The following is a 57,671-nucleotide window of genomic DNA, read 5'->3' as shown; positions in this document are numbered from 1 at the left end:
CCCGCTGCTGTCGCGATTGTCACTGGATAGTCTGGGTGGTATTTTTCTAATAGTGTGAGTTTCACTTCAGAAGCACTAAATTGATCATATACTTGTGCGATTAATAGATGTTTATACATATTCACTTCATGGATCGAGAACGTGGTACCATTGACCAGTTCAAAACCATCGATTGGGTCAATTCGAAGAGCGCCAAAAATAGCATCTAAGAAACTTTGACCACCTTCAATTTTGAGCTGAACCTTCCCTTCCTTTTCTGCTTGAATAAGCAGTTGAACTGTCATTTCAGCCATTAAAGGATGCCCTGGAACAGCATATATTATCTCTTCTGTTTCTATATAATTTAGTAATGTTGTGACGATTTCTTCGTAAACAGGGAGAAAATCATCATGTTTTTCATAGATTGCATCAAAGCTTTCGAATTCAATGCCCTCTTTTACCAATTCATCTAATACTGCATGTTCTTTTGTACGAACACATATCTTCTTTGCTTGCTTTAATTTTCGATAGACGCCTATCGGAAGTTGTTCAAAATCTCCTGCGCCCAATCCAATAACTGTAAGTTGATGCATATTCTTCTCCTATTTTTGTTTATTTTTTTCGATTGATCCAAAGCTGATAACTAGCCATACGACGCCCTAAAGGAAGTAAATACCAATCTCTAGCAGACAACACATTTAACTTTGCGAGCATTGTCAAAAATACAAAAGCACCAATTCCCGCTTTCAAAGCGCAAAGAATCAACGCTCGCACGCGCCCCGATAAGGAAGGGAAAAACATTGGTTCCACGAACATCGTAAATAGTACAACAAATAATACCATCGCGAGCGTAGCGAGCGCCGCGCCACTATAAAAACGGGGTGTTGATAGATGGCTATTTTTAACTCTTTTAAAGTACCTTATAAGTCCCATCGTCGTTATAAAAAGTCCTAAATTCCCAGCCCATGCGGCTCCGACAATACCAAATTTTAAAATAAATAACTTATTACAAAGCATTTTGGCAATGATCCCTACTACTATTAGTAATGCCGGTATTTTTAATCGATCTAACCCTTGTAACATTGCCGTTAATGTCATAATTAATGATAGCCAAACAATTTGAATTACAAATACAGATAATACATTTGATAAATCTGCATTCTCAAAAAGGGCTGTATTTATATTTGGCATAACCAGTATTAATCCTACTGTAGCAGCTATTCCAAATAATAGAGATGTACGATATGTGAGCTGGATAAATCGATCGGCATTTTTGCCATCATCTCGTTTTGATGCATGTGCTATAAGGGGGACAATTGCAAGAGAAAGGGAAGAGGCAACAACAAGTCCAACCTGTACTAATGGCTGTCCCCGATCATATATTCCTTTCGTTTCCATTGCCTTTAATGATGATAACCCTAACTCCTGCAATGCACTATAGATAGTAAATGAATCGACTAATTGAAATACAAGCAATACTAAACTACTCATACTTACACTGATACTTAATACCATTAACTTCTTAATTATTGGCCATTTTGCTAGATTTATTTTTACTTCTCGGTTATATTTTGACCCAAAAGATGAATGCCCTTTCATATACCAGGCTAATAAAAGAATGCCAGCAATCTCTCCTACAACCGTTCCTGAAACTGCTATTTTCCCTGCATCATATAAGGATTCTGTTGTTGACATGATGACCCATGTACCACCTAAAATAACAGCTACTCTAACAGTTTGTTCAACTACTTGTGCATAAGCAACCGGTTGCATAATGCCTGTAGATTGAAATAGCCCTTTATAAACAGCTAATAATGGCATACAAAATACAACAAATGCACCGATTTTAAGAAGCCCTGTGAGTTTGAGGTCACCCATCAAATGTGCAAAAAGCGGTGCTCCAAAATACAAGATCACAAAGCATACCATTGATAGCAAAGTTAGAAAGTGAAATATAATGCGTAACATAGCACTTCGCTCGACACGCTTATTACTTTCGTCTAAATCAGCGAGCATTTTGGAGATGGCTACAGCTATACCACTAGATGTCCACGTAACAAATAAAGCTACAAAGGGATATACTTGCTGGTAAATATAAAAGCCATGGTCTCCAACTAGATTTTGAAATGGCACACGGTAAACCATGCTCAATACCTTCACAAAAAGAGATGCTACTGTGAGCAATGCAACTCCCTTTAAATAAACTTTCATCCCCCATTTTTCGGACATGATAATCCTCTTTCCTATAAAATTCATCAATTACAACACGAATAATTGACAACAGTATAGCATATTACTCCTATCGTTCGAAACGTCTCCTATCTTTTAGGTCAGCAAATCGACCGTAGAATTAAAAAGTACCCTATTAATAATTTATCGCAAGTATATGTTTCCTTTAATTCATTTTTATGGAATGTTGACGATAATTATTATAACAAATAGGTCAAAGGAGGGTTTTCATGAAGGTTTCCGTCTCAAAAATAAATACATTTCAAAATACAGCACAGTTTAAACAATCTTCTTTAACTCAAGAGAGTTATTTACAAATAGAAAAAAGGTTAAAAAACAAATCACCACGTATTATTACGGAAAGAAAAAATGGCTATGTTCGTAAATATCTTTTAAAAGCGGATGGCACAAAGGTCTTAATCTTTGAAACGCGGATCAATGAACAACCCTTACTTCCTGATTCTGAAAAGCCATCACAAATTCCTACTACTTCTACAAACACTACACAGGAGATGTTAGATTTTCTCAATGTTTCTTCTCAATTCAGATCAATTCATCTTAAAAAATATAAATTATAAAGCAAAAAGGCCATTCACTATTGATCATATCAACAGTCGAATGGTCTTTTGTCATTAATCTTCCATTTGCTTTGCCAAAAAATGCGCTGCTGTCTCCGCTACTTTTTGCTCTGTATCACCAATAAAATGCATCTTAGATAAGATGTAAACAGCTCCTATTGCATCCCCCGCAACAACAATCGGTGCAATACAATAGGATTTGATTTGTTCAATTTGTCCAGGTACGATTTCTATGGAGTTTTCATGTTTTTCAACGATAATCGTACGCTGTAAAATACAATCTTCAGCAAAGGAAGATATCTGGCGGTGCATATACTCCTTTTTCGATACACCTGCTACAGCAATAATTTCATCTCGATCACTAATAAGTGCACTTGTACCTAATGTTTCAAATAATGTGTCTACATACGAAAGGGCAAAATCACTTAATTCATTAATAGGAGAGTATTTCTTTAATATAATTTCGCCTTCGCGATCAGTAAATATTTCTAATGGATCACCTTCACGAATGCGTAAAGTTCTTCGGATCTCTTTCGGGATTACTACACGTCCTAAATCATCGATTCGACGTACAATGCCTGTCGCTTTCATTCGTGTTGCCTCACTTTCGACAAATTTTCAAAATAGTACTTGTCGCTAGTATGGTGCATCCAAATATAATTTATACATGACAAATATTAGTCTTTTATCTCTACTTTTTCCCGTATTGCATTAGGTAGCAATTTCATCAATGACTCTAAAATATCAAATGGCAATTGCTTATCTGCCTTTTTCTCATCAATTGTTAAAATAAGTCTCTGTCCTTCTAATTGGAATCCCACTGCACGGCCAAATTGCATCGATTCTGAAACAATTTTCCCGCCATCGAGGTTCGCAGTCCCATCTTCTGAAATATCAATCGTAATGATTTTATTTTTGGTTTTAATCGACTCAACTCCAACTTTTTTAGCCCAGACTTTAATACGTGCTATACGTAATAGACGTTCTGTTTCAATTGGTAAATCTCCAAAACGATCATGTAATTCGTCGATAATTTCAGCGTAATCTTCCTCTTCATCCATTCCCTTAATGCGCTTATACATTTGAATTTTTTGATAGCCATCTGTTATATAAACATCTGGGATATAGGCATCATACGGAAGTAAAATTTCGATATCTTTTTCCTCTTCTTTTTTCACACCTGTTTGGCGTTCAGCAATGGCATCTTCTAGCATTTGAGAATATAAATCGAAACCTACAGAATCAATAAATCCATGTTGTTGAGAGCCTAGTAAGTTTCCTGCTCCACGAATAGATAAATCCCGCATCGCAATTTTAAAACCAGATCCAAGCTCTGTGAATTCTTTTACGGCTTGTAATCTTTGTTCTGCAACCTCAGTTAGCACTTTATCTCGTTGGTACATGAAATAAGCGTATGCAACACGATTTGACCGCCCAACACGTCCACGCAATTGATATAGTTGTGATAGTCCCATACGATCTGCATTATTCACAATCAACGTATTCACATTTGGAATATCAATACCTGTTTCAATAATAGTAGTCGTGACTAGAACGTCATACTCTCCGTCCAAAAATCGTAGAATAACAGATTCTAATTCAGATTCTGACATTCGGCCGTGGGCAAAACCAATTCGTGCATCCGGCACAAGCATTTGAATCTCATCAACTTTACGAGCCATATCCTCAACACGATTGTGTAAATAGAAGCTTTGCCCACCTCGTGACATTTCGCGTTCAATCGCTTCACGTACTAATGCTCCATTATGTTCCATGACATACGTTTGCACCGGGAAACGGTCTGCAGGTGGTGTCTCAATTACAGATAAGTCTCGCACGCCGACCATCGACATATGCAATGTACGTGGAATAGGTGTGGCCGTTAATGTTAATACATCGACATTCGTCTTTAACTGTTTAATCTTTTCCTTATGTGTTACACCGAAACGTTGTTCTTCATCGACCACGAGTAGTCCAAGATTTTTATATATAACGTCTTTTGATAATAGGCGATGTGTACCGACAACAATATCGACTGTGCCATCCTTTAGCCCCTTCAGTGTCTCATTTTGTTGTTTACGAGTGCGGAAACGGCTTAATAAGCCAATTGTAACCGCTTGATCTTGAAATCTCTCTTGGAGTGTTTCGAAATGTTGCTGAGCCAAGATGGTTGTTGGTACTAAAAAAGCTACTTGTTTACCATCCATAATTGCTTTAAATGCTCCTCGAATGGCTACTTCTGTTTTCCCATAACCTACATCACCACAAACAAGGCGATCCATTGGGCGCTCTTTTTCCATATCAATCTTTACTTCTTGAATTGTACGTAATTGATCTTCTGTTTCTTCATAGGCGAAGGCTTCCTCAAAAGCACGTTGCTCATCCCCATCAGGAGAAAAGGCAAATCCTTTTTCTGCTTCACGCTTTGCATATAATTTTATAAGATCATCTGCAATATCTTGAACTGCTGATGATACCTTACTTTTGGCTTTTTTCCACTCTGTTCCACCAAGTTTATGAAGCTTTGGTTCTTTATCTTCTGAGCCGACATACTTTTGGATTAAATCAATTTGGTCAACAGGAACATATAGTTTATCATCTGCACGATACCGGATGTGCAAATAATCTTTATGTTTACCATTAACGTCAAGTGTTTCAATACCTATATACTTCCCTATACCATGGTGAACATGCACAACATAATCGCCAGGTTTTATTTCTGTGTAACTTTTAATCCGTTCAGCATTAGTCATTTTTTGAGGGCGGCTTTTTTTCTTTGGCTTTTGCTTGAAAAGTTCTTCCTCAGTAACAATCGCTAAACGTTGTAAAGGTAACTCAAAACCTGCAGTTAATTTACCAGTAATCGCGAAAATACCTTCTGCCTTTGGTTCGCCAATTTGTATATGAATATCGTAATCTTCTAAAGTAGTTTGAATCGTTGTTAGTCGCTCTTCATCTTCTGTTACAAAAAGAACGGTGAATTTCCCTAATTGCCAACGTTCTACTTCATTTTTGAGTAATGGCATTTGTCCATGGAAATGTTGCATAGGTTTACAAGAAAAACTTGTCGTCTTCTTAAAACGAATACCTGCAAATGCTCTTGCAAATAACGCAAAATAGATAGATGGAAGATGAATCATCGCTATAATCTCTTTTAATGAAAAAGAAGGATTTGCTGCATGTACCATTTTCCCTTCTTCAAGTAAAGATAAAAACCATTCTTTTTCTTCCTTTTCCCAAGCTTCCATGACTTCTTGAATTCGCCCAAGCTCGTCATAAACAACAAGTCCATCATGAGCAAAGTAATCTCCCAAGAATGCTGGACGATCATATAGTAATGAACCGTAGCGATTCGTAAACTCTGGTAACTCACCTTGTTTTAGTAACTCTATATCGGCTTGAACATGTTGATATAGTTGTTCCTGAACTTCCTTCTTTTTCACCTTTTTTAAACTATCAGCTAAAGCGTCTTCTAGTTTTTGCGCTAACTTTAGGCGTTGATCTTTTGTTAACACAAATTCAGATGCCGGTAAAATATTAAGCTTATCTAATTTCCCAATCGAGCGCTGATCATCAGCTGAAAATGTACGAATAGAATCTACTTCTGTATCAAATAATTCAATACGTATAGGATTCTCAACATACGGGGGATAAATATCTAAAATACCGCCACGTAAAGCAAACTCACCAGGTGTTGTGACCATTTGACTTCTGGTATAACCCATTATCACCAATTTTTGAAGCCATTCTTCTACATTGATTTCTTCACCGATAGCAACATTGAGATGTAATGTTAGCCATTCCTCTTTTGGTGCCATCATTTTGCGCATACCAGCAATAGGGATAATGTATATCCCTTTTTGTTGGTGTAACATATGGTCTAATGTCTCAATACGTTGCGCCCTTAGCTCTGGACTTGCAATTGACATATCCGCAGCGATGAACTCATCTGCTGGATAATAGTGAACATAATCTTCACCAACAAGTTTCACTAAATCATCAAACATCTTCTGTGCTTGCAATAAATTGGGTGAAATTATGTAAATAGGTTTATTTATATAAGCATAAACAGCATCTAAAAAGGCTGGTCTAGCACTACCAGAAAGACCAGTAATTAATTGTTCTTCTTGACCACTTTTTATATCATCTAACAATCTTTTTACATGTGTATCTTGAGATAATAATTGACGTAATATTTCCATAATGGCCTCCCTTCGTTAGCAAATAAATGCTATAGATCATTCAATGTACAGAAAAAGGCCTTGGACGCATAATGCGCCAAAGCGTTTTACTGTAACCAATTTTTTAACGCATAATAATTTGGGAATTTCTTCAGCGAGTCTTCGCAATGTTCGCAAATACTATCTACCGTTGTATCACCATTTTGCTCATGACGGATAAATTCTTTAGCATCTTGTTCATTTAGTTGATGAAGTTTACGAATACTATCTTCAGAATCAAATGGCAATACGCCTATTTCCGTGTTGCAATGACGACATCTGTAACGAATAGCCATAAGCATGCCTCCCTTTATAAAAAGTATAGACAGCTTTGACCTCTTTTATGCTTCAGAAATTAGTTGAAACGATTCATTACTTCTGCAAATGGTTTCTCTAACCAATATTCACAAGCATCTGAAGCACGAGCAAATGATTCTTGCATTAAAGGCTGTTCTTCTTTTGAAAATCTAGAAAGTACATAATCGGGTACTTTCATACCCGCTGGCGGACGACTAATACCGACACGAATACGGTTAAAGTTTTGTGTCCCAATATGTTGAATCAATGACTTAATGCCATTATGACCACCTGCACTACCTTTTTGGCGAAGACGTAATTTACCTTTTTCTAAATCCAAATCATCATAAATAACAACAATATCCTCTACACCGATATCATAGTAATCCATCATCGGGCGAACTGATTCACCGGATAGATTCATATATGTAAGAGGTTTCATCAACATTACTTTACCTTCTGGGCTGTGAGTCATTCCATACATGGCATTAAATTTTTGTTGATTTAATGTAATGCCCCATTTTTCAGCTAAGCAATCAATTGTATCAAATCCCACATTGTGGTGTGTATGTTCATATTCTCTTCCTGGGTTTCCTAGACCAATAATTAGTTTCATATTTGGCATCTTCCTTTTCTAACTAATCCCTGTTATTTTAACATATGCTTTGAAAATTAGAAAAAATAGCGCCCCTAGCTAGAAAGAATAAAAAAACTTACGTCTCAATAAAGAAACGTAAGATACTTTACGATTTTTCAAATTTCGTTTGTAGGATAACATCAATTGATTATACTGCTTTATCTGCATCTGTTACGCTTGACGATTCTAGCTCTATTTCTATCACTGGAACAGAAATTGTCACTAATGTAATACTATCACTTGATGCAATTTTATAATTAACCTGATCTCGGATATCACCAATTGTTAATGTGTCACCAATTGCTAAATTAGAAACATCTACTTCAATGTTTTCTGGAATATCAGAAGGTTTTGTACTTAACTTTAGCATGCGATTTGGCTGTTGTAAAATACCTCCAGCTATTACACCTATGGCTTGCCCCTTTACAATGACAGGAACTTTAACAGTAATTAACGCTGACATGTTAACCTCAAAAAAGTCTAAATGGACAAGCTTGTCTTTTAAAGAGTCTCTTTGTATATCTTTTATCACTGCTTTGATTTCCTTACCTTCAATATCTAGAGTAACAATAGCGTTTTTTCCATCCTTACGTAACATCTTTTCAAACTCTCTAGCATTAATTGCGATTGGTGTTGACTCAGTCTGATAGCCGTATACTACGGCCGGTACAAAACCATTCTTTCTTATGGCTGACATTACAGACCGTTTTCCGACCTCACGTTTTTTTGCATGAACTACAGTAATCATAAATTTTATGTCTCCTTCCAAAAATAAAATAACCACATTACACAATGTGTCCATTTATCTTAAGAATGAAACATTTTAATAACTTTAGATTTATCTAATTACAAGAGTCACTTCTACTTTTATATAAAAAGCTCCACATCTTAAATAGATGTGGAGCTAAACTATTATTAAAAATTAATCAAATAATTTACTTACAGATTTGTTTTCGTAAATACGAACGATTGCATCAGCAAGTAATGTAGCAACTGATAATTCTTTTATTTTTGGTGATTTCTTTTCTTCCGGTAATTGAATTGAGTTTGTAACAACTAATTCTTTTATTACAGAGTTTTCAATACGTTCAATTGCTGGGCCTGATAATACAGGATGTGTGCAGCAAGCGTAGACTTCTTTTGCTCCGCTTTTTACAAGAGCTTCAGCACCAATTGTGATTGTACCTGCTGTATCAATGATATCATCGATTAAGATACAAACTTTCCCATCAACATTACCTACGATATTCATAACTTCTGCCACGTTTGGTTTTGGACGACGTTTATCGATAATAGCGATTGGTGTTTTTAAACGTTCAGCCATTTTACGAGCACGTGTTACGCCACCATGGTCAGGAGATACAACTACAACATCTTCTGGATTGAAGCCTTTTTGTTTGAAGTAATCAGATAACAATGGCACACCCATTAGGTGATCAATTAGAATATCGAAGAAACCTTGGATTTGTGGTGCATGTAAGTCAAGAACAACTACGCGAGTTGCACCAGCAGTTTCTAATAGGTTTGCCACTAATTTTGCCGTAATTGGTTCACGTGAGCGTGCTTTACGGTCTTGACGTGCATAGCCATAATAAGGCATTACTACGTTTACTGTACGTGCAGAGGCACGTTTTACAGCATCAACCATAATAAGTAGTTCCATTAAATTTTCATTTACTGGAGCTGATGTTGACTGAACGATAAATACGTCACAACCACGAATACTTTCCTCAATACTGATTTGAATTTCTCCATCACTGAAGTGTTTTACAGAACTTTTCCCTAATTCTACACCTACTTCTTTAGCGATTGCTGCTGCAAGTGGTTCGTTTGAATTTAGTGAAAAGATTTTTAAATTTGAGTTAGCATATTGATACGGCATGATGGCCTCCTGTTAATTTTTAATTATTTTAAATTTAATTTGTTAACATAGTTTTCTTTGTTTTCTTGTCGAGAACGTCCGATAGCGAGTGCATTGTCTGGAACATCTTCTGTAACAGTTGAGCCAGCAGCGACAAATGATTTTTTGCCTACTGTGACAGGAGCTATTAAATTAGCGTTACATCCAACAAAAGCATGATCTTTAATTACTGTTTGGTATTTATTTTTACCATCATAGTTTACAGTAATTGTGCCACAACCAATATTGACGTCAGTACCTACTGTCGCATCTCCTAAATAAGTTAGGTGTGAGGCTTTACTACCTTCGCCAAGTGTCGTTTTTTTCAATTCTACAAAATTACCAACTTTCGCACGATTGCCCACATTAGATGCTGGACGTATATGCGCAAATGGGCCAATAGCAACGTCATCTCCAATTTGGCTATCTTCGACTACAGAGGAATGCACTGAAGTACGATTACCAATTTGGCTATTCTGAATATGACTATTAGGTCCTATTAAACAATCTTCACCGATGACAGAAGCGCCTTCAATCATCACACCTGGTTGAATAACTGTATCACGACCAATCTTTGTTTCAACGCTAATATATGTGTTTTCAGGGTTAATAATTGTAACCCCATTACGCATATGATTTTCGTTAATACGGTTACGCATGATGTTTTCTGCTTGAGATAAAGCAATTCGATCGTTTACACCAAGTGTTTCGGAAAAGTTTTCTGTAACATATGCTGCTACAACTTCACCTTGTTTTTGCAAAATTTCAATCACATCTGGTAAATAATATTCACCTTGTGCATTATCATTGTTGACTAGTTTCAACGCAGCAAATAATGCCTTGTTATTAAAGCAGTATGTGCCTGTGTTGATTTCGGTTACTTTTTGTTGTTCAGGTGTTGCGTCTTTTTGTTCGACGATTTGAGCTACCTGACCATCATCCCCACGTAAAATACGACCGTAACCTTTAGGGTCTTCGGCTATTGCCGTTAAAATCGTTGCTTTTGCCTGATTTGCCTCGTGATATTCGTATAGCGCTTTCATTGTTTCGGGACGAATCAATGGTGTGTCGCCACAAATCACAATTGTAGTGCCCTCTAAATCACCAAGAAGTGGCTCTGCTTGCTGAACTGCATGAGCTGTCCCTAATTGTTCAGCTTGCAACACATATTCACTTTTATCATTCAATTGCTCTTGAACCCTTTCAGCACCGTGACCAACAACAGTCACAATACGTTCTGTATTCAATTCTTGAATATGGTCTACTACATGTTCAACCATTGGCTTGCCACAAACCGGATGAAGAACTTTATATAATTTGGACTTCATACGCGTGCCTTGGCCGGCAGCCAAAATTACGGCATAAATATTCGTCATTTCGCAAGTCCTCCATTTAAGCAGATTTTCTCTTTAGACTATAAAGCAAATTTAATTAATTTTCAAGAGTTTGTAGCTTGACAAAACAATCACAAAACATTTATTATATAATTTCTTTTCTTTTTTACTAATAAAATTGAAATTTTCCCCTTTTAAGTAATAATAAACAATATCATTTCACTTTTTTATTTTCTCCATTAACTCTATTTTTCTATACATTCCATTTTTTAAATTTATGCTATGAATTTTTTAAAAAATCCCCTGGCAAAGGAGTTCACTCTATCTTCCTTATTGAAATTTAATATAAATTGATTGCTTTCTATATGATTTATAATTTTTAGACATAGAAAAAAGAGCCTGCTTCAACTATTGAATGGCTCCTGTTTCAAGTCTTATTATGCTTTTTCCTCAAGTACTTGCGTTTCTTCCTCACTAGAATCAGCATATGCTGCTAATACAGATTCTTGAATCTTTGATCGTGTGCCCGAATTTATTGGGTGTGCAATATCACGGAACTCACCATCTGGCGTTCTTTTACTTGGCATTGCTACAAACAAGCCAGTATTTCCATCAATGACACGGATATCGTGCACGACGAATTCGTTGTCCAGTGTGATGGAAGCAATGGCACGCATACGGCCATCAGTCTCTACACGGCGAAGTCTCACATCTGTTACTTCCATTTTTTCACCACCTCTCATCTCGATGCTTAATTAGAATCTATTTACATATATTCAAGAAAAGTATAACTATTTCCTTCTTAATTTTAAACAATTTTTTCAAAATTTAAAAAATAATTTTCATTTTTATAGAGAAAATTTTACAAAACAGACACTTTGGACGAGCAGTCTCTACTTTATTTCTATCTAGCAGCTCGATATAAGTCACTTTATCTTCTTGTTCATCAATTAGATAGACACTTTCGATTCGTGCCTCAAAGTAGTGATGATGGCTTAAAAAGCGCATTCTAATTTAAAACTAAACTTTATTAATAGCTACTGTTCACTTTTTATCCAAAGTGCATGCACAATAACTATCAACATTTATATTTACCAGCGCATAAATAAAAAACAAGCCACTTATAGTGACTTGCCTTTTTGTTTATAGATTTCTACTCAAATAGATTTTCAAGAGATCTAACAAAAGAATTAAATTAGTGCAATTACTTCAATTTCTACTTTTGCGTCTTTTGGTAATCTAGCAACTTCTACTGTTGTGCGCGCTGGTTTATGCGTACCAAAGTGTTTAGCATATTCATCGTTCATTGCTGCGAAATCTTCCATATCTGCAATAAAAACAGTTGTTTTTACAACTTTATCTAAAGAAGAGCCTGCTTCTGCTAGAACAGCTTTAAGATTTTCAAAAACTTGGTTTGTTTGTTCTGTGATATCTCCATCTACAAACTCACCTGATGGTGTTAAAGGGATTTGTCCTGAACTATAAAAAAGATTGTTAACAATCATGCCTTGAACGTATGGTCCAATTGCTGCTGGTGCATTTTTTGTTGCTACTTCATTCATTACTTATTTCCACCCTTCTCAAAATAGTTTCCTTCACATAAAGCAATAGTACGATCTTTTTCATTTACTTCTTTTAATTTAATTAATGAATAATAATTATCCACTAAACGCTCATCGGGATGTTCAGCCTCTACTAACACAGCAACACCTGCTAAAGTACAGTCGAACTCTTCCAATAAATTTTTCATTCCATTCATTGTACCCCCGACCTTCATAAAGTCATCGGTGATCAGTACACGTTGGCCACTTTTCATACTACGCTTTGATAAAACCATCGTTTGTATACGGCGTGATGAGCCAGATACATAATTAATACTCACTGTAGAACCTTCTGTTACTTTGTTGTCACGACGCACAACAACAACTGGTACATTTAAGTGTCTAGCAATCGCATGAGCAATTGAAATCCCTTTTGTTGCTACTGTCATAATGACATCTATTTCTTGATTGCAAAAAGCAGAGGCAAATACTTTACCTACACGATTTATCAGTTCTGGATTCCCCAATAAATCAGTCATAAATAAATATCCACCTGGTAATAAACGATCGGAATGACTTAATTCTTTTATCAACTCTTGTATTACGTCTTTTACCGCTGCATCAGGTACTTTGGGAATATATTTAACACCCCCTGCAGCTCCTGGGACCGTCATTAGAAGGCCAATCCCTCTTTCCTCAAATGTATCTTTAACAATCGACAAATCTTCACTAATTGAAGATTTTGCAGATTGATACAATTCTGCGAAAAATGTAAGGGGGATTAACTGCTGTGGATGCTCCATTAAATAATGCGTCATATCAACGAGACGCTCACTACGCTTCCATTTCATAAAATCCTCTCCTGAACACGAATGTTTTATACAAAAAATACCACAATTATACGCATTTAAGCAAGAATATCTCTTTCGCCTAGCATACGTACTGCATATACTTCATCACAAAAGCCTCTAAGACCATTTACAATACGACTAACACGTGCTTTGTTTTGCACAAGTCCAAAAACCGTCGGTCCACTACCGCTCATCAATACAGCATCCGCCCCAAATCGGCTCATTTGTTCTTTAATTACTGCTACTTCTGGATGTAGCTTTAGTGTAACACTCTCTAATACGTTACTAACCGTATCACATACGAGCTCATAATCTTTGCTTTCAATAGCTTGTCTCATTTGCATTGTATTTGGATGTTCAACTCCATCAATATTCAAGCCGCCATAAACCGCGGCTGTTGAGACACCAATTGTTGGCTTTGCTAGAACTACCCAACAGCTAGGCGGAGTGGCAATATGTTCGATTTTTTCACCGCGTCCTCTAGCAATTGCTGTTCCTCCATAGACACAAAAAGAAACATCTGAACCTATTTTAGCGCCTAGCTCTGCTAATTCATCGATTGATAGATTAAGATTCCACAATATATTAAGACCTTTTAATGTTGCTGCTGCGTCGCTACTACCACCAGCTAAACCAGCCGCTACAGGAATTTGCTTATCAATAGTAATAGATACACCATCTTTAATGTTATATGTATCTTGCAGTAACTTTGCTGCTTGATATGCTAGATTTCGTTGATCATCAGGAACAAAATTACTGCTGGAATGAATTAGTATTTGTCCATTATTAAGATTTTTCAAACCCACACGATCGGCTAAATCAACCGTCGTCATGACCATTTCAACTTCATGAAAACCATCTGGACGTTTATATAGTACATCAAGAGTTAAATTAATTTTGGCAGGTGCTTTTACATAAAGCATACCTCCGCCTCCTCCCTAAAAATATAAAAAAGAAGATGTCTATCTCCGTTCTTTATTCACTGAGTTCTATTCTACCACAGGAAAAGAAAGTTGAAACATTTCGTACGCTATCTATAAAAGCTTTCCCATCTATTATTATTCATAAACAAAAAACAGCTCTCCCCTATAAGTTTAGGGGGAGCTACTTTTTGTCAGTACGCTTTTTGTTATTTACTTGGTTTAGATTACTCTATTTTTGGCCTTCTTCCATCGCTTGTTGGCGTTCTGCCATTTCAATTGCTTTCTTCACCATGTTCCCGGCATCTCGTGATTTGATTCCGCCCCAGCCCTCACGTTCTACAGTATCGTAAAAGCCTAATTCTTTTGCGATTTCAACTTTCAAACGATCAGACATAATTGACTTTCTCGCCAAACGAAATTCCTCCTTTAACGACTGACTATGATAGTATGTCCTCGAAAATAAAAAACACTCATAAAGCATTCTTTTAAAAGATAAAGAATGCTCTACAAGTGTCCGAACAAAATATTCGATTATAATAACACTTACTTATTTGGCTGCAGCAACTTTAGTTGCCTCGTCATCAAACGTAATCTCTACTGCTTCTGTTAAAATATCTGTGTAGCTGTAAGACACACGCTCAAAAGCGTTTTCGTCTTGATCAAGATCAACTACAAATACTGCGCGATATGTTTCACGTAATATTCCAGCGCGCTCAATCGTTTTCTTGCGACCACCGTTTGCTTTCAATTGCAAACGTCTACCCAAATGACAATCTAACGACTTTTTAATGTCGGCTAAAGTTTTTGGCATTTTCGCTTACACCTCACTATAAACCAGTATACATAATTAAGCCATTTTTGTCAACACAAAAATTATATTTTAACAATCCAAGAAAGCGATGTCAATCACTTTTTTATATAAAACCTATATTTTTCAATTATTATACTAATATATGGATTATCTCTTGAAATATGGATGTAGGGCATCTGCCAATTGTCCAAACTCTAAAATGGATAAAGTTTCGCCTCTTCTTGTTGGGTCAATACCTACTTCTTCTAAAGCTGATAGTATTTGTTCTTTCTTTTCTTTACCATTTGGCAATTGTGATTGTAAATTATTTAATATTGTTTTACGTCGTTGTGCAAATGAACTACGAGTAACTTCAAATAAAAATGATTCGTCTATTACTTTCACAGGTGGCTCTGCATGACGTGTTAAGCGCAATACAGCCGAGTCAACATTTGGCTGCGGCATAAATACTGTTTTTGGTACAGTCATAACTACTTCTGCCTTCATATAATACTGCACTGCGATGGACAAGGAACCATATGCCTTTGTGCTAGGTACTGCTGAAATACGATCTGCTACTTCTTTTTGCATCATGACAACCATTCCACGAATCGGCAAGTTTTCCATTAATAGCTTTAAAAGGATTGGTGTTGTCACATAATAGGGTAGGTTTGCTACGACCATTATATCTTTATAATCAGCCAATTCCTCTTTAATAATATTCACTACATCTGCCTTTAGAACATCTGAATGTACAATTTTCACGTTGTCATATGGACTTAGTGTATCTTCTAATACTGGCAATAATCGTTGATCAATTTCAAATGACACGACTTTTCCAGCTTCACGTGCTAAATGTTCCGTCAATGCGCCAATGCCAGGACCAACTTCGATAGCAGCGCTTTCTTTTGTTAAGTCTGCATAACTTACGATGTTACGTAAAATGTTAGGATCAATTAAAAAATTTTGTCCTAGACTTTTTTTAAATGAAAAACCATATTTTTTTAAAATTTCTTGCGTGCGTAAAGGTGTTGCAATATCTTTATGCATGTTGTTCCTCCTGATTCATTTGTGCAATTGCTTTTCCAAATTGCTCTTCTGTAATTTGAAACATCTTTAATCTTTTTACGAGTTGTTTACCATTTGTAGAACCAATATTCAAAAGCTCACCTAATCGTTCACGACGTCTTTTTGCATCAGGATGAGATAATAATTTTGCTGCAATTAAATCATCTAAAGTAATTGTACATGTTATTTCTTGTCCTGCTTCTTGTGGAGTATAAACTTTTGATAATGCATAACGAATATCTTCATCCTTAGCATGTTCGATTCCTAAGCCCTTACCATTTTTGGCAATTGTTTTTTTCTTTGGTAAAAATGCATGCTTCACTCCTGCTATACGCGCTTCGATAATAGCTCGAATACGGCGACCTGGATAATCAGGATCTGTAAATACAATAACACCTCTTACATCTTGAGCATGTTGAATGTTACGTAATGTTTCTTCTGAGATCGCTGAACCATTCGTCTCAATCGTATCTGCATTTACAGCGCGCTTAATCGCTGTCGTATCATCTTTTCCTTCAACGACAATAATTTCTTTTATATCCACGGATATCAAATCCTCTTTTCTAAAAAGTTCCTTTGAACATTTTACTTCGATTCTACACTTATTGTACAGTAACGGAGAGAAAATTAGACATTGTAATGTCTTTCGAATCTGAATGAGTATCTTCAGCACTTGTAGGCGCTAAACAGGTCGTCTCCGCTTTTATTCTTATCTAGCTACAGCGCTAGCCTTTCGAGTCAAATAACCTCCCGCTGTCAGGCATAAAGCTCCTTTTCTAGTGAAGAACATTTGAACAACAAAGCTGGTCTAGCAACCTTCGCTTTTAAAATTAGGACTTGTTTAACAATACTGTTAATATTCCATCAGTATCGCTACAAGCTTACGATTTCCTCGGGCAAACCTACACGCCTCTTCATCGCCTAAGCTTGAGGCCAATGAAAAAGTGTAGTAACACAAATACTTATAATATATATCTGCTATTGAATGAAGTGAAATAACTCTGCTTTCCGTGGGCGAACCGACAAGCATCATCGCTTCGCACGTAGGCTCATCTAGCTCGTTTCCTCATCCGTTAATCCCACTTCAACGAAGATAGATATATCAATTTTCTATTATAAATTTACATATATTTTTACTTTTTCAGTGCCCTTCCTACGCTCACTTGCAAGGTCTCGTCTGGCTTGCTTTCCTGCAGGAATTTGAAAAATGAACCCTACTGAATAGCATCACACGAAAGAAATACGAATGCATTTTCAAGGAATCGCCGCCTCCTTTCGCCCAAGTAGATTCGTTAAAAAACAATATCACACAACAGAGCATAAAATTAAAAAGCTTTCCTCTCCGGCATGGAAAAGAAAGCTTTCGTTTTTTATTTTTGAATTGTAACTTTTACTGTACGTCTTCCCCAATTATAGGCTTGTTTTTTTGATGGCATAAAGACATCAATTTTATGACCTTTAATTGCACCGCCAGTATCACCTGCAATAGCTAGTCCATAACCATTTACATAAACCATTTTTCGTAATGGTATTACTTTTGGATCTACTGCAATTACTTTTTTATATGGATTCTTGCGTAGATTGATACCTGTTGTTGTCTTACCTGAGCAGCCATTACAATATGCCGTATACGCAGTAGATGTTACATACATAGACTTACCATCAAGAGAATTTGATACCTTTTTAATACCTGATCTCAAATAAACTTTTGACACATAGCCTGTTTTGCCACCATACGATACTTTGTACCATGAACCTTTACGTCCTTTATACGTAACATTCTTGCCCTTTGGTATTACTTTAATAACTTTATACTTTGTTCCAGGACCTTTACGCATATTTAAGGTACCTGTTGTATGATACTTTTTAGGGTTACTTACTAGTGTAATCTCTTTGTTAGAATTTTCATTTGCAGAATCATGAGAGTCTTCCACTACATCGATGGCTTTTTCTACTCGAACGTCAGATGCGGTAGTGTCATTTGCATTTTGCGTATTCTCAGTGTCTAGAAGTTCGCTATTTTCTCCTGACTCAACTGCGGGTTGCTTTAAAAAGTCAGCGACCGTAGTCGAAGTTGCTCTTGCTAGTTCCTTGTATGTCTTATTTCCCTGTTCCTGTTCATACGAATTATTCGTATTCAATGAGGTTGGTATTGCAAAATTGTTAGTATGTAATTTACTAACTGTATTTTTTGTTAATAGTTTTTCTTGTTGTGTACCGTTTGCCTCAGCATTGACGGTTTTAAAAGTAGCACCAAATAAAGTAGCTACTACAACAGCAAATGTTAGCATGAATGCTCCGATATTCCATACTCTTTGCTGATTCCTCAATGACTTTAAGAACAGTTTTTTCATGGAATTATTTGGCATGAAAAACGCCTCCTTATCACTCGTTGGATTATATAGACTCTTTTTTTGACTGTCAACAGATAAGTTTTTTACAAATATTTTACAAAAGAGTTAGGGATCCTGCTTTGAATGTGGGAGACGTTTGTTTATTTCGCTCTTTTTTTAAGCTTGAATTTTGAAAAAGTTATGCGCATTTTCAGTTGTTTTTTGAGCTACTTCTTCAACAGGTAAACCTTTTAATCGCGCGATTTCCTCAGCGACTAATGGAACTAATGAAGGCTCGTTTCTCTTACCGCGATATGGATGCGGTGCAAGGTACGGAGCATCTGTTTCAATCATCAAATATTGTAAAGGAATTGCCGTTGCTACTTCTTTTGGTTTTTTTGCATTTTTGAATGTAACAGGGCCACCTAAACTAATCATAAAATTCATCTTGATACATACTTCGGCGGTTTCAACACTCCCGCTAAAACAATGCATCACACCGCCAACTTCTTCAGCGTGTTCTTCTTGTAAAATCCGAACACAATCTTCAGTTGCTTCACGATTATGGATCACAATTGGTAAATTTACTCGTTTTGCTAGATGAATTTGTTTACGCAATAATTCTTGTTGAACATCTTTTGGTGATTTATCCCAGTAATAATCGAGCCCAGTTTCACCAATCGCAACAACTTTTGGATGTGCTGCTAACTTTTCAATCCATAGCAAATCTTCTTCTGTACAATCAATGGCATCGACTGGGTGCCAACCAATTGCTGCATATAGAAATTCGTATTTATCGATTAACTCCATAGCGCGAATAATAGTTGGTTGATCAAATCCAACAACGACCATTTCTTTTACATCCGCAGCTAATGCGCGATTGATCACTTCTTGTAAATCATCTTCATATTGTTCAGCATTCAAATGTACATGCGTATCTATAAACATATTCATTCTCCTCACATGATTTTCATTTTAGCTAAATAAACCATTTCACAGTTCACAGCTAAGTTACATTTTAATTACAAATATTTCATTTTGAATTATACTTAATACCTAAGAACTAGTCGTTCGTTATGGCGAAGTGATTCATTCTACTCATTTATGAAGGTCGAATATATTAATTACCTATCAAAAAATGTCATATTATTGAATCGATAGATACAAAAACCTGCTGTTTATCACCAGCAGGTTTTTGTAATGGATAGATTGGATAAATTATTTAACTTTGGCACCATTCTCTAATTTTTCATCAACCGTTGCTAAAGTTAAAATATTATTTTTACTACCAGCTAATATCATTCCTTGAGATAGTTCACCACGAAGCTTTACAGGCTTTAAGTTTGCAATAACAATTACTTTACGTCCTACTAATTCTTCTGGTTTATAATGTTCGGCAATACCTGACACAACTTGACGTTGTTCATATCCCAAATCTAATTGTAGTTTTAATAATTTATCAGCTTTTGGCATTTTGTCACAAGCTGTAACTGTTGCCACTCGTAAATCAACTTTCATGAAATCATCTATAGTAATTTCAGGAACTTCGTCTTGAGAAGCTTCTTTCTTCTCTTCTTTTTTTGGTTCTTCGACAGTTTTTACTGATCCTCGCATTTGATCTCGAATATAAGTTACTTCTTCCTCAGTGTCTAAACGAGGGAAAATAGGAACACCTTTGTCGATTACCTTTGTACCTGCAGGTATAACATTTTCTTCATTTAGGGAATCCCATATAAGTATATCTTTTGATAACCCAAGTTGACGCACAATTTCCTTTGGTGCATTTGTCATAAATGGTTGCAACATGACTGCTACACGACGTAGGTTTTCAGCTAAGTTATACATAACAGTTGCAAGTTGACTAGTGAGTGCTTCATCTTTTGCAAGTACCCATGGTTGTGTTTCATCTATATATTTATTTGTACGAGAAACTAATGCCCATACGTCTGCTAATACAACACTAAATTGCATTTTCTCCATATCTGCTTCGTATTTAGCTTGCGTTTCTTTTGCTTGTGCACTAAGAGCATTATCAAATTCTGTAGGTTCTAATCCTTCAGTTGGAATTATCCCATCAAAATATTTATTCATCATCGATACAGTACGATTTAACAAATTACCAAGGTCATTAGCAAGGTCGAAATTAGTACGTTCGACAAATGATTCTGGTGAGAATACACCATCTTGACCAAATGGTAATTCACGTAATAAGAAGTATCGTGTTGCATCTAAGCCATAGCGTTCAATTAGCATTTCAGGATATACAACATTTCCTTTTGATTTTGACATTTTGCCATCTTTCATCATAATGAAGCCATGAGCGAATACTTTTTTAGGAAGTGGTAAATCTAAAGCCATCAAGAAAATTGGCCAATAGATTGTATGGAATCTCACAATGTCCTTACCGACTACATGAACATCTGCTGGCCAGTATTTTTTGTAGTCTTCGTCATGATCTGTGTCATAACCTAATGTTGTTAGATAGTTCGTTAAAGCATCAACCCAAACATAAATAACATGCTTTGGATCTCCAGGAACACGAATACCCCAGTCAAAAGAAGTACGAGATACAGAAAGATCTTCTAATCCTGGTTTAATGAAATTGTTTATCATTTCATTTTTGCGAGATTCCGGTTCAATGAATCCAGGATTTTCTTCATAATATTTTAAAAGACGATCTGCGTATTTCTTCATATTAAAGAAGTAAGATTCTTCTTTTACACGATGAACAGGACGGCCACAATCAGGACAATTACCATTGTCTAGTTGTGTATCAGTAAAGAAAGATTCACACGGTGTACAATACCAACCTTCATATTCACCCTTGTAAATGTCGCCGTTATCTAAGAATCTTTTGAAAATTTTCTCTACAGCTTTAGTATGGCGCTCTTCTGTTGTTTGGATGAAGTCATCATAAGAGATGTCCATTAGCTTCCAAAGTTTTTTCGCAGCAGCTGCAATTTCATCAACATATTCTTTCGGATTTTTATTTGCTTCCTCGGCTTTTTCTTGAATCTTTTGGCCATGTTCATCCATACCTGTTTGGAATCGAACATCAAAACCTCGTAATCGTTTGTAACGCGCCATTGTGTCTGCAGCTACAGTTGTGTACGCGGTACCAATATGAAATTTACCACTTGGGTAGTAAATTGGTGTTGTAATATAGAATGTTTTCTTTTCATTCGTCACGAAAACTTCCTCCAGTGCTATACAGTATACTTCCTATTCTATCGGAGTACGAAAAACCTTTCAATTAAAGTTTACTCAACTCAATTTTGTCTAATTTTGTCGAATAATATTTACAGACAAATCTATCCTAATTTTTAAGCAAAATAACGTATAAAAGTACAATAATTGTTTAAAATAAAATAAACTAATATGATTAATCTCCTTAAAGAACGGAAATATTTTGAAAAAGTGTTTAAAATACAGTCAAAAATAATTGACGTATATGTCATTAGTTGGTATGATATAGGACAGACACAGAGTTTATGTCGAATTTTGACGAAAAATAATATTAAGAAAATATAGGAGGAACTCTCGTTATGAAATCTACTGGTATTGTACGTAAAGTTGATGAACTTGGTCGCGTGGTAATTCCAATTGAACTCCGCCGTACTTTAGGTATCGCAGAAAAAGATGCTTTAGAAATTTATGTGGATGATGATAAAATCATCTTAAAAAAATATATGCCTAATATGACTTGTGCTGTAACTGGTGAAGTATCTGATGATAACTTCCGTTTAGCTGGCGGTAACTTAATCCTTAGCCCAGAAGGTGCACAAATCCTTATTAAAGAAATCCAAGGTAAATTAAACAAATAATTTCTTGGACAAATCAATTCGATCAACAAGATATACAAAAGTGAAATAATTTACTTAATTACCTTACCTTGTTTTCAAATGTGATTTTTATATATCAAAAAACCCATCCGAAATATTCGCCATTTCGGATGGGCTTTTTATTTATCTGATTACAACTTATAGAAACTTAACAGGCGACTTCCAATTCGAAATCTTTTACAAATTGAATCTGAATGAGCCGTCTACCTTTAGCTTTCAATATGATATTGTTGGTAAACATCTCTCTTTGCCAAATTACGAACTTTAGCTACTTCTTTAATCGCTTCTTTTGAAGATATCTTTTGATGCTCAATGAGCTGATCGACATGTTCTACAATAGATAGTTGATCCCACCAATTTTCTTCATCGTCATCTTCTTCGTTTAGATTACCTTCAACAACTATACAAAATTCCCCTCGTATTTCATTGCTATTCGCCCATTCAATTGCCTCGTCTAAAGTTCCACGCAAAAATTCTTCAAATTTCTTTGTTAATTCACGAGCCATAACGATCCGACGATTACCAAATATCGCTTGCATATCCTTCAGTGTATCCTTTAAGCGATGGGGTGCTTCGTAAAATAAAATGGTTTCGTGACGCTTTTTCAATAACTCCAACGAATCTCTACGGTCTTTTTTATAACGACTCAAAAATCCATAAAAAAAGAATGGTTGAGGTACAAGACCAGAAGCGATTAAAGCTGTAATAGCCGCATTTGCACCTGGTACAGGAACAACTGCAAAGTCTTCTTCAATAGCTTTAGCCGCAATATCTGCCCCAGGGTCTGAAATACAAGGCAATCCAGCATCACTGACAAGCGCTACTGTTTTCCCCTCACGCAAAAATTGAAGTAACTTTTCACCACCTTGTTCTTGGTTATGATCATGATAACTTATCAATGGCGTCTCTATTTCGAAGTAATTACAGAGTTTTTTCGTATTTCGTGTATCCTCTGCTGCAATAATATCTGCTTCTTTTAATATACGGATTGCACGCATTGTCATATCTTCCAAATTACCAATTGGCGTTGCTACTAAATATAAGCAACCCCTATCCTCATGCATTGAGCTTTTTTGTGATTTCACTTTCCCTCACTCCTTGTTGCAATATAGTTCATCTTTTGTTGTCTTGTTAGTTGTTTAAAATGATATTCAGCACTCATAGCATCATGCTTTGTTTCAAATGTTTCAAAATAAATGCATCGTACGGGTCTACGTGCTCTTGTATATTTTGCACCCTTACCAGAATTGTGTACAGCAACACGTCTCTCCAAATCATTTGTATATCCTGTATAGTACGTACCATCTAAACATTCTAAAACATACATGATATGATTATTGACTGTCGCCATATAGCATTTCTCTCACTTCAGCAGTATATTCATCATCTGCTCCGTATACATATAATGGAGGCAAAATTTTCAAATCAGGTTTTCCATCTTTAATTCCTTCTATTAATAATGTATTTGCTTCTTTGCCTTCCTTAGGATAGACAAAGCGGATTCGTTTTGGTTCTAAACGATGTGCACGCATTGCCGTAACGATATCGAGTAATCTCCCTGGTCTATGGACAAAGGCTGCTTTGCCACCTTGCTTCAAAAGCTTACTAGCTGAATATATCATTTCATCTAATTTTAAATAAATCTCATGTCTAGCAATAGCCACATGTTCTTTTAAGTTCTTTTCACTTGCTTCATTCGCTGGAAAGTATGGAGGATTACATGTTACCACATCATATTTTTCAATTCCTAACACTGGAGCAATTTTGCGAACATCACCTTGCATAATCGTAATTTGCTCTTGTAATTTGTTATATCGCACACTTCTCTCTGCCATATCAACGAGTCGGCTTTGTAACTCGACGGCTGTAATCTGCCCTTTCGTACGTGCACTCAAAAATAACGGAATTGCTCCATTTCCTGCACATAAATCAACGAGATTTCCCTTTTGATACGGGACACTCACAAACTTAGACAATAAAACGGCATCCAATGAAAATGAAAAAACAGATGGACTTTGAATAATACGTAAATTCTCTGCTAATAAATAATCCATTCTTTCATCTTCCTTCAACCATTGTTCCATTTTTTTCCCTCCAACATAACAAAAGACTGACAACCACTACATGAAGCGGGATCAGTCTTCTTTATCAATTATTGTTTATTTAAAAATGATAGGCAGAATAAACAATCCTCGCCTTTTCTTGAACTACCAAAATGGACATGACAAACATGATATCCTTCGTGATATAGTCGGGCTAAATTATCATAGCCTTCGCCTACATCAATTATTTCTTGTTTCTCTTCCTCGGCATTCGGCTCAACATGTCCCTCTGGTTTTACAGAAAGAACTTCTTCTAAACGTGTTCGAAGATGATGATTTTCCATTTGTAATGTTTGATGCTCTTCCATCATGAGTGCAACAAATTTCTTCAATGCCTCAAATTGTTTTTGCATCGATTCAAGCTGTTGTTCGAACTCCATAACAGTGTCTAAGAAATTACGGTCCTTCACTCAAGCCACCTCATTATTCCCTCTATTGGACTGAACTATTTTCATACTGTAATATTTCATCCAATGTATATTCTAAGATTCGTTGTTCCTCAAATAATTCAACTTGAAGCACTCGTTCTAATATATTCAATCCAATTACCTTGCCTCTACCATCTGGTGTTGTAATTGTTTCACCCATATCAGGCATTTGTTCACGAGCCTCTTCATATTCATCATTTTCATATTTTAGACAGCACATTAGACGTCCACACAATCCTGATATTTTCGAAGGATTAAGCGATAAGTTCTGATCTTTTGCCATTTTAATGGATACTGGCTCAAAATCCCCTAAAAATGTTGAACAACATAGCATTCTTCCGCAAGGGCCAATACCACCTAACATTTTCGCTTCATCACGTACTCCAATTTGTCTTAATTCAATACGTGTGCGGAAAATAGCTGCAAGGTCTTTTACTAATTCGCGGAAATCAACTCTACCTTCTGCTGTGAAATAGAAGATAATTTTATTGCGATCAAATGTATATTCAACATCAACTAGTTTCATCTCTAATTCATGTTCTATTATTTTCTCTGTTGCTAAATCAAAGGCTCGTTTAGATTCAAGAGCGTTTTCATCTACTTGTATACGATCACGTTCATTTGCTGGTCGCACCACTTGTTTTAGTGGCAAAACTACATCATTTTCTCCAACTTGTTTCATAGAGACAACGATTCTTCCATATTCAATACCCCTGGCAGTCTCTACAATAACATACTGCCCTTTTTCTAGAGAATAATCTCCAGGGTCAAAATAATATATTTTACCCGCTTTTTTAAAGCGGACACCTACTACTTTATACAAAGGATCTTCCCTCCTGCAGATTCAGCATCAGCTGCTCCATCATCAACGTCTTGTTCATATTACTTTGCAATTGTTTACGAGCATTTAAAATGGCTTGCAATTGCGATGATAGCTTATCGAAGGTTGTGTGAAGTGCTGCCTCTTTCCATGTTGAAAGTAAATCAGGATACGTACACATCGCCTCTGGATTTGCTTTAATTGCTACTATATCTCGGAAAGCAAATAACATTAAGTCTAATGCTAATTCTATTTGCTCTTTTTCTTTAAATAATGGTAACCAATCTTCATGTACAACTAACATTGCTTCATGTACATTTTTAAAGGTTGCTTCTACCAATTTTAACACTGTTTTTCTAGCCTGTGCAAACGCATCATCTTTTACAATTGAAAAAGCATCTTCTAAATCACTTGTCACCATACTTACTGTAGCTGCCATAGACTGCGTAATCCCCTCAGCAACCAACTCTTTCATCATGGAATTCCGAGGAATTTCTTGAAATTTAATATGCTGACAGCGCGAGCGAATGGTCGGTATGATTGCATTAATATTTTGCGTTATAAATATAGCTGTTACAACACCCTCAGGTTCCTCTAAAAACTTCAACAATTTATTAGCAGACTTTACATTTAATCTTTCAGCACTATGGATTACATATACTTTGCGCCCTGCTTCTAATCCTGTCTTACTCATCTCGTTTAGCAATTTTTCAATTGCATCTACCTTTATAAATTGTCCTTCAGGATATACTTGGTGAAAATTAGGGTGATTTCCTGATTTTATACGCTGGCAGCTTCGACATGTTTCACATGGAACATCATTTTGTGGATTTTCGCATAATAGCAGCCGAACAAAGTAAAGCATCACTTCTTCAGTGCCTGTACCTTTACCACCTTCTAATATATACGCATGTCCCACTCTGTTTTTTTCAAAAATTATTTGGAGCTGCTTCATCACTACTGGTTGTAATTTAAGTAGTTCTTCAGCTGTATGCATCATCATTCAACACCTTTTCATTGTTTGAAAAAATCCCGTGCTCCGAAATACCAAGAGACACGGGGTTTTACGTATAAAGATTGATTAACAATCCTTTAATCTCACCTATTTTAGCTAATAAGTCGACAGAATCCTTCTCTTCATTTAGAACGTCTTCTGTTAACTCAATAAGTTTTTCATCAATTGTATCTACTATTTTTAAGCGGCGGCCTTCACCAAATCGATTCCATGTATGAGATTGCTTCAACTCCATACCATAGGAAACTGCTTCCTTTAAAAAGCGTTTAACTAGCATCTTAAACTTTGCTAAATCACGTAAATTTTTAGATTTTGCAATACGATCGCCAGCTGTTGAAATATCACCTAATAATCTTGTTATTTGTTCGGTCTGCATACGTTGTCCAGACTTTACAACAAAATCCCCAAATCGCGTTGTTGGTTGGTGATTCGGCAGTTTTTGTCTAGTTGTATCCAATCCAATTCGCAGATCTTGGTTGATCTTCACTTAATTGTCTCCTCCGTCTCCTAGAAATGATGAAACTGTTCGATTGGTAACACGAAAACGGTTGCTCCCCCTACTTCAACTTCTACTGGGTAAGGGATATATGCATCTGCATTTCCACCCATTGGTGAAATAGGTGCCACCATTTGTTCCCGAGAACGACAATTATCGCGTATAACATCTAATACCTTATGAACTAGTGAATCCTCAGTACCAATCAAGAACGTTGTATTTCCTGAACGAAGAAATCCTCCTGTACTGGCCAATTTTGTTGCGCGAAAATCATTTTTCGTTAAAGCGTTTGAAAGACGGTTACTATCCTGATCTTGTACAACTGCCACAACTAATTTCATCGGCATTCACTCCTCTAATGTTATATAGGTTCTTCTATAAGTATAACATAGTTCACATTATCTCTTCATTTACTTTACAATGCATTTCTCAAAACTTTCCAGACATTTTGGAAAACTTCTTCTAATGATTTGCTTGCATCAATTACATGGATTCTTTCGGGGAATTTCTCAGCTAACATCAAATACGCTTCTCTTACTTTTTGGTGAAATGCTAGACTTTCTATATCTAAGCGATTTACTTCGCGTTCTTTATGCGCATTAATACGCGATAATCCTATTTCAGGATTTAAGTCAAAGAGAATAGTCATATCTGGCATATAATCACCAATGGCAAATTCATTGATAGATTTCACCCCTGTAATGCCTAACCCACGCCCAATACCTTGATATGCTAAAGATGAATCTATAAAGCGATCACATAGAACCACTTTTCCCTGTTTTAGAGCAGGCTCTATTTTTTCTACAAAGTGCTGACTTCTTGCTGCAGCATATAATAGTGCTTCAGTTTTTGCATCCATCTCTGTATGTGCTGGGTTTAAAATGACTTGTCGAATCTCTTCCGCAATCACGCTGCCACCTGGTTCACGTGTTGCTACTACTTCTCGTCCCTCTTCTTGCAATTTACTAACAACCATTTTGAGTACAGTAGTCTTACCTGCTCCCTCTGGCCCTTCAAATGTAAAAAATAATTTATTTGTCATAACTAAACCCTCTCATATATACTATTACATACCATTATACATGATTGGTTCTAATTAATAATACTATTGCGTGTGCTAAAATATGTTAAAAAATCTAACCATGCGCTTATATTAATGAAAATCATCTAAAATAGTTACATCTTACCGCTGCTGTTTTTATATGAGTAAACACAAGGAAAATTACTATTCGGTTAACCTCATTGAAATCACTACAAATCCTTGCCTCTTTTATATCTTCTTTCCCTAAACCATTAGGCTATCTCATCTCGATAAGTTACATAGGGGTTGGATAAAAGGTTAAAGCGGAGATGTTCGTTTAATTTTGTGAAAATAGAGTTTCCTTTCATAATGAAGTGAAGACGTTCTTTATTTTACCTTTTTGTTTTTGAAAAAGAATGTTGCAATAACTGTCGCAATAACTACTGTTACCTTTAAGATTGATACGTTTCTAGACATATTTACTCCTTTCATATCAAATTACTTTCTTTTTCATAGAGCATCATAAGTTTATTAATCATGCAAAATTATAGATAATCAGTTTATCAGTTGCTTTTATAACTTGTCTTCTTTCTTTTGTACCGCATTATTAATTTGGACCTCATAAATCATTATTCATATATAACCACTATTTGAAGTGTTAATTTCAAGAGTCTTGATAAACTATTTCCTGGTAAATATTTTTAATATACTTTAATTATGAACCACCATAATTAAAGTATATATCATAAATAAAACGAATGATGAGTATTTGCAAAAGATAAAAAAATAATCACATAGAGAAAAAGCACAACTGAATAATCAGTTGTGCTTTAAGTGTGCCTAGCAACGTCCTACTCTCGCAGGGGGACAGCCCCCAACTACCATTGGCGCTAAAGAGCTTAACTTCTGTGTTCGGCATGGGAACAGGTGTGACCTCTTTGCCATCATTACTAGACTATTGAGATTGTTCTCTCAAAACTGGATAAACATTCATTGAAGTTCTTAAATCAACTTTTGGTTAAGTCCTCGATCTATTAGTATTCGTCAGCTCCATGTGTCACCACACTTCCACCTCGAACCTATCTACCTTGTCGTCTTCAAGGGATCTTACTTACTTGCGTAATGGGAAATCTCATCTTGAGGGGGGCTTCATGCTTAGATGCTTTCAGCACTTATCCCGTCCACACATAGCTACCCAGCGATGCTCTTGGCAGAACAACTGGTACACCAGCGGTGTGTCCATCCCGGTCCTCTCGTACTAAGGACAGCTCCTCTCAAATTTCCTACGCCCACGACGGATAGGGACCGAACTGTCTCACGACGTTCTGAACCCAGCTCGCGTACCGCTTTAATGGGCGAACAGCCCAACCCTTGGGACCGACTACAGCCCCAGGATGCGATGAGCCGACATCGAGGTGCCAAACCTCCCCGTCGATGTGGACTCTTGGGGGAGATAAGCCTGTTATCCCCGGGGTAGCTTTTATCCGTTGAGCGATGGCCCTTCCATGCGGAACCACCGGATCACTAAGCCCGTCTTTCGACCCTGCTCGACTTGTAGGTCTCGCAGTCAAGCTCCCTTGTGCCTTTACACTCTACGAATGATTTCCAACCATTCTGAGGGAACCTTTGGGCGCCTCCGTTACTCTTTAGGAGGCGACCGCCCCAGTCAAACTGTCCGCCTGACACTGTCTCCTACCCCGCTAAGGGGTACGGGTTAGAATTTCAATACAGCTGGGGTAGTATCCCAAGGACGCCTCCACCGAAGCTGGCGCTCCGGTCTCTCTGGCTCCTACCTATCCTGTACAAGCTGTACCAAAATTCAATATCAGGCTACAGTAAAGCTCCACGGGGTCTTTCCGTCCTGTCGCGGGTAACCTGCATCTTCACAGGTACTATAATTTCACCGAGTCTCTCGTTGAGACAGTGCCCAGATCGTTACGCCTTTCGTGCGGGTCGGAACTTACCCGACAAGGAATTTCGCTACCTTAGGACCGTTATAGTTACGGCCGCCGTTTACTGGGGCTTCGGTTCTCACCTTCGCTTACGCTAAGCAATCCCCTTAACCTTCCAGCACCGGGCAGGCGTCAGCCCCTATACGTCACCTTACGGTTTTGCAGAGACCTGTGTTTTTGCTAAACAGTCGCCTGGGCCTATTCACTGCGGCTCTCTCGGGCTTGCACCCTACTAGAGCACCCCTTCTCCCGAAGTTACGGGGTCATTTTGCCGAGTTCCTTAACGAGAGTTCTCTCGCTCACCTTAGGATTCTCTCCTCGACTACCTGTGTCGGTTTGCGGTACGGGCACCTCCTACCTCGCTAGAGGCTTTTCTTGACAGTGTGAAATCAGGAACTTCGCTCATACGAGCTCGCCATCATAGCTCAACGTTATAGAGAGCGGATTTGCCTACTCTCACGCCTTACTATTTAGACGCACATAACCAACAGTGCGCTTACCCTATCCTACTGTGTCCCCCCATTACTCAAATGGTAGGGAGGTGGTACAGGAATATCAACCTGTTATCCATCGCCTACGCCTATCGGCCTCGGCTTAGGTCCCGACTAACCCTGAGAGGACGAGCCTTCCTCAGGAAACCTTAGTCATTCGGTGGATGGGATTCTCACCCATCTTTCGCTACTCATACCGGCATTCTCACTTCTAAGCGCTCCACCAGTCCTTCCGGTCTGACTTCTCAGCACTTAGAACGCTCTCCTACCACAGACATCGTAGATGTCTATCCACAGCTTCGGTGAATTGTTTAGCCCCGATACATTTTCGGCGCAGCGTCACTCGACCAGTGAGCTATTACGCACTCTTTAAATGATGGCTGCTTCTGAGCCAACATCCTGGTTGTCTAAGCAACGCCACATCCTTTTCCACTTAACAATTACTTTGGGACCTTAGCTGGTGGTCTGGGCTGTTTCCCTTTGACTACGGATCTTATCACTCGCAGTCTGACTCCCGTGCATAAATCACTGGCATTCGGAGTTTGTCTGAATTCGGTAATCCGGGATGGACCCCTAGTCCAAACAGTGCTCTACCTCCAGGATTCTCTATCACGAGGCTAGCCCTAAAGCTATTTCGGAGAGAACCAGCTATCTCCAGGTTCGATTGGAATTTCTCCGCTACCCACACCTCATCCCCGCACTTTTCAACGTGCGTGGGTTCGGGCCTCCAGTAAGTGTTACCTTACCTTCACCCTGGACATGGGTAGATCACCTGGTTTCGGGTCTACAACCACATACTCATTCGCCCTATTCAGACTCGCTTTCGCTACGGCTCCGTCTTTTCAACTTAACCTTGCATGTAATCGTAACTCGCCGGTTCATTCTACAAAAGGCACGCTATCACCCATTAACGGGCTCTAACTACTTGTAGGCACATGGTTTCAGGATCTCTTTCACTCCCCTCCCGGGGTGCTTTTCACCTTTCCCTCACGGTACTGGTTCACTATCGGTCACTAGAGAGTATTTAGCCTTGGGAGATGGTCCTCCCGGATTCCGACGGAATTTCACGTGTTCCGCCGTACTCAGGATCCACTCAGGAGAGAATGAACTTTTGACTACAGGACTGTTACCTTCTTTGGTGGGTCTTTCCAAACCGCTTCGTCTAACTCATTCCTTTGTAACTCCGTATTGAGTGTCCTACAACCCCAAGAGGCAAGCCTCTTGGTTTGGGCTCTTCCCGTTTCGCTCGCCGCTACTAAGGGAATCGAAATTTCTTTCTCTTCCTTCAGGTACTTAGATGTTTCAGTTCCCTGAGTCTGCCATCATGACGCTATGTATTCACGTCAAGATACTGTCCCATTACGAACAGTGGGTTCCCCCATTCGGAAATCTCCGGATCAAAGCTTACTTACAGCTCCCCGAAGCATATCGGTGTTAGTGCCGTCCTTCATCGGCTTCTAGTGCCAAGGCATCCGCCATGCGCCCTTAATAACTTAACCTATAAGTTATTAAGCCTAAAAAATTTAAAACTTAATATAAAAAATGTGTTACTTAAGAATTTCTTCAATGTCGTTTTATCCAGTTTTCAAAGAACAAGTTTTGAAAGCCATGAGCCTTCAAAACTGAACAGCAAGCGTTAATCATATAAGTTCCAAGAACTTATTTCCGAAATATTCCTTAGAAAGGAGGTGATCCAGCCGCACCTTCCGATACGGCTACCTTGTTACGACTTCACCCCAATCATCTATCCCACCTTCGGCGGCTGGCTCCAAAAGGTTACCTCACCGACTTCGGGTGTTACAAACTCTCGTGGTGTGACGGGCGGTGTGTACAAGGCCCGGGAACGTATTCACCGCGGCATGCTGATCCGCGATTACTAGCGATTCCGGCTTCATGTAGGCGAGTTGCAGCCTACAATCCGAACTGAGAACGGTTTTATGAGATTAGCGTACTCTCGCGAGTTAGCGACTCTTTGTACCGTCCATTGTAGCACGTGTGTAGCCCAGGTCATAAGGGGCATGATGATTTGACGTCATCCCCACCTTCCTCCGGTTTGTCACCGGCAGTCACCTTAGAGTGCCCAACTAAATGATGGCAACTAAGATTAAGGGTTGCGCTCGTTGCGGGACTTAACCCAACATCTCACGACACGAGCTGACGACAACCATGCACCACCTGTCACCAATGTCCCCGAAGGGAAAACTCTATCTCTAGAGCGGTCACTGGGATGTCAAGACCTGGTAAGGTTCTTCGCGTTGCTTCGAATTAAACCACATGCTCCACCGCTTGTGCGGGCCCCCGTCAATTCCTTTGAGTTTCAACCTTGCGGTCGTACTCCCCAGGCGGAGTGCTTAATGCGTTAGCTGCAGCACTAAGGGGCGGAAACCCCCTAACACTTAGCACTCATCGTTTACGGCGTGGACTACCAGGGTATCTAATCCTGTTTGCTCCCCACGCTTTCGCGCCTCAGTGTCAGTTACAGACCAGACAGTCGCCTTCGCCACTGGTGTTCCTCCAAATCTCTACGCATTTCACCGCTACACTTGGAATTCCACTATCCTCTTCTGCACTCAAGTTCCCCAGTTTCCAATGACCCTCCACGGTTGAGCCGTGGGCTTTCACATCAGACTTAAGAAACCACCTGCGCGCGCTTTACGCCCAATAAATCCGGACAACGCTTGCCACCTACGTATTACCGCGGCTGCTGGCACGTAGTTAGCCGTGGCTTTCTAATAAGGTACCGTCAAGGTACGTTCATTTCCTAACGTACTTGTTCTTCCCTTACAACAGAGTTTTACGATCCGAAAACCTTCATCACTCACGCGGCGTTGCTCCATCAGACTTTCGTCCATTGTGGAAGATTCCCTACTGCTGCCTCCCGTAGGAGTTTGGGCCGTGTCTCAGTCCCAATGTGGCCGATCACCCTCTCAGGTCGGCTATGCATCGTTGCCTTGGTAGGCCGTTACCCCACCAACTAGCTAATGCACCGCGGGCCCATCCTGTAGTGACGCCCGAAAGCGCCTTTCAACATTTCACCATGAGGTAAAATGGATTATCCGGTATTAGCTCCGGTTTCCCGAAGTTATCCCAGTCTACAGGGCAGGTTGCCCACGTGTTACTCACCCGTCCGCCGCTAAATCAGAGGAGCAAGCTCCTCGTCATTCGCTCGACTTGCATGTATTAGGCACGCCGCCAGCGTTCGTCCTGAGCCAGGATCAAACTCTCCATAAAAGTAAAGTTTGAAAGCTCATTAGCTTTGCTAGCGTATCATCTATAAGATGATATCTATTTTTGTCCTTGTTACTAACTGAAGTTAGTGAACAAAGTTTATTGATTAACGTCTTGCTTGTTCAGTTTTCAAGGTTCATATCTTGTCGCTATCTTAACGACTTAATTATTATATCACAACAATATTCTGTTGTCAATAACTTTATAAAAATATATTTCACAAAATCATTTTTGATATTCAATTAATGCGTCACTCGTAAGCGACTTAATTATTATATCAATCTAGCATTTCAAAGTCAATAACTTTTTTCAAAGAGTTGATATAGTTTTTATCGCCATTTAAATCAGCAACCTAACTAATATAGCACTTTATTAAGTTCTATGCAATACCCTTATAAAAAGAAGTAATTAAATCCAGTCAAACATACTACTAGTGCTACACCAGGCGTACCTAGCAGTGCCACAATTAAAATTGAAGCGAAGTTTAGCGGAATCCATAGTCCTAAATAACCCGCACCATACGATAGAGCATACAAAACGCAAAATGATAATGTTATACGAAATGCAACGCTTGAAAATAATTCAAGGATCTTTCTTATACCCTTTGGTTTACGTAAAACCCAGTAAAAAACAAACAGTACCCCGATTAAGCTGATTACAAGCTTGGCCATATAAATCACGCTCCATTAATATATGATGTAACTGATATATATGACAGGAATACTGTTTGTCATTCGTTATTTAATTAAAATTTTCCGAATACGTGCCTCTTTAAATAGATAGAAGTGTTTGCTTTCAGCAATTTTACGTTGTGCAATAATATTTAAATCATAATCAACCATTAAATTTTCTATTTCCTGTGTATGTTGCCATTCTTCTTTTGTATACCGCATTAACTGAACAAGCTTGTCATCGTACTCTTTACGCAACTTTTGTTTTCGAAAAAACATATCTTCTTGCACCCCAATCTACAATTCGCGTCTTCCTTCTAACGCTTTCGATAAAGTTACTTCATCTGCATATTCTAAATCTCCACCCACAGGCAGACCGTGGGCGATACGAGTTGTGCGAATACCGGATGGCTTTACAAGACGCGAAATGTACATAGCTGTAGCTTCGCCTTCTATTGTAGGGTTTGTTGCTAATATCAGTTCTTGTACTTCTTCGTTTTGCAATCTTTTTAATAAAGATGGAACATTAATATCTTCTGGACCTATACCGTCCATCGGAGAAATAGCACCTTGTAATACATGATAAAGGCCATGGTAATCTCGCATTTTTTCCATCGCAATGACATCTTTTGTATCTTGTACTACACAAATTGTTGAACGATCACGTTGTGGATCTTGGCATATATGACATGGATCTACGTCTGTAATATGTCCACATACAGAACAATAGCTTAAGTTGCGTTTAGCGTCTATTAAAGCTTTAGCAAAATTAAGTACCGTATCTTCTTGCATCGTTAACACAAAAAACGCCAGACGGGCCGCGGTTTTCGGCCCGATACCTGGCAATTTCATAAAACTATCGATTAATTTGGATATTGGTTCAGGATAATGCATCCTATATTCCCCCTAGAATCCAGGAAGATTCATTCCTTTTGTGAATTGTCCCATTGTTTCATTTGTAGTTTCATCAACCTTAGCAATTGCAGCATTCGTAGCGATGATAATCATATCTTGTAATAATTCAACATCTTCTGGATCTACAATTTCTGGATCAATAACAACTTCTTGCACTTGTTTTTGACCGTTCATTACTACTTTTACAAGTCCGTTACTAGCTGTACCTTCAAAAGTTTGAACTGCCAATTCTTCTTGTGCTTGCACCATTTTTTTTTGCATTTTTTGCATTTGTTTCATCATATTATTCATATTACCCATACCACGCATTGTTAAATTCCTCCCAGTATTTGAATTTACTCTTCAATTTCCACAAAATCTTTGCCAAATAATTTTTCGGCTTCTGAAACAAGTGGATCTTCTGAATCTTGTTGTTCTTCTACTAAAATAGATTGTACAACCTCAGAGACTTGTTCGCCACCTGTATCTTCTTGTTCAGTCTTTTTTTCCATTTTATGATGTTGGATAAAATCTGTTCTAATTTTCAACCAATTTTGTTCTGGCACGAAAACTATCTCATAGAAGTTCCCTGTTATCCCCGCCATATACTGTCCAAAATTAGCAATCAGCTCTTGATTATCCGCTGCCATTTGACAATGTATATCATACTTGAATTTTAGCACAAAAGCACTTGATGATGCCGCCACCGGTTCTGATTCTTCTAGCAAAGCGGATTGAGGCTTTGGAAGCTGATTGAGTATATCCGCCCAAGCACCTTTAATCATTTGAATGTCATGTTTCGTAGCTACTTTTAAAATTTCCTGAATCCTACCAACATGAACATTAAATGTACTAGCTTTTACTTGTTGTCTTGGTTGAGATTGTGTTTGTGTTTGTTGTTGTTTCTGAACTATTGTTCCACCTTGTTGCATTTGTAGAACTAAAGATTCTAATTCGATGATCTTCGATTGTAACTCTACAATTTGTGATGTATCGAGTGAAACATTCCCCGTAGTACCTATTGCAGCAGTTGTACGCCCTGTATTTGATTGTGACATTTTCAATAAGGCCGTTTCCAAATATACTTTTGAATGTAACGAAAACCGCATTTCCTGTTGTGTTTTCGAAAGAATATCAATATAGCTATAAAGCGTTTCCATCGAAAAGTCGCTGGCTAAGGTTTGAAACTTCTCATCTGTCGTTGCCAATTCAAGTAAATCACTTAAATCTGGCGCTGTTTGAATTAATAATAAATCTCTAAAGAAAGTAATAAGATCTTCAGAAAGCCGTACAGCATCCTTACCTTCACTCATCAGCTGTTCTAGCGTTGCTAATACGCTTGCTACATCTTTTTCAGCTAAACTTTTTGCCAATTCATAAAAGATTTCTTGACTAATAGATCCTGTTACAAATAGCGCATCTTCAAGCGTTAGTTTTTCACCGCTAAATGAGACTACTTGATCTAACATACTTAATGCGTCACGCATACCGCCGGCTGCAGACTTTGTAATGACTTTTAATGCTTGTTCGTCATAAGGTAGGTGAATATCTTCAAGCACTACTTTCATACGTTCTAAAATATCTATAGAAGATAAACGTTTAAAATCAAAACGCTGGCAACGGGAAATAATTGTTGCGGGTATTTTATGTGGTTCTGTCGTCGCTAATATAAAAACAACATGAGAAGGGGGCTCTTCTAAAGTTTTTAACAAAGCATTAAAAGCGCTTGTAGAAAGCATATGCACTTCATCAATGATATAAACCTTATAGCGGGCACTTGCAGGTGCAAAACGAACCTTCTCAATAATTTCACGCATTTCATCTACACTTGAATTGGACGCTGCATCAAACTCGATTACATCTGGATGCGAACCATTCGTTATGCTTTTACACGTTTCACATTCATTACATGGTTCATCAGTTGGAGCGTGCTCACAATTTAAAGCTTTCGCGAAGATTTTTGCCGTACTTGTTTTTCCGGTACCCCGTGGACCGGAAAATAAATATGCATGTGTTGTTTTATTGGCTAGGAGAGCATTTTGTAGTGTTCGTTTCACATGAGATTGCCCTGACATTTCTCTAAATGATTGTGGACGATACACTCGGTAAAAAGCTTGATATGTCAACGTTTTTCTCTCCTTTCTGCCGTTACAGTTTAATAATTCAATTATAGCATAAGAGGCGATTAGAAACCTTTATTGTATATGTATAAAAAAGAAAAAACTCACTTGTCTATAGAGACAAATGAGTTTGAAGTTTACACGGTTAATGCCGTGCACCTTTTCCCGACAGCCGTACATATGCGTTACTCTTGTCGTTAGCTCAGATTAGGCTACCCCGCGGCACATGAGTGAAACCACTTAATGCTGCTTCCTTCCGGACCTGACATGGTTCATGGGAACTCATTGCGCAGGACCCAATCGTCAACGCTACGTGCAAAAGGCAGACCATACATACGGACAGCCTCAAAAAGGAATTCAGTCTCGCTAAAGCGGATTGCGAGTTACAGGACACCGCTACCTTCCCACCTAGCACGGCAATTACTAGTATACGAATAGTTGATTAAAAAAGCAACTAAAATGCATACAATAAAAAAGTTAAGTGATATTTCAATTTAAAGAATATAAAATTATTGTCTAATGCTTCGTATTTACCTACAAAAAATTTGATGAATAATAAATAAATAACTTAACAACTCAGTTATTGATCACTATGCATATCTCATTTCTAATCTCTTTACTTTAAAAATCAATAATGTAAACCATTTTTATGTACGGGAAAAACAGTACAATTTTTTTAAAAGAAACTATTGACGAGATAAAAAAATGATGATAAAGTATATCTTGTCAGTAAGACAACAACATATTTTTTCGGAGGAATACCCAAGTCTGGCTGAAGGGATCGGTCTTGAAAACCGACAGGCGGGTCAAACCGCGCGGGGGTTCGAATCCCTCTTCCTCCTCCATTTTATTTTTATAAAATAACACGCGCATAATATTGAGATTGTATTCGTTGCAAATTGTAACGAATTTTTCTTAGTGTAATATAGTCTGAAAATTCTAAAACAAACTGTATGGTTTGTTTTTTTTGTGTTAAAAATCTTATTTGGGTAAAGATTTACTCTTTTAATCGCTACCCGTAGAAGAAAATCCCTGATCCCTTCTTATATCCCATTCTTTTTTTGAATCATTCCGAGTAACTCTTCTGGCTTTTGAATAATATATATATTATCTAAATGTTCTTGTTGCATAAAGCCTTCATCCACCATATGTTGCAATTGCAATTGCAGTAGTCGATAGTAGTCATTCACGTTATATAAGTATATTGGCTTTTGATGTTGTCCTATTTGCGATAATGTCACTACATCAAAAAACTCATCCATCGTACCTGCTCCACCAGGTAAAGCAATTAACAAATCGGCTAATTCAATCATTTTAGCCTTACGTTCATACATAGTCGTTACATGATGCAAATTAGTTATATGTTCATGAGTTACTTCTTTCCATTGTAAAAAACTTGGCATTACCCCTATAACATCCCCATTATTAGCTAGCGCAGCATCCGCAATTTTCCCCATTAGCCCTTGATTAGAGCCTCCATATACAATATCCATCTCATGTCTAGCTAAAAAGGTACCTAATTCCTCAGCCTTTTCTGCATAAATTGGGTTTTTGCCTATTTTTGATCCACAATAAATTCCGACGCGCATAATACCCCCCATTCCCCCCATTATCAATTAATTTCTCTACATTCGTCCTTACTTTAATTGTGAAATTCCTTAAATTAATACTTCAAAAGTTAAAAATAACGTTACATTTCAATGCGTAACATTATCTAAATATTATTATCCAATGTATATGTGAACAAATAACGAAAATAGAACATTAATATTGTAAGCGCTACACCATAATGTGATAATCTTCATCTAGATTAGCTCACTGTCCTTTTAAAATTTACTATTTTTGTATCGTTATATATTAAAGGGACTATACGAAAAGATGAACGTCGTCAACTTTTCGTATAGTCCCTCAATAACCGATTTATCTACGTCGTAAATGAGAGGTTTGCTCGATAAAATGGCCAATTCTTTCTAAAATAATTTCAATGGTATCTGGACTTTTCATTAAATCATAATCATTGATATCTAACCGAAGAACTGGGCAAGCATTGAAATTATCAATCCAATTTTCATAACGATTATGCATTTCATACCAATATTCTTTATCTGTTTGTTGTTCCATCGGACGTCCACGTTCCTCGATACGAGCAATGATATCGTCAATTGGACCTTCAAGGTAAATTAAAAGATCTGGATGTGGGAAATATGGTGTCATTACCATCGCATCAAATAAATTGGTATATGTTTCATAATCGGTTGGACTCATTGTTCCTTTATCATAATGCATTTTAGCAAAAATACCTGTATCTTCATAAATGGAACGGTCTTGGATAAAGCCACCACCATATTCAAAAATACGTTTTTGTTCCTTAAAGCGTTCAGCCAGGAAATAAACTTGCAAGTGGAAACTCCATTTACTAAAGTCATCGTAAAATTTATCTAAGTATGGATTTGTATCTACTTTTTCAAAAGATGTACGGAAATTTAATGCGTTTGCTAACGCTTTCGTCATTGTTGATTTACCGACACCTACTGTTCCTGCAATCGTAATAACTGCATTTGATGGGATGCCATATTTTTCTCTCAAATTCATTCCTTAAAGTTCCTTCTTTCTATTATTTCCTCAACTGTATTTAAGATTTTTTGTAAATCTGTAGCATTATGCACAAAGTCCATATCATCACCATTAAAGCGAACAACAAGGATATCAGGATGTTCTTGTTCAAAAACACGTATAAATTCATGATAATCAGCTACTAGTTGATTCATATAATCCCTGGATATCATCTTTTCAAATTCTCGACCTCTCATAGCAATACGTTTCATTAACGTATCTACACTTGCATACAAATATATAACAACGTTTGGTCTTATCATATCCTCAGTTAAAATTTGATAAATATCCTCGTACTTATGAAATTCCGATGATGGCAAAGTACGTTTTGCAAATATTAAATTTTTAAAGATATGATAATCGGCTACTACCGGTTGATCGTTAACTGCAATATATTTTTTAATATCATTTAATTGTTTATAGCGATTACACAAGAAGAACATTTCCGTTTGGAAGCTCCACTCATTAATATCTTCATAGAATTTATTTAAAAACGGATTTTCGTCTACAATTTCCTTCAATAAATGAAAACCAAAAGTCTCCGAAATTATTTTAGAAAGTGACGTTTTTCCGACGCCAATAGGCCCCTCTACCGTAATAAACGGAACAGGCATCAGAAGTCCCCCTTCGCTTATCTTTTTAGTGAATGACTATAATTCTAACACAGTAGAAAAATGAAGGACAGTCCAAGAAATCATTTTTCATATTAACTCGTATTCAATCGAACTTTATTAAATCAGTATCATTTCATTTATCTACAATAATTTTAATTGTGCCTAAATAAAAAAGCCTCAGCAAAAATGCCAAGACTCCAAATTATACATATATTATACAATATGTTTCACATGAAACATTTGTTGTAAGAGTGCCCAATTTTGTGGGAATGGAAATCCTAGATGCCAATAGGCAATTCCTTTTAACCCTAGATCCTCTAATAATTTAAATTTTGCTTCAATAGATCTTGCATCTTCAAACCATACAACATGTTCTACACCATCTTTCCAATAGTGAAAATAAGGTGCTTGTGCAATTTCATCATATAAAATCGCAGCGTTATTTTGTTTAGCTAATTCGATTGCATATTGCGGACTGACAGCAATCGCATTTGGGTTTCCTGCTTTATACGGTAACTTCCAATCATATCCATACATATTTTGGCCCATCATAATTTTTGAAGGTGGTATTGCTGTTACCCCATATTCAAGTACTTGCCTTACTGGACCAATTGGTGAAACAGCCATTGGTGGTCCACCGCTATATCCCCATTCATATGTCATCAATATCACAAAATCAACGACTTCACCAATTGCTTTATAATCATGCCCTTCATACCACTTTCCAGGCTGGTTAGCACTTGTTTTAGGTGCTAATGCTACAGACACCGTTAACCCTTCTGGATGAGCTTTTGAAACTAGCCTTTTAAGAAATTCTACGTACTTCTCTTTATCTTCTGGAGGTAAATATTCAAAATCAACATGAATATCCTTTGCACCATGTTTTTTAGCTTCTTGTATTGCAGCCCCAATAATTAAGTCTTGTAAATTAGTATCCATAAAAATTTCATGTGCCAAAGTATCACTAAATGCTCCATTCTCAATATTTACAAGTACAATAGCTGAAGCTACTCTGTTTGCGGATGCTATTTCCCCCAAATCCCCCCAATTGAGGGTCGATAATGTACCATCCCTTTTTACCTCATATGAGAATGGCATCATATAAGTAAGTACAGGTGCTCTTTTTCTTAACTCCTGTGAGAGACGTGCTGGCACATTATCCGTATACCATTCTGCATAGGCATTCGTCTCAATCGTTTTACGATTTGGATTAGGTGTTTCAGGTAATACAAGCGTTTGTCCTACTACTAGCACATCAGGATTTGGTATTTCATTGAGTGCAACAATCGTTGCTACTGTCGTATGGTTTTCCCTAGCAATTTTATTTAAACTATCTCCCTGCTTTACAACATAGATCAAATGCAACCTCCTCTATCTCTTCATGATTACTAACATATGCTATTACCTCATAAATCATGCTAAACTATTTAACAAGGAGCGTGTCTACATGAACCAAGATTATCACTTTATGCAACTAGCGATTGAAGAAGCACAAAGAGCGGAATCTCTCGGAGAAGTTCCGATCGGTGCCGTCATTGTCTATCAAAATCAGGTAATTGCCAGCGCCCATAATCTGCGTGAAACTTCACAAAACGCTGTAACACACGCAGAGCTCATGGCCATTCAACATGCTTGTGATGTTATAGGTAGTTGGCGTTTAGAGGAGACTACATTGTATGTCACATTAGAGCCTTGCCCTATGTGTGCAGGTGCAATTTTGCAATCTAGGATCCCCCGTATAGTTTACGGTGCACGTGATAGTAAGGCAGGCTGTGTTGATTCACTCTACCATCTCTTAAATGACAGCCGCTTCAATCATGAATGTGAAGTGACAGAGGGTGTCTTAGCTGAGGAATGCGGTGCGTTACTGACAAATTTTTTTAAAGGACTTCGTGCACGAAAAAAGGCAGAAAAGAAGGCTAAAAAATTAGCAGATACAAGTGACCATCTATTATAACGGACTGTCATTTGAGTATTGTAAAAGCTAAAAAATGTATAAAAAAAAACGATTCTCCATTAATTTGGTGAATCGCTTTTTTTTTACTCATTATTTAGCTGGAGCTTGGATTACTTCAAGACCGCCCATATAAGGTACTAACACTTCAGGGACTTTCACACTTCCGTCAGTTTGTTGATAGTTTTCTAAAATTGCTGCAACTGTACGACCTACAGCAAGACCTGAACCATTTAGTGTGTGTACATACTCTGGTTTAGCACCTGGTTCGCGACGGAAACGGATATTCGCACGACGCGCTTGGAAATCTTCAAAGTTAGAGCAAGAAGAAATTTCACGGTACATATTTTGAGCTGGAATCCAAACTTCTAAGTCATATTTTTTCGCAGCAGTGAAGCCAAGATCAGCAGTACACATTTTCAATTTTCGATATGGTAAGCCTAACAGTTGAAGAACTTCTTCAGCATGGCCAGTTAATTTTTCTAATTCATCATAAGAATCTTCAGGTTTAACAAAGCGTACAAGTTCTACTTTGTTAAATTGGTGTTGGCGGATTAAACCGCGTGTATCACGTCCTGCAGAACCTGCTTCTGAACGGAAGCAAGCACTAAATGCTGTAAATGCTTGCGGGAGTTTTGCCCCTTCAAGAATTTCATCACGGTAGAAGTTTGTTACGGGTACTTCAGCAGTTGGAATCAAGAAATAATCTGGCTCTTCAACTAAGAATGCATCTTCTTCAAATTTTGGAAGTTGGCCAGTACCTGTTAAACTTGCACGGTTTGCCATATAAGGTGGTAACATTTCTTCATAACCATGTTTATCAGCATGAAGGTCCATCATGAAATTCCACAATGCGCGCTCAAGTCGAGCACCTAAGCCACGGTAGAATACGAAACGGCTACCTGTTACTTTACCAGCACGTTCAAAGTCAATCATGCCAAGATCTGTTCCAAGATCCCAGTGAGGTTTAATTTCAAAATCGAATTCTGGAACTTCACCCCATTTGTATTCCTCTTGATTATCATCTTCTGAATTACCAACAGGTACACTCTCGTGGGCAATATTTGGTAAGCGCATCATCATCTCATTAAATTTAGCTTCAACTTCATTTAATTCAGCATCTAATTTTTTGATTTCATCATTTACAGCACGCATGTTAGCGATATCTTCATCAGCATTTTCTTTTGCACGTTTCTTTACAGCAATTGCTTCAGATGCTTTGTTACGTTCTGCCTTTAACACTTCCGTTTTAGCAATTAAATCACGGCGTAGTTGGTCCCATTCTTCAAAATGGTCAATTGTACCAAGATCTTCATTACGGTGAGATAATTTTTCTTTAATTTCCGCAAAGTTTGCACGGACACGTTTAATGTCTAACATATTTAATTCCTCCGATTGTATATTCGACTTTAGAAAAGTAGCTTTTTGCGAAACGCTTCTAAAAATGAACATAAAAAAGCCCTCATCCCATAAAAGGGACGAGAGCATACCCGCGTTGCCACCCTAATTGATTAGACAAAATATATCTAATCCACTTGTTTCATAACGGCTTTGTAACCGGCTTCAGCCTACTATACGTTCAGCTGAGCAACTCCAGGACGGATTCACAAGCGCTTTTGCCGACTTTCACCAACCGTCGACTCTCTTTAAAAAACGTACTCGCTACTACTTCCTATCATCGTGTTAAATTTTAAGTTAACCATACTTTACAATACATCGGGAAGTTACGCAAGTACTGAGTGCTTACTTTCCTTTACCATGTTAACAAAATATTTCATTATGCGTGTATCCTCTGTTAATTCTGGGTGGAAAGAACACCCTAAAAATTGACCATCTCGTGCAAGTACTATTCGCCCTTCATACTTGCCTAAGACATCTACACCTTCACCAACATTTACAATATGTGGTGCACGGATGAATACCGCTGGAAATTCAGCCCCAATACCTTTTAAATTTAGAAGTACTTCAAAGCTATCCACTTGGCGCCCAAATGAATTACGCTCCACTTCCACACCCATTACTCCAACATGAGGTTCTTTATAGTCAACAATATTATTTGCTAGAAGAATTAATCCCGCACAGGTACCAAACATCGGTTTTCCTGACGTAGCAAACAGTCGCAATGCTGGCATCATATCATATCGATCAATAAGCTTGCGCATTGTGGTACTTTCCCCACCCGGTAGAACAAGCCCATCTAAATCTTCAAGTTCTTCCTTATATTTAATTGCTACAGCCTTTGCTCCAACTGATTCAATAGCTCGTATATGTTCACGAACAGCACCTTGTAATGCCAATACACCAATTGTTGTCATACTACCAACCTCGATCCTGCATACGATCTTGTGGAGCAAGTTTTGAAATATCTATTCCTTTCATTGGTATACCAAGCTCTTTTGACACTTCTGCGATTAATTCATAATCTTGGTAATTCGTAGTGGCTTCCACAATTGCACGAGCAAATTTCTCTGGATTTTCCGATTTAAAAATACCTGAACCAACAAATACGCCATCTGCTCCTAATTCCATCATCAATGCTGCATCTGCTGGTGTAGCAACTCCTCCAGCGGCAAAATTGACAACCGGTAAGTGACCTAAACGGTTAATTTCAAGTAACACTTCAAAAGGTGCACCTAAAATTTTGGCTTCTGTCATTAACTCATCTTTCGTCATATTTGCAACTTTACGTACTTGTGCATTTACTTTACGTATATGTCTTACGGCTTCAACGATATTCCCTGTTCCCGGTTCGCCTTTTGTACGTAGCATAGATGCACCTTCACCTATACGACGAGCTGCTTCACCTAAGTCACGACAGCCACAAACAAACGGTACAGTGTATTCACTTTTTAGTAAGTGAAATTCTTCATCTGCTGGTGTTAATACTTCACTTTCATCTATGTAATCTACTCCCATAGATTCAAGTACGCGTGCTTCTACAATATGTCCAATACGTGCCTTTGCCATGACTGGAATGGATACAGCCCCCATTACTTCTTCCACAATACGTGGATCCGCCATACGTGCAACACCACCAGCAGCACGAATATCCGATGGTACGCGTTCTAATGCCATTACTGCCACTGCTCCAGCTGCCTCTGCAATTTTTGCTTGTTCTGCATTAATAACGTCCATAATGACGCCACCCTTTTGCATTTCTGCCATACCTCGTTTAACTCGTTCTGTACCTGTTTGAATAACCATTTCTTTCCCTCCTAAAAACTAGTATGATGTAAGTATAAAGAAAATTGACCATATAAAAAGATTCAGATATTCATTTTTCGATATGGTCAGTTAGGGGCGATTTTATGGATATGCTTATGATTCAACTAGAAAAGGATTCAATAACTCCACTTTACGAGCAGCTTTATGAAGAAATAAAAAAGGGCATTATAGAAGGCACTATTGTTGTTAATTCAAAGCTTCCTTCAAAACGAAAGCTTGCTGAGTTTCTATCAATTAGCCAAACAACAATTGAACTTGCCTATTCACAGTTAATAGCAGAGGGATATATTGCTTCAAAATCACGTGTAGGCTTCTTTGTTGAAGCAATTGAGGAGTTAGCCTATGTGGAGAAAACTCTCCCTCACAGCGAGTTAGAAATCCCTTCAGAACGCCAAATTCTGATTGATTTTAACCCTGGTAAAATTGATACTGCATCTTTCCCTTTTAGCACTTGGCGCAAATATGCAAAAGATGCCATTGACTATCATGAAAAAGATTTATTACTGATTGGATCTGCACAAGGTGAACTTGAATTACGTGAACAAATCGCAAGCTATTTATATCAATCAAGGGGTGTTCTATGCTCTCCTGAACAAATTGTATTAGGCTCCGGTACCGAACAACTCCTACCAATGATTATGAAGCTCTTAGGAGAAGCTAATCAGTATGCTATTGAGAATCCCGGATACACCTTGACTCATCATATTTTCAATCAATACAACCAAAAGGTAATCCCGATTGAGGTTGATGAGGATGGGATACAGATTCAACAACTCGAAGGTTCAAGTGCAAATATTGCTTATGTTACACCATCACATCAATTTCCAACAGGAGCTGTACTTTCAGCCTCACGCCGCTCTCAACTATTAAATTGGGCCGCACACGATGAAGAACGTTTTATTATTGAAGATGATTATGACAGTGAATTCCGCTATATCGGCAAACCAATTGCTTCTCTACAAGGAATGGATCATAGAGATACAGTAATCTATATCAGTACTTTTTCTAAATCCTTAATGCCATCTTTGCGTATAGCGTACTTTGTATTACCTAAAAAGTTATTATCCCAATATCATAATATGTTCACATACTATACTTCTACAGTCCCCCGTTTCGAGCAACATATTTTGGCACAATTTATGCGGGATGGGCATTTTTCTAAGCATTTAAATCGGATGCGGAAAATTTATCGAAAAAAGTTAGAAAAGGTGACACTTGCGCTTACTCCGTATGCCCCAATGGTTACAATCTCTGGTGAGCAAGCTGGGATGCACGTAATTTTAACAGTTAAGCATGAGCTAAATGCTACTACTTTAAGTAACATTGCATTACAACGAGGTATACGCATTACACCAATCAAAGAGTATATGCTTGCTCCTACAATACAAAAGCGAGAAGACCAATTTTTACTAGGCTTTGGGGGATTAGAGGAAGAAGAGATTCCAAAAGCTATTCAACAGCTAATGAGTTGTTGGGGGATTAAACAAGCGTAAAAAAAGGATTGGCTATTTTGCCAATCCTTTTTCATATCTTATATCACTAGAATAATCCCGTGAAGAAGTTACCAATTTTTTTGAATGAAAGTGACAACCAACTTGCTTTTTCTACGGTTGCTGTTGTAACAACATCTGCATTACTCACTGATCCATCTATAAAGCCATAATCTTTACCAGATTTTTTATTGATTTCTACATGGCCAACAACAGTTCCCTTTTTAGCAGGAGCATTTAATGATTTTTTATCTAGTACAAGTTTTGCTTCATAATCATCTGCTTCACTAGTTTTCACCATCATAGAAACAGCATCTTTAGTAGCGATTTTTACATTTGAATCTTTACCGTCATTAACTGCTACTGTTTTTTGGCTTTTAAATGTGTGGCCTGCTGGTACAATCTCTTCTGTTGTAAATTGACCAAAGCCATAATCAAATAATGTACGAGCTGCATTGAAACGTGCGATATGTTGTGGCCCTTCCGCATGCATAACAACTGCTATTAAGCGTGTACCATTGCGTTTTGCTGTACCAGTGAAACATTGTCCAGCATAATCTGTAGTACCTGTTTTAAGTCCATCGACTCCTTTATATTCTGCAACAAGCCCTGGCAACATAAAATTCCAGTTATCCATTTTAATAGCATCATCAGTGCCTTCACGGAATGTTTTTCTTGAAATACTAGAAGTCTTTAATACTTCAGGGTGATCTTTTAGAAGATGATAGGCAAGTTTTGCAACAGATTTTGCAGGCATTTTGTTTTCTGCATTAGCAGGTGTACCGTCTGGTTGCATCCCTTGTAATTGTGCATTGTTAAGACCTGTAGCATTTACAAAGTGGTAATCTTTTAAGCCTAATTCTTTTGCTTTTTTGTTCATTAATGTTAGAAACTCAGTTTCAGATCCTGCAATTGTTTCAGCGATTGCAATTGTTGCTGCGTTTGCAGAGTAAATTGCCATTGCTTCATATAACTCTCTAATTGTATACTCACCATCTGCACGTAGTGGTACATTACTTAATGCACGATCTTGCGAAATCTTATATGCATATTCAGAGACTTTATATTTTTGATCCCACTTAATTTTACCAGCATTAATCGCGTCTAACAGAATATATTCTGTCATCATTTTTGACATACTTGCTATACCTAGTGCTTGATCAGCATTTTTTTCGTACAAGATTTTACCTGAATCAGCATCTATTAAAATAGCACCTTTAACATGTAAACCTAGATTATCTTTAGCACTTGCTGTATTTCCTGCTGGAATAGTTGCAATCATGCTAAACATAAGTGCAACAGCTATCACAATACTAAAAATTTTGCTTTTTCTTGATGTCTTCACCATTCTACCTCCGTTTATGTATAGACTTGTCTCGCTCATTTTAACATAGAATAAGGGAGTTCAACCATGGGATATAAAAAACACCCTTTCCGCTTCATAAATTGATGCGAAAAGGGTGCTAAAGATGCAATCTTATGCTAGTGAATAATTTGGTGCTTCTTTCGTAATTTGTACATCATGTGGATGGCTTTCCTTTAAGCCAGCTCCAGTCATACGTACAAATTGTGCATTTTCACGCAAATCATGAAGATCTTTTGTTCCGCAGTAGCCCATGCCTGCACGAACACCACCAAGTAATTGATGAATTGTATCAGATAAAGGCCCTTTGTATGGAAGACGTCCTTCAATACCTTCTGGGACAAGTTTCTTTGCATCTTGTTGGAAGTAGCGATCTTTTGAGCCGTTTTCCATTGCTGCAACTGAACCCATACCGCGATATACTTTGAAACGACGTCCTTGGAAAATTTCTGTTTCTCCAGGAGATTCAGAAGTACCTGCCAGTAAGCTTCCTAACATAACAGTATGTCCACCAGCTGCTAGAGCTTTCACTATATCGCCTGAGTATTTAATACCACCGTCAGCAATAATTGTTTTACCTTGGCGACGAGCTTCTGTAGCACAATCATATATAGCTGTGATTTGTGGTACACCTACGCCAGCTACAACGCGAGTAGTACAAATAGAACCAGGTCCAATACCAACTTTCACTATGTCTGCACCAGCTTCGTATAAAGCTTTAGTAGCTTCAGCTGTTGCTACATTTCCTGCAATAATAGTTAAGTCAGGGAATGTGTTGCGGATATTTCTCACTTGCTCTAGTACGCCTTGTGAATGACCGTGTGCTGTATCAATTACGATTACATCTACTTGTGCTTCAACTAATTTTTGAATTCGATGCATTGAATCCTTTGTTACTCCCACTGCAGCACCTACAAGTAAACGTCCAAGCTCATCTTTTGCAGCGTTTGGATATTCCATTACTTTTTCAATGTCTTTAATAGTGATCAATCCTGTTAAAACACCATCTTCGTCAACAATAGGTAGCTTTTCTATTTTATATTGTTGTAGCATTTTTTCTGCTTCTTCTAATGTAGTGCCAACAGGTGCTGTGATTAAATCTTCTTTTGTCATCACATCATCAATCTTAATAGAGTAGTCTTGAACAAAACGTAAATCACGGTTTGTAATAATACCTACTAATTTTTGATCTTCCATATTGTTCACAATTGGAACACCTGAAATTCTATATTTACCCATTAGATGTTCTGCATCAAATACCTGATGAGAAGGTGTTAAGAAAAACGGATTCGTAATTACACCATTTTCAGATCGTTTAACTTTTTCAACATGTTCAGCTTGTTCTTCGATACTCATATTTTTATGAATAATACCTAAGCCACCTTGACGTGCCATTGCAATAGCCATTGGTGCTTCAGTTACTGTATCCATACCAGCACTAATAACAGGAATATTTAATTTAATCTTTGGTGTTAAATTAACTGATAAATCCACTTCTTTCGGTAATACTTCAGAATGTGCTGGTACAAGCAGTACATCATCAAATGTTAAACCTTCTTTGGCAAATTTCGTTTCCCACATTTCTTGAACTCCTCCTATAAAAAATATATTAATTGTAAGATTAACAACGGAAACGTTTACTTGTCAAGGAATCTGGAATAAGTAAGATTATTTAGATTTTTCTTTATAATAAGGCTTTTATATCATTTTCAATTTTTAATGGGGATGTTTGTGGAGCATACCTTGATACAACATGACCATTTGAATCAACTAAGAACTTAGTAAAATTCCATTTAATATTTTCCGTTAATAGCCCTTTCTTTTCTGAAATCAAAAATTTAAACAATGGTGAGGCATTTTCGCCTTTTACATCTACTTTAGCAAACATAGGAAATTGAACATCATAATTCATTTGGCAATAAGATAAAGTCTCATCAATATTAACAAATTCTTGATTATTAAATTGGCTACAAGGAAAGCCTAGGATTGTAAATCCCTGGTTTTTATACTTCTCGTAGAGTTCTTGCAATTCTTTAAATTGTGGTGTGAATCCACATTTACTAGCTGTATTGACAATCAGTAATGGTTGTCCCTCATATTGTTTTAATGGTTGCTGTTCTCCATTAATTGCTTGTACTGTAAAATCATAAATAGTTGCCACTTTCAGTACCCCTTTCTTTTAAATTATTATTTTCTCTATTATCAATGTATTCTTTTAGAGCCTTCTCTACAACTAAAAGCATCCTTACAAAATATATTAATAAATCGAGGACAACAAATCATAAATACTTAGAAATAAGCAAAAGAAAAAGCACAACTAAATAATCAGTTGTGCTTTAAGTGTGCCTAGCAACGTCCTACTCTCGCAGGGGGACAGCCCCCAACTACCATTGGCGCTAAAGAGCTTAACTTCTGTGTTCGGCATGGGAACAGGTGTGACCTCTTTGCCATCATTACTAGACTATTGAGATTGTTCTCTCAAAACTGGATAAACATTCATTGAAGTTCTTAAATCAACTTTTGGTTAAGTCCTCGATCTATTAGTATTCGTCAGCTCCATGTGTCACCACACTTCCACCTCGAACCTATCTACCTTGTCGTCTTCAAGGGATCTTACTTACTTGCGTAATGGGAAATCTCATCTTGAGGGGGGCTTCATGCTTAGATGCTTTCAGCACTTATCCCGTCCACACATAGCTACCCAGCGATGCTCTTGGCAGAACAACTGGTACACCAGCGGTGTGTCCATCCCGGTCCTCTCGTACTAAGGACAGCTCCTCTCAAATTTCCTACGCCCACGACGGATAGGGACCGAACTGTCTCACGACGTTCTGAACCCAGCTCGCGTACCGCTTTAATGGGCGAACAGCCCAACCCTTGGGACCGACTACAGCCCCAGGATGCGATGAGCCGACATCGAGGTGCCAAACCTCCCCGTCGATGTGGACTCTTGGGGGAGATAAGCCTGTTATCCCCGGGGTAGCTTTTATCCGTTGAGCGATGGCCCTTCCATGCGGAACCACCGGATCACTAAGCCCGTCTTTCGACCCTGCTCGACTTGTAGGTCTCGCAGTCAAGCTCCCTTGTGCCTTTACACTCTACGAATGATTTCCAACCATTCTGAGGGAACCTTTGGGCGCCTCCGTTACTCTTTAGGAGGCGACCGCCCCAGTCAAACTGTCCGCCTGACACTGTCTCCTACCCCGCTAAGGGGTACGGGTTAGAATTTCAATACAGCTGGGGTAGTATCCCAAGGACGCCTCCACCGAAGCTGGCGCTCCGGTCTCTCTGGCTCCTACCTATCCTGTACAAGCTGTACCAAAATTCAATATCAGGCTACAGTAAAGCTCCACGGGGTCTTTCCGTCCTGTCGCGGGTAACCTGCATCTTCACAGGTACTATAATTTCACCGAGTCTCTCGTTGAGACAGTGCCCAGATCGTTACGCCTTTCGTGCGGGTCGGAACTTACCCGACAAGGAATTTCGCTACCTTAGGACCGTTATAGTTACGGCCGCCGTTTACTGGGGCTTCGGTTCTCACCTTCGCTTACGCTAAGCAATCCCCTTAACCTTCCAGCACCGGGCAGGCGTCAGCCCCTATACGTCACCTTACGGTTTTGCAGAGACCTGTGTTTTTGCTAAACAGTCGCCTGGGCCTATTCACTGCGGCTCTCTCGGGCTTGCACCCTACTAGAGCACCCCTTCTCCCGAAGTTACGGGGTCATTTTGCCGAGTTCCTTAACGAGAGTTCTCTCGCTCACCTTAGGATTCTCTCCTCGACTACCTGTGTCGGTTTGCGGTACGGGCACCTCCTACCTCGCTAGAGGCTTTTCTTGACAGTGTGAAATCAGGAACTTCGCTCATACGAGCTCGCCATCATAGCTCAACGTTATAGAGAGTGGATTTGCCTACTCTCACGCCTTACTATTTAGACGCACATAACCAACAGTGCGCTTACCCTATCCTACTGTGTCCCCCCATTACTCAAATGGTAGGGAGGTGGTACAGGAATATCAACCTGTTATCCATCGCCTACGCCTATCGGCCTCGGCTTAGGTCCCGACTAACCCTGAGAGGACGAGCCTTCCTCAGGAAACCTTAGTCATTCGGTGGATGGGATTCTCACCCATCTTTCGCTACTCATACCGGCATTCTCACTTCTAAGCGCTCCACCAGTCCTTCCGGTCTGACTTCTCAGCACTTAGAACGCTCTCCTACCACAGACATCGTAGATGTCTATCCACAGCTTCGGTGAATTGTTTAGCCCCGATACATTTTCGGCGCAGCGTCACTCGACCAGTGAGCTATTACGCACTCTTTAAATGATGGCTGCTTCTGAGCCAACATCCTGGTTGTCTAAGCAACGCCACATCCTTTTCCACTTAACAATTACTTTGGGACCTTAGCTGGTGGTCTGGGCTGTTTCCCTTTTGACTACGGATCTTATCACTCGCAGTCTGACTCCCGTGCATAAATCACTGGCATTCGGAGTTTGTCTGAATTCGGTAATCCGGGATGGACCCCTAGTCCAAACAGTGCTCTACCTCCAGGATTCTCTATCACGAGGCTAGCCCTAAAGCTATTTCGGAGAGAACCAGCTATCTCCAGGTTCGATTGGAATTTCTCCGCTACCCACACCTCATCCCCGCACTTTTCAACGTGCGTGGGTTCGGGCCTCCAGTAAGTGTTACCTTACCTTCACCCTGGACATGGGTAGATCACCTGGTTTCGGGTCTACAACCACATACTCATTCGCCCTATTCAGACTCGCTTTCGCTACGGCTCCGTCTTTTCAACTTAACCTTGCATGTAATCGTAACTCGCCGGTTCATTCTACAAAAGGCACGCTATCACCCATTAACGGGCTCTAACTACTTGTAGGCACATGGTTTCAGGATCTCTTTCACTCCCCTCCCGGGGTGCTTTTCACCTTTCCCTCACGGTACTGGTTCACTATCGGTCACTAGAGAGTATTTAGCCTTGGGAGATGGTCCTCCCAGATTCCGACGGAATTTCACGTGTTCCGCCGTACTCAGGATCCACTCAGGAGAGAATGAACTTTTGACTACAGGACTGTTACCTTCTTTGGTGGGTCTTTCCAAACCGCTTCGTCTAACTCATTCCTTTGTAACTCCGTATTGAGTGTCCTACAACCCCAAGAGGCAAGCCTCTTGGTTTGGGCTCTTCCCGTTTCGCTCGCCGCTACTAAGGGAATCGAAATTTCTTTCTCTTCCTTCAGGTACTTAGATGTTTCAGTTCCCTGAGTCTGCCATCATGACGCTATGTATTCACGTCAAGATACTGTCCCATTACGAACAGTGGGTTCCCCCATTCGGAAATCTCCGGATCAAAGCTTACTTACAGCTCCCCGAAGCATATCGGTGTTAGTGCCGTCCTTCATCGGCTTCTAGTGCCAAGGCATCCGCCATGCGCCCTTAATAACTTAACCTATAAGTTATTAAGCCTAAAAAATTTAAAACTTAATATAAAAAATGTGTTACTTAAGAATTTCTTCAATGTCGTTTTATCCAGTTTTCAAAGAACAAGTTTTGAAAGCGATGAGCCTTCAAAACTGAACAGCAAGCGTTAATCGTATAAGTTCCAAGAACTTATTTCCGAAATATTCCTTAGAAAGGAGGTGATCCAGCCGCACCTTCCGATACGGCTACCTTGTTACGACTTCACCCCAATCATCTATCCCACCTTCGGCGGCTGGCTCCAAAAGGTTACCTCACCGACTTCGGGTGTTACAAACTCTCGTGGTGTGACGGGCGGTGTGTACAAGGCCCGGGAACGTATTCACCGCGGCATGCTGATCCGCGATTACTAGCGATTCCGGCTTCATGTAGGCGAGTTGCAGCCTACAATCCGAACTGAGAACGGTTTTATGAGATTAGCGTACTCTCGCGAGTTAGCGACTCTTTGTACCGTCCATTGTAGCACGTGTGTAGCCCAGGTCATAAGGGGCATGATGATTTGACGTCATCCCCACCTTCCTCCGGTTTGTCACCGGCAGTCACCTTAGAGTGCCCAACTAAATGATGGCAACTAAGATTAAGGGTTGCGCTCGTTGCGGGACTTAACCCAACATCTCACGACACGAGCTGACGACAACCATGCACCACCTGTCACCAATGTCCCCGAAGGGAAAACTCTATCTCTAGAGCGGTCACTGGGATGTCAAGACCTGGTAAGGTTCTTCGCGTTGCTTCGAATTAAACCACATGCTCCACCGCTTGTGCGGGCCCCCGTCAATTCCTTTGAGTTTCAACCTTGCGGTCGTACTCCCCAGGCGGAGTGCTTAATGCGTTAGCTGCAGCACTAAGGGGCGGAAACCCCCTAACACTTAGCACTCATCGTTTACGGCGTGGACTACCAGGGTATCTAATCCTGTTTGCTCCCCACGCTTTCGCGCCTCAGTGTCAGTTACAGACCAGACAGTCGCCTTCGCCACTGGTGTTCCTCCAAATCTCTACGCATTTCACCGCTACACTTGGAATTCCACTATCCTCTTCTGCACTCAAGTTCCCCAGTTTCCAATGACCCTCCACGGTTGAGCCGTGGGCTTTCACATCAGACTTAAGAAACCACCTGCGCGCGCTTTACGCCCAATAAATCCGGACAACGCTTGCCACCTACGTATTACCGCGGCTGCTGGCACGTAGTTAGCCGTGGCTTTCTAATAAGGTACCGTCAAGGTACGTTCATTTCCTAACGTACTTGTTCTTCCCTTACAACAGAGTTTTACGATCCGAAAACCTTCATCACTCACGCGGCGTTGCTCCATCAGACTTTCGTCCATTGTGGAAGATTCCCTACTGCTGCCTCCCGTAGGAGTTTGGGCCGTGTCTCAGTCCCAATGTGGCCGATCACCCTCTCAGGTCGGCTATGCATCGTTGCCTTGGTAGGCCGTTACCCCACCAACTAGCTAATGCACCGCGGGCCCATCCTGTAGTGACGCCGAAGCGCCTTTCAACATCTTCACATGAGAGAAGATGGATTATCCGGTATTAGCTCCGGTTTCCCGAAGTTATCCCAGTCTACAGGGCAGGTTGCCCACGTGTTACTCACCCGTCCGCCGCTAAATCAGAGGAGCAAGCTCCTCATCATTCGCTCGACTTGCATGTATTAGGCACGCCGCCAGCGTTCGTCCTGAGCCAGGATCAAACTCTCCATAAAAGTAAAGTTTGAAAGCTCATTAGCTTTGCTAGCGTATCATCTATAAGATGATATCTATTGTTTGTCCTTGTTACTAACAGAAGTTAGTGAACAAAGTTTATTGATTAACGTCTTGCTTGTTCAGTTTTCAAGGTTCATATCTCGTCGTCATCTTAACGACTTAATTATTATATCATTATAATCTTTCGTTGTCAACATCTTTTTAAAAGAGTTTTTTTCAAGAGATTAATATGATTTTTGATTGTCACTTGTTAGCGACTTATAAAGTATATCTATTTAATTAGATAATGTCAATATATATTTTTCATAAAGAGAACAAAAGATTCTTTTGCTATAAATAGAAGACTTAACACTATCTGTATTATAGTAAAGAATCCTTTATTTATCATAAAATTAAACGTTCAATATATATACTTCTATTTTTTGCAAGATCGATAATATCATTCGAACCGTCTAATTTAACTACAGGTCTTGTTTCTGTTGTTTTGTTAGTAAATACAATAGATCCTTCTAAACCATTTGAAAGTTCTACTTTTGTTCCTAATGCTAAGTCCGCTACACAAGTGGTTAACGCTTGCACAACTTTAATATTAAATTTTCCAAATTCAGATTCCCGTATCATTTCTAATACCTTAAATGGGGACTCTTTTGTACGATATACTCTTTCACAAGTCATTGCGTGGAATACATCTGCTACTGCAATAATATGGGCATATATTGAGATTGCATTTCCCTTGTCGCCTCTTGGATAACCACTACCATCTAATCTTTCATGATGTTGATATACTGCAATCTTCATATCTGATTTAAGAATTGAAATACTATTGACCATTTGCAAGCTATAATAAGGGTGCTCCTGAATTTCCTTAAACTCATATTCTGTTAAAGGTCCATTTTTCTCCCTTATTTTCTTTCCAACTTTCGCCATACCGCAATCTGCAACTGCGCCTGCTATAGCAATTTGGATAATATCACCTTTACTATAGCCCATTTTTTGTGCAATAACGGCACAGATTAAACTAATTGCTATAGAGTGATGGTGAATATAGTTTTTGCTATCTGAGAACTCATTCAATATAAATATTTTTTCTCGATTTTCTAAAACATCATGAATTAACGGTAAAATATTTGTTCTAACTTTTGTGATATCTACCTTACTACCAGACTCCCAATTTAAAAACTCCATTTTAAACTTTTCTACTACATCGATGTATTTTCTTTCAAATGGTGTTATGTATGCTTCTTCTATTGTTTCTCTTTGTTCACTTGATGTAGCCGCCACTTCCTGTTTATTAGCTTTTTCTAGTTCGATAGAAGAAGCTAATACTGGCACTTGGGAAATTTGAAAGGCTTTTAATACTGGCAAATGATCCCGTGCAACTTTAGTATTTTTATATATGATAGGAAACTGAGTGTTAGCTATAATATCTTTTGCAATAACGCTACCTAACCGTAAATCGGACACTTTCACTA

49 protein-coding genes, 1 tRNA gene, 6 rRNA genes, 1 other RNA gene and 1 other annotated feature (2 of these 58 running past the window's edge) are annotated in these 57,671 nt (G+C 38.4%); of the genes, 5 read left to right on the top strand and 52 right to left on the bottom strand.

Annotation, left to right across the window (positions count from 1 at the left end):
* Together mazG and Q8X41_RS13075 are read right to left on the bottom strand one after the other, a co-directional pair.
* A protein-coding gene (mazG, locus tag Q8X41_RS13080; RefSeq protein WP_397536749.1) for a nucleoside triphosphate pyrophosphohydrolase crosses the window boundary here: on the bottom strand, positions 1–572 show its start. It extends 880 nt beyond the left edge of the window; the window shows 572 of its 1,452 coding nt (coding positions 1–572); it begins with the start codon at positions 570–572; the stop codon falls past the left edge of the window.
* 19 nt (positions 573–591) lie between these two features.
* Entirely contained in the window at positions 592–2,208 is a 1,617-nt protein-coding gene (locus Q8X41_RS13075) for an oligosaccharide flippase family protein (protein WP_397536748.1), read from the bottom strand.
* 230 nt (positions 2,209–2,438) lie between these two features.
* On the opposite strand from Q8X41_RS13075, the gene Q8X41_RS13070 reads away from it, so the two are divergent.
* Positions 2,439–2,786, top strand: a complete 348-nt coding sequence (locus Q8X41_RS13070; protein WP_397536747.1) for a hypothetical protein — start codon at positions 2,439–2,441, stop codon at positions 2,784–2,786.
* 54 nt (positions 2,787–2,840) lie between these two features.
* On the opposite strand, the gene spoVT is transcribed toward Q8X41_RS13070, so the two are convergent.
* From spoVT to metG, 18 genes are all read right to left on the bottom strand, one after another.
* Entirely contained in the window at positions 2,841–3,377 is a 537-nt protein-coding gene (spoVT, locus tag Q8X41_RS13065; RefSeq protein WP_397536746.1) for a stage V sporulation protein T, read from the bottom strand.
* An 86-nt stretch (positions 3,378–3,463) separates the two neighbouring features.
* A complete protein-coding gene (gene mfd / locus Q8X41_RS13060; protein ID WP_397536745.1) occupies positions 3,464–6,988 on the bottom strand; it encodes a transcription-repair coupling factor in 3,525 nt (1,174 codons plus the stop codon).
* An 86-nt stretch (positions 6,989–7,074) separates the two neighbouring features.
* Positions 7,075–7,302, bottom strand: coding sequence for an anti-sigma-F factor Fin (locus Q8X41_RS13055; protein WP_397536744.1), 228 nt, complete (start codon positions 7,300–7,302; stop codon positions 7,075–7,077).
* 59 nt (positions 7,303–7,361) lie between these two features.
* Positions 7,362–7,919 (bottom strand): aminoacyl-tRNA hydrolase, encoded by a 558-nt coding sequence (gene pth, locus Q8X41_RS13050; protein WP_397536743.1) that lies wholly within the window; start codon positions 7,917–7,919, stop codon positions 7,362–7,364.
* A gap of 169 nt (positions 7,920–8,088) precedes the next feature.
* Entirely contained in the window at positions 8,089–8,688 is a 600-nt protein-coding gene (locus tag Q8X41_RS13045; protein WP_397536742.1) for a 50S ribosomal protein L25/general stress protein Ctc, read from the bottom strand.
* Between the two features lie 174 nt (positions 8,689–8,862).
* Entirely contained in the window at positions 8,863–9,822 is a 960-nt protein-coding gene (locus Q8X41_RS13040) for a ribose-phosphate diphosphokinase (protein ID WP_397536741.1), read from the bottom strand.
* A 23-nt stretch (positions 9,823–9,845) separates the two neighbouring features.
* Entirely contained in the window at positions 9,846–11,216 is a 1,371-nt protein-coding gene (gene glmU / locus Q8X41_RS13035; protein WP_397536740.1) for a bifunctional UDP-N-acetylglucosamine diphosphorylase/glucosamine-1-phosphate N-acetyltransferase GlmU, read from the bottom strand.
* A 395-nt stretch (positions 11,217–11,611) separates the two neighbouring features.
* Positions 11,612–11,899: a septation regulator SpoVG gene (spoVG, locus tag Q8X41_RS13030; RefSeq protein WP_397536739.1), complete on the bottom strand. Its 288-nt coding sequence runs from the start codon at positions 11,897–11,899 to the stop codon at positions 11,612–11,614.
* Positions 11,900–12,364: 465 nt separating this feature from the next.
* The gene (locus Q8X41_RS13025) at positions 12,365–12,736 is read right to left on the bottom strand and encodes a RidA family protein (RefSeq protein WP_397536738.1); all 372 of its coding nucleotides are present in this window, start codon (positions 12,734–12,736) and stop codon (positions 12,365–12,367) included.
* Entirely contained in the window at positions 12,736–13,566 is an 831-nt protein-coding gene (gene purR, locus Q8X41_RS13020; protein WP_397536737.1) for a pur operon repressor, read from the bottom strand. Before purR ends, Q8X41_RS13025 begins: the two co-directional genes overlap by 1 nt.
* 56 nt (positions 13,567–13,622) lie before the next feature.
* Positions 13,623–14,489, bottom strand: a complete 867-nt coding sequence (gene ispE / locus Q8X41_RS13015) for a 4-(cytidine 5'-diphospho)-2-C-methyl-D-erythritol kinase (protein ID WP_397536736.1) — start codon at positions 14,487–14,489, stop codon at positions 13,623–13,625.
* A 229-nt stretch (positions 14,490–14,718) separates the two neighbouring features.
* Complete coding sequence (locus Q8X41_RS13010) at positions 14,719–14,883, bottom strand: small, acid-soluble spore protein, alpha/beta type (protein ID WP_397540269.1); 165 nt, start codon at positions 14,881–14,883, stop codon at positions 14,719–14,721.
* A 153-nt stretch (positions 14,884–15,036) separates the two neighbouring features.
* Positions 15,037–15,300 carry a biofilm formation stimulator Veg gene (gene veg / locus Q8X41_RS13005; protein ID WP_397536735.1) on the bottom strand — a complete coding sequence of 88 codons (264 nt, stop codon included), beginning with the start codon at positions 15,298–15,300 and terminating at the stop codon, positions 15,037–15,039.
* 147 nt (positions 15,301–15,447) lie between these two features.
* Positions 15,448–16,329, bottom strand: coding sequence for a 16S rRNA (adenine(1518)-N(6)/adenine(1519)-N(6))-dimethyltransferase RsmA (gene rsmA / locus Q8X41_RS13000; RefSeq protein ID WP_397536734.1), 882 nt, complete (start codon positions 16,327–16,329; stop codon positions 15,448–15,450).
* Complete coding sequence (gene rnmV / locus Q8X41_RS12995; protein ID WP_397536733.1) at positions 16,322–16,891, bottom strand: ribonuclease M5; 570 nt, start codon at positions 16,889–16,891, stop codon at positions 16,322–16,324. Before rnmV ends, rsmA begins: the two co-directional genes overlap by 8 nt.
* An 826-nt stretch (positions 16,892–17,717) precedes the next feature.
* Entirely contained in the window at positions 17,718–18,716 is a 999-nt protein-coding gene (locus Q8X41_RS12990; RefSeq protein ID WP_397536732.1) for a 3D domain-containing protein, read from the bottom strand.
* A 141-nt stretch (positions 18,717–18,857) separates the two neighbouring features.
* Complete coding sequence (locus Q8X41_RS12985) at positions 18,858–19,628, bottom strand: TatD family hydrolase (protein ID WP_397536731.1); 771 nt, start codon at positions 19,626–19,628, stop codon at positions 18,858–18,860.
* A gap of 270 nt (positions 19,629–19,898) precedes the next feature.
* A complete protein-coding gene (gene metG, locus Q8X41_RS12980; RefSeq protein ID WP_397536730.1) occupies positions 19,899–21,869 on the bottom strand; it encodes a methionine--tRNA ligase in 1,971 nt (656 codons plus the stop codon).
* A gap of 356 nt (positions 21,870–22,225) precedes the next feature.
* Here metG and Q8X41_RS12975 point away from each other — a divergent pair, with 356 nt between their 5' ends.
* Complete coding sequence (locus Q8X41_RS12975) at positions 22,226–22,504, top strand: AbrB/MazE/SpoVT family DNA-binding domain-containing protein (RefSeq protein WP_397536729.1); 279 nt, start codon at positions 22,226–22,228, stop codon at positions 22,502–22,504.
* Between the two features lie 227 nt (positions 22,505–22,731).
* Here Q8X41_RS12975 and rsmI read toward each other — a convergent pair whose 3' ends face one another.
* The 18 genes from rsmI to ffs form a co-directional block, all read right to left on the bottom strand.
* Complete coding sequence (gene rsmI, locus Q8X41_RS12970) at positions 22,732–23,607, bottom strand: 16S rRNA (cytidine(1402)-2'-O)-methyltransferase (RefSeq protein ID WP_397536728.1); 876 nt, start codon at positions 23,605–23,607, stop codon at positions 22,732–22,734.
* Positions 23,604–23,873: a GIY-YIG nuclease family protein gene (locus Q8X41_RS12965; protein ID WP_397536727.1), complete on the bottom strand. Its 270-nt coding sequence runs from the start codon at positions 23,871–23,873 to the stop codon at positions 23,604–23,606. Before Q8X41_RS12965 ends, rsmI begins: the two co-directional genes overlap by 4 nt.
* A complete protein-coding gene (locus Q8X41_RS12960; RefSeq protein WP_397536726.1) occupies positions 23,857–24,606 on the bottom strand; it encodes a tRNA1(Val) (adenine(37)-N6)-methyltransferase in 750 nt (249 codons plus the stop codon). Before Q8X41_RS12960 ends, Q8X41_RS12965 begins: the two co-directional genes overlap by 17 nt.
* 68 nt (positions 24,607–24,674) lie before the next feature.
* Complete coding sequence (gene yabA, locus Q8X41_RS12955) at positions 24,675–25,034, bottom strand: DNA replication initiation control protein YabA (protein WP_397536725.1); 360 nt, start codon at positions 25,032–25,034, stop codon at positions 24,675–24,677.
* A 22-nt stretch (positions 25,035–25,056) separates the two neighbouring features.
* Complete coding sequence (locus Q8X41_RS12950) at positions 25,057–25,875, bottom strand: stage 0 sporulation family protein (RefSeq protein ID WP_397536724.1); 819 nt, start codon at positions 25,873–25,875, stop codon at positions 25,057–25,059.
* Positions 25,868–26,872 carry a DNA polymerase III subunit delta' gene (gene holB / locus Q8X41_RS12945; RefSeq protein WP_397540268.1) on the bottom strand — a complete coding sequence of 335 codons (1,005 nt, stop codon included), beginning with the start codon at positions 26,870–26,872 and terminating at the stop codon, positions 25,868–25,870. The genes Q8X41_RS12950 and holB overlap by 8 nt, the downstream gene beginning before the upstream one ends.
* 64 nt (positions 26,873–26,936) lie before the next feature.
* The gene (locus Q8X41_RS12940) at positions 26,937–27,374 is read right to left on the bottom strand and encodes a YaaR family protein (protein ID WP_397536723.1); all 438 of its coding nucleotides are present in this window, start codon (positions 27,372–27,374) and stop codon (positions 26,937–26,939) included.
* 20 nt (positions 27,375–27,394) lie between these two features.
* Positions 27,395–27,724 carry a cyclic-di-AMP receptor gene (locus Q8X41_RS12935; protein WP_397536722.1) on the bottom strand — a complete coding sequence of 110 codons (330 nt, stop codon included), beginning with the start codon at positions 27,722–27,724 and terminating at the stop codon, positions 27,395–27,397.
* Between the two features lie 74 nt (positions 27,725–27,798).
* Entirely contained in the window at positions 27,799–28,425 is a 627-nt protein-coding gene (gene tmk, locus Q8X41_RS12930) for a dTMP kinase (RefSeq protein WP_397536721.1), read from the bottom strand.
* 817 nt (positions 28,426–29,242) lie between these two features.
* Positions 29,243–29,359 (bottom strand): 5S ribosomal RNA (gene rrf, locus Q8X41_RS12925).
* Between the two features lie 59 nt (positions 29,360–29,418).
* Positions 29,419–32,346, bottom strand: a 23S ribosomal RNA gene (locus Q8X41_RS12920).
* Positions 32,347–32,528: 182 nt separating this feature from the next.
* Positions 32,529–34,078 (bottom strand): 16S ribosomal RNA (locus tag Q8X41_RS12915).
* The 16S, 23S and 5S rRNA genes sit together here, the layout of an rRNA operon.
* A gap of 389 nt (positions 34,079–34,467) precedes the next feature.
* On the bottom strand, positions 34,468–34,746 hold the full coding sequence (locus tag Q8X41_RS12910; protein ID WP_397536720.1) for a pro-sigmaK processing inhibitor BofA family protein: 279 nt from the start codon (positions 34,744–34,746) through the stop codon (positions 34,468–34,470).
* A 66-nt stretch (positions 34,747–34,812) separates the two neighbouring features.
* Positions 34,813–35,025 carry a YaaL family protein gene (locus Q8X41_RS12905; protein ID WP_397536719.1) on the bottom strand — a complete coding sequence of 71 codons (213 nt, stop codon included), beginning with the start codon at positions 35,023–35,025 and terminating at the stop codon, positions 34,813–34,815.
* An 18-nt stretch (positions 35,026–35,043) separates the two neighbouring features.
* Positions 35,044–35,640 (bottom strand): recombination mediator RecR, encoded by a 597-nt coding sequence (gene recR, locus Q8X41_RS12900; RefSeq protein WP_397536718.1) that lies wholly within the window; start codon positions 35,638–35,640, stop codon positions 35,044–35,046.
* 12 nt (positions 35,641–35,652) lie between these two features.
* On the bottom strand, positions 35,653–35,970 hold the full coding sequence (locus tag Q8X41_RS12895; protein WP_397536717.1) for a YbaB/EbfC family nucleoid-associated protein: 318 nt from the start codon (positions 35,968–35,970) through the stop codon (positions 35,653–35,655).
* A gap of 26 nt (positions 35,971–35,996) precedes the next feature.
* Positions 35,997–37,766: a DNA polymerase III subunit gamma/tau gene (gene dnaX, locus Q8X41_RS12890; protein ID WP_397536716.1), complete on the bottom strand. Its 1,770-nt coding sequence runs from the start codon at positions 37,764–37,766 to the stop codon at positions 35,997–35,999.
* Positions 37,767–37,911: 145 nt separating this feature from the next.
* Positions 37,912–38,177: signal recognition particle sRNA large type (gene ffs / locus Q8X41_RS12885), an RNA gene on the bottom strand.
* A 335-nt stretch (positions 38,178–38,512) separates the two neighbouring features.
* On the opposite strand from ffs, the gene Q8X41_RS12880 reads away from it, so the two are divergent.
* Positions 38,513–38,605, top strand: a tRNA-Ser gene (locus tag Q8X41_RS12880).
* A gap of 198 nt (positions 38,606–38,803) precedes the next feature.
* Here the strand turns inward: Q8X41_RS12880 and Q8X41_RS12875 are convergent.
* The 4 genes from Q8X41_RS12875 to Q8X41_RS12860 form a co-directional block, all read right to left on the bottom strand.
* Complete coding sequence (locus Q8X41_RS12875; protein WP_397536715.1) at positions 38,804–39,349, bottom strand: TIGR00730 family Rossman fold protein; 546 nt, start codon at positions 39,347–39,349, stop codon at positions 38,804–38,806.
* A 331-nt stretch (positions 39,350–39,680) separates the two neighbouring features.
* Positions 39,681–40,352, bottom strand: a complete 672-nt coding sequence (locus Q8X41_RS12870; RefSeq protein ID WP_397536714.1) for a deoxynucleoside kinase — start codon at positions 40,350–40,352, stop codon at positions 39,681–39,683.
* Positions 40,349–40,987, bottom strand: coding sequence for a deoxynucleoside kinase (locus tag Q8X41_RS12865; RefSeq protein ID WP_397536713.1), 639 nt, complete (start codon positions 40,985–40,987; stop codon positions 40,349–40,351). Before Q8X41_RS12865 ends, Q8X41_RS12870 begins: the two co-directional genes overlap by 4 nt.
* A 213-nt stretch (positions 40,988–41,200) precedes the next feature.
* On the bottom strand, positions 41,201–42,346 hold the full coding sequence (locus Q8X41_RS12860; protein ID WP_397536712.1) for a glycosyl hydrolase family 18 protein: 1,146 nt from the start codon (positions 42,344–42,346) through the stop codon (positions 41,201–41,203).
* An 88-nt stretch (positions 42,347–42,434) separates the two neighbouring features.
* Here Q8X41_RS12860 and tadA point away from each other — a divergent pair, with 88 nt between their 5' ends.
* Positions 42,435–42,944, top strand: coding sequence for a tRNA adenosine(34) deaminase TadA (gene tadA / locus Q8X41_RS12855; protein ID WP_397536711.1), 510 nt, complete (start codon positions 42,435–42,437; stop codon positions 42,942–42,944).
* A gap of 90 nt (positions 42,945–43,034) precedes the next feature.
* Here the strand turns inward: tadA and serS are convergent, their stop codons facing one another.
* The 3 genes from serS to pdxS all read right to left on the bottom strand — a co-directional run bounded on the left by serS (position 43,035) and on the right by pdxS (position 46,145).
* Complete coding sequence (gene serS / locus Q8X41_RS12850) at positions 43,035–44,321, bottom strand: serine--tRNA ligase (protein WP_397536710.1); 1,287 nt, start codon at positions 44,319–44,321, stop codon at positions 43,035–43,037.
* 91 nt (positions 44,322–44,412) lie between these two features.
* Positions 44,413–44,629, bottom strand: a binding site (T-box leader).
* A 36-nt stretch (positions 44,630–44,665) separates the two neighbouring features.
* Positions 44,666–45,256, bottom strand: coding sequence for a pyridoxal 5'-phosphate synthase glutaminase subunit PdxT (gene pdxT / locus Q8X41_RS12845; RefSeq protein WP_397536709.1), 591 nt, complete (start codon positions 45,254–45,256; stop codon positions 44,666–44,668).
* Position 45,257: 1 nt separating this feature from the next.
* Positions 45,258–46,145: a pyridoxal 5'-phosphate synthase lyase subunit PdxS gene (pdxS, locus tag Q8X41_RS12840; RefSeq protein ID WP_397536708.1), complete on the bottom strand. Its 888-nt coding sequence runs from the start codon at positions 46,143–46,145 to the stop codon at positions 45,258–45,260.
* A 104-nt stretch (positions 46,146–46,249) separates the two neighbouring features.
* Between pdxS and Q8X41_RS12835 the strand changes: the two genes are divergently transcribed.
* Positions 46,250–47,659 (top strand): PLP-dependent aminotransferase family protein, encoded by a 1,410-nt coding sequence (locus Q8X41_RS12835; protein ID WP_397536707.1) that lies wholly within the window; start codon positions 46,250–46,252, stop codon positions 47,657–47,659.
* A 46-nt stretch (positions 47,660–47,705) separates the two neighbouring features.
* On the opposite strand, the gene Q8X41_RS12830 is transcribed toward Q8X41_RS12835, so the two are convergent.
* The 7 genes from Q8X41_RS12830 to Q8X41_RS12800 all read right to left on the bottom strand — a co-directional run.
* Positions 47,706–49,004 carry a D-alanyl-D-alanine carboxypeptidase family protein gene (locus Q8X41_RS12830; protein WP_397536706.1) on the bottom strand — a complete coding sequence of 433 codons (1,299 nt, stop codon included), beginning with the start codon at positions 49,002–49,004 and terminating at the stop codon, positions 47,706–47,708.
* A 129-nt stretch (positions 49,005–49,133) separates the two neighbouring features.
* Entirely contained in the window at positions 49,134–50,600 is a 1,467-nt protein-coding gene (guaB, locus tag Q8X41_RS12825; protein WP_397536705.1) for an IMP dehydrogenase, read from the bottom strand.
* Between the two features lie 103 nt (positions 50,601–50,703).
* Entirely contained in the window at positions 50,704–51,180 is a 477-nt protein-coding gene (locus tag Q8X41_RS12820; protein ID WP_397536704.1) for a glutathione peroxidase, read from the bottom strand.
* 183 nt (positions 51,181–51,363) lie between these two features.
* Positions 51,364–51,480, bottom strand: a 5S ribosomal RNA gene (gene rrf / locus Q8X41_RS12815).
* A 59-nt stretch (positions 51,481–51,539) separates the two neighbouring features.
* Positions 51,540–54,468: ribosomal RNA gene (locus Q8X41_RS12810) — 23S ribosomal RNA — on the bottom strand.
* 182 nt (positions 54,469–54,650) lie between these two features.
* Positions 54,651–56,198: ribosomal RNA gene (locus tag Q8X41_RS12805) — 16S ribosomal RNA — on the bottom strand.
* 385 nt (positions 56,199–56,583) lie between these two features.
* On the bottom strand, positions 56,584–57,671 hold the 3' portion of the coding sequence (locus tag Q8X41_RS12800; RefSeq protein WP_397536703.1) for an HD-GYP domain-containing protein. Its footprint extends 13 nt past the window's final position; only the last 1,088 of its 1,101 coding nucleotides appear in the window; its start codon lies beyond the right edge, outside the window; its stop codon occupies positions 56,584–56,586.

Origin of the sequence: Rummeliibacillus pycnus (assembly GCF_044359855.1) — a bacterium.
GTDB classification, from domain to species: Bacteria; Bacillota; Bacilli; order Bacillales_A; family Planococcaceae; genus Rummeliibacillus; species Rummeliibacillus pycnus_A.
Note: the sequence above shows the minus strand (reverse complement) of the source record. Positions and strands in the feature narration are given on the sequence as shown.

Coding starts and splice junctions, on each gene's coding strand:
- Q8X41_RS13055 (WP_397536744.1), bottom strand. CDS start 7,302: ATGGCTATTCGTTACAGATGTCGTCATTGCAACACGGAAATAGGCGTA.
- rsmA (WP_397536734.1), bottom strand. CDS start 16,329: ATGCATAAAGATATTGCAACACCTTTACGCACGCAAGAAATTTTAAAA.
- Q8X41_RS12875 (WP_397536715.1), bottom strand. CDS start 39,349: ATGCGCGTCGGAATTTATTGTGGATCAAAAATAGGCAAAAACCCAATT.
- Q8X41_RS13010 (WP_397540269.1), bottom strand. CDS start 14,883: ATGTCTGATCGTTTGAAAGTTGAAATCGCAAAAGAATTAGGCTTTTAC.
- Q8X41_RS12910 (WP_397536720.1), bottom strand. CDS start 34,746: ATGGCCAAGCTTGTAATCAGCTTAATCGGGGTACTGTTTGTTTTTTAC.
- Q8X41_RS13025 (WP_397536738.1), bottom strand. CDS start 12,736: ATGAATGAAGTAGCAACAAAAAATGCACCAGCAGCAATTGGACCATAC.
- Q8X41_RS12985 (WP_397536731.1), bottom strand. CDS start 19,628: ATGTTTATAGATACGCATGTACATTTGAATGCTGAACAATATGAAGAT.
- pdxT (WP_397536709.1), bottom strand. CDS start 45,256: ATGACAACAATTGGTGTATTGGCATTACAAGGTGCTGTTCGTGAACAT.
- Q8X41_RS12960 (WP_397536726.1), bottom strand. CDS start 24,606: ATGGAACAATGGTTGAAGGAAGATGAAAGAATGGATTATTTATTAGCA.
- spoVG (WP_397536739.1), bottom strand. CDS start 11,899: ATGGAAGTAACAGATGTGAGACTTCGCCGTGTAGAGACTGATGGCCGT.
- Q8X41_RS12870 (WP_397536714.1), bottom strand. CDS start 40,352: ATGAATTTGAGAGAAAAATATGGCATCCCATCAAATGCAGTTATTACG.
- guaB (WP_397536705.1), bottom strand. CDS start 50,600: ATGTGGGAAACGAAATTTGCCAAAGAAGGTTTAACATTTGATGATGTA.
- pdxS (WP_397536708.1), bottom strand. CDS start 46,145: ATGGTTATTCAAACAGGTACAGAACGAGTTAAACGAGGTATGGCAGAA.
- tadA (WP_397536711.1), top strand. CDS start 42,435: ATGAACCAAGATTATCACTTTATGCAACTAGCGATTGAAGAAGCACAA.
- Q8X41_RS12905 (WP_397536719.1), bottom strand. CDS start 35,025: ATGTTTTTTCGAAAACAAAAGTTGCGTAAAGAGTACGATGACAAGCTT.
- Q8X41_RS12895 (WP_397536717.1), bottom strand. CDS start 35,970: ATGCGTGGTATGGGTAATATGAATAATATGATGAAACAAATGCAAAAA.
- ispE (WP_397536736.1), bottom strand. CDS start 14,489: ATGCTTTATGTAAAAGCACCTGCCAAAATTAATTTAACTCTTGATGTA.
- Q8X41_RS12935 (WP_397536722.1), bottom strand. CDS start 27,724: ATGAAATTAGTTGTGGCAGTTGTACAAGATCAGGATAGTAACCGTCTT.
- Q8X41_RS12975 (WP_397536729.1), top strand. CDS start 22,226: ATGAAATCTACTGGTATTGTACGTAAAGTTGATGAACTTGGTCGCGTG.
- Q8X41_RS12835 (WP_397536707.1), top strand. CDS start 46,250: ATGGATATGCTTATGATTCAACTAGAAAAGGATTCAATAACTCCACTT.
- recR (WP_397536718.1), bottom strand. CDS start 35,640: ATGCATTATCCTGAACCAATATCCAAATTAATCGATAGTTTTATGAAA.
- glmU (WP_397536740.1), bottom strand. CDS start 11,216: ATGACGAATATTTATGCCGTAATTTTGGCTGCCGGCCAAGGCACGCGT.
- Q8X41_RS13070 (WP_397536747.1), top strand. CDS start 2,439: ATGAAGGTTTCCGTCTCAAAAATAAATACATTTCAAAATACAGCACAG.
- mfd (WP_397536745.1), bottom strand. CDS start 6,988: ATGGAAATATTACGTCAATTATTATCTCAAGATACACATGTAAAAAGA.
- Q8X41_RS12990 (WP_397536732.1), bottom strand. CDS start 18,716: ATGCCAAATAATTCCATGAAAAAACTGTTCTTAAAGTCATTGAGGAAT.
- purR (WP_397536737.1), bottom strand. CDS start 13,566: ATGAAATGGAAGCGTAGTGAGCGTCTCGTTGATATGACGCATTATTTA.
- veg (WP_397536735.1), bottom strand. CDS start 15,300: ATGCCAAAAACTTTAGCCGACATTAAAAAGTCGTTAGATTGTCATTTG.
- spoVT (WP_397536746.1), bottom strand. CDS start 3,377: ATGAAAGCGACAGGCATTGTACGTCGAATCGATGATTTAGGACGTGTA.
- Q8X41_RS12965 (WP_397536727.1), bottom strand. CDS start 23,873: ATGGCGACAGTCAATAATCATATCATGTATGTTTTAGAATGTTTAGAT.
- Q8X41_RS12830 (WP_397536706.1), bottom strand. CDS start 49,004: ATGGTGAAGACATCAAGAAAAAGCAAAATTTTTAGTATTGTGATAGCT.
- serS (WP_397536710.1), bottom strand. CDS start 44,321: ATGTTAGACATTAAACGTGTCCGTGCAAACTTTGCGGAAATTAAAGAA.
- Q8X41_RS13075 (WP_397536748.1), bottom strand. CDS start 2,208: ATGTCCGAAAAATGGGGGATGAAAGTTTATTTAAAGGGAGTTGCATTG.
- pth (WP_397536743.1), bottom strand. CDS start 7,919: ATGAAACTAATTATTGGTCTAGGAAACCCAGGAAGAGAATATGAACAT.
- Q8X41_RS12865 (WP_397536713.1), bottom strand. CDS start 40,987: ATGCCTGTTCCGTTTATTACGGTAGAGGGGCCTATTGGCGTCGGAAAA.
- tmk (WP_397536721.1), bottom strand. CDS start 28,425: ATGACAAATAAATTATTTTTTACATTTGAAGGGCCAGAGGGAGCAGGT.
- Q8X41_RS13040 (WP_397536741.1), bottom strand. CDS start 9,822: ATGCCGTATCAATATGCTAACTCAAATTTAAAAATCTTTTCACTAAAT.
- holB (WP_397540268.1), bottom strand. CDS start 26,872: ATGATGCATACAGCTGAAGAACTACTTAAATTACAACCAGTAGTGATG.
- Q8X41_RS13045 (WP_397536742.1), bottom strand. CDS start 8,688: ATGATTACTGTAGTTCATGCAAAAAAACGTGAGGTCGGAAAACGGTCT.